The 57435-nt window shown below is 38.3% G+C and carries 58 protein-coding genes and 1 pseudogene (1 of these 59 only partly in view); 27 read left to right on the forward strand and 32 right to left on the reverse strand.

The features are described from left to right. Window positions 1-564, reverse strand: a 564-nt coding sequence (locus AC07WY_RS20240) for a hypothetical protein (protein ID WP_494736997.1), incomplete at its 3' end; no start/stop codon positions are given. Between the two features lie 329 nt (window positions 565-893). Between AC07WY_RS20240 and AC07WY_RS20245 the strand changes: the two genes are divergently transcribed. Continuing rightward, window positions 894-1154: a PspC domain-containing protein gene (locus AC07WY_RS20245; protein WP_262084924.1), complete on the forward strand. Its 261-nt coding sequence runs from the start codon at window positions 894-896 to the stop codon at window positions 1152-1154. Window positions 1155-1247: 93 nt separating this feature from the next. Here AC07WY_RS20245 and AC07WY_RS20250 read toward each other — a convergent pair whose 3' ends face one another. Both AC07WY_RS20250 and AC07WY_RS20255 read right to left on the reverse strand, forming a co-directional pair. Continuing rightward, window positions 1248-2348 carry an HPP family protein gene (locus AC07WY_RS20250; RefSeq protein ID WP_056516801.1) on the reverse strand — a complete coding sequence of 367 codons (1101 nt, stop codon included), beginning with the start codon at window positions 2346-2348 and terminating at the stop codon, window positions 1248-1250. A 122-nt stretch (window positions 2349-2470) separates the two neighbouring features. Further along, window positions 2471-2887 (reverse strand): lysozyme inhibitor LprI family protein, encoded by a 417-nt coding sequence (locus AC07WY_RS20255; protein ID WP_151956651.1) that lies wholly within the window; start codon window positions 2885-2887, stop codon window positions 2471-2473. A 24-nt stretch (window positions 2888-2911) separates the two neighbouring features. Between AC07WY_RS20255 and AC07WY_RS20260 the strand changes: the two genes are divergently transcribed. Continuing rightward, window positions 2912-3364: a hypothetical protein gene (locus tag AC07WY_RS20260; protein WP_419335516.1), complete on the forward strand. Its 453-nt coding sequence runs from the start codon at window positions 2912-2914 to the stop codon at window positions 3362-3364. On the opposite strand, the gene AC07WY_RS20265 is transcribed toward AC07WY_RS20260, so the two are convergent. Beyond that, window positions 3327-4811: an FAD-binding oxidoreductase gene (locus AC07WY_RS20265; protein WP_494736998.1), complete on the reverse strand. Its 1485-nt coding sequence runs from the start codon at window positions 4809-4811 to the stop codon at window positions 3327-3329. The genes AC07WY_RS20260 and AC07WY_RS20265 overlap by 38 nt on opposite strands. 153 nt (window positions 4812-4964) lie before the next feature. On the opposite strand from AC07WY_RS20265, the gene AC07WY_RS20270 reads away from it, so the two are divergent. Continuing rightward, the gene (locus AC07WY_RS20270; protein ID WP_262084922.1) at window positions 4965-5483 is read left to right on the forward strand and encodes a 3'-5' exonuclease family protein; all 519 of its coding nucleotides are present in this window, start codon (window positions 4965-4967) and stop codon (window positions 5481-5483) included. A 56-nt stretch (window positions 5484-5539) separates the two neighbouring features. On the opposite strand, the gene AC07WY_RS20275 is transcribed toward AC07WY_RS20270, so the two are convergent. Continuing rightward, a complete protein-coding gene (locus AC07WY_RS20275) occupies window positions 5540-6850 on the reverse strand; it encodes a tetratricopeptide repeat protein (RefSeq protein WP_262084921.1) in 1311 nt (436 codons plus the stop codon). 415 nt (window positions 6851-7265) lie between these two features. Here AC07WY_RS20275 and AC07WY_RS20280 point away from each other — a divergent pair, with 415 nt between their 5' ends. From AC07WY_RS20280 to AC07WY_RS20295, 4 genes are all read left to right on the forward strand, one after another. Further along, window positions 7266-7658: a hypothetical protein gene (locus tag AC07WY_RS20280; RefSeq protein WP_262084918.1), complete on the forward strand. Its 393-nt coding sequence runs from the start codon at window positions 7266-7268 to the stop codon at window positions 7656-7658. Window positions 7659-7764: 106 nt separating this feature from the next. Further along, the gene (gene glyQ, locus AC07WY_RS20285; RefSeq protein ID WP_004718182.1) at window positions 7765-8742 is read left to right on the forward strand and encodes a glycine--tRNA ligase subunit alpha; all 978 of its coding nucleotides are present in this window, start codon (window positions 7765-7767) and stop codon (window positions 8740-8742) included. Then, on the forward strand, window positions 8742-10811 hold the full coding sequence (glyS, locus tag AC07WY_RS20290; RefSeq protein WP_494736999.1) for a glycine--tRNA ligase subunit beta: 2070 nt from the start codon (window positions 8742-8744) through the stop codon (window positions 10809-10811). The genes glyQ and glyS overlap by 1 nt, the downstream gene beginning before the upstream one ends. A 171-nt stretch (window positions 10812-10982) precedes the next feature. Next, complete coding sequence (locus AC07WY_RS20295; protein WP_419335509.1) at window positions 10983-11366, forward strand: hypothetical protein; 384 nt, start codon at window positions 10983-10985, stop codon at window positions 11364-11366. A 53-nt stretch (window positions 11367-11419) separates the two neighbouring features. Here AC07WY_RS20295 and AC07WY_RS20300 read toward each other — a convergent pair whose 3' ends face one another. Continuing rightward, window positions 11420-11812, reverse strand: a complete 393-nt coding sequence (locus AC07WY_RS20300; RefSeq protein WP_419335508.1) for a hypothetical protein — start codon at window positions 11810-11812, stop codon at window positions 11420-11422. 313 nt (window positions 11813-12125) lie between these two features. On the opposite strand from AC07WY_RS20300, the gene AC07WY_RS20305 reads away from it, so the two are divergent. Both AC07WY_RS20305 and AC07WY_RS20310 read left to right on the forward strand, forming a co-directional pair. Next, the gene (locus tag AC07WY_RS20305) at window positions 12126-12839 is read left to right on the forward strand and encodes a hypothetical protein (protein ID WP_105714013.1); all 714 of its coding nucleotides are present in this window, start codon (window positions 12126-12128) and stop codon (window positions 12837-12839) included. Between the two features lie 205 nt (window positions 12840-13044). Beyond that, window positions 13045-13698, forward strand: a complete 654-nt coding sequence (locus tag AC07WY_RS20310; RefSeq protein ID WP_494737000.1) for a hypothetical protein — start codon at window positions 13045-13047, stop codon at window positions 13696-13698. Between the two features lie 153 nt (window positions 13699-13851). Here AC07WY_RS20310 and AC07WY_RS20315 read toward each other — a convergent pair whose 3' ends face one another. Further along, window positions 13852-14808 carry a 2-hydroxyacid dehydrogenase gene (locus AC07WY_RS20315; protein WP_494737001.1) on the reverse strand — a complete coding sequence of 319 codons (957 nt, stop codon included), beginning with the start codon at window positions 14806-14808 and terminating at the stop codon, window positions 13852-13854. A gap of 35 nt (window positions 14809-14843) precedes the next feature. Then, window positions 14844-15542: a TetR/AcrR family transcriptional regulator gene (locus AC07WY_RS20320; RefSeq protein ID WP_004818708.1), complete on the reverse strand. Its 699-nt coding sequence runs from the start codon at window positions 15540-15542 to the stop codon at window positions 14844-14846. A gap of 83 nt (window positions 15543-15625) precedes the next feature. Between AC07WY_RS20320 and AC07WY_RS20325 the strand changes: the two genes are divergently transcribed. Continuing rightward, a complete protein-coding gene (locus AC07WY_RS20325) occupies window positions 15626-16729 on the forward strand; it encodes a fatty acid desaturase (RefSeq protein ID WP_494737002.1) in 1104 nt (367 codons plus the stop codon). A gap of 121 nt (window positions 16730-16850) precedes the next feature. After that, complete coding sequence (locus tag AC07WY_RS20330) at window positions 16851-17294, forward strand: hypothetical protein (protein WP_494737003.1); 444 nt, start codon at window positions 16851-16853, stop codon at window positions 17292-17294. A gap of 77 nt (window positions 17295-17371) precedes the next feature. Here the strand turns inward: AC07WY_RS20330 and AC07WY_RS20335 are convergent, their stop codons facing one another. Further along, the gene (locus AC07WY_RS20335) at window positions 17372-18661 is read right to left on the reverse strand and encodes a hypothetical protein (RefSeq protein ID WP_262084910.1); all 1290 of its coding nucleotides are present in this window, start codon (window positions 18659-18661) and stop codon (window positions 17372-17374) included. An 89-nt stretch (window positions 18662-18750) separates the two neighbouring features. On the opposite strand from AC07WY_RS20335, the gene AC07WY_RS20340 reads away from it, so the two are divergent. Together AC07WY_RS20340 and AC07WY_RS20345 are read left to right on the forward strand one after the other, a co-directional pair. Next, a complete protein-coding gene (locus AC07WY_RS20340) occupies window positions 18751-19527 on the forward strand; it encodes a class I SAM-dependent methyltransferase (RefSeq protein WP_234623326.1) in 777 nt (258 codons plus the stop codon). A gap of 29 nt (window positions 19528-19556) precedes the next feature. Then, a complete protein-coding gene (locus tag AC07WY_RS20345; RefSeq protein ID WP_004818703.1) occupies window positions 19557-20114 on the forward strand; it encodes a hypothetical protein in 558 nt (185 codons plus the stop codon). A 94-nt stretch (window positions 20115-20208) separates the two neighbouring features. Here the strand turns inward: AC07WY_RS20345 and AC07WY_RS20350 are convergent, their stop codons facing one another. Together AC07WY_RS20350 and AC07WY_RS20355 are read right to left on the reverse strand one after the other, a co-directional pair. Further along, window positions 20209-20616, reverse strand: a complete 408-nt coding sequence (locus AC07WY_RS20350) for a protease inhibitor I42 family protein (RefSeq protein WP_004718213.1) — start codon at window positions 20614-20616, stop codon at window positions 20209-20211. Between the two features lie 79 nt (window positions 20617-20695). After that, window positions 20696-21286, reverse strand: a complete 591-nt coding sequence (locus AC07WY_RS20355; protein WP_234623327.1) for a hypothetical protein — start codon at window positions 21284-21286, stop codon at window positions 20696-20698. Window positions 21287-21469: 183 nt separating this feature from the next. Here AC07WY_RS20355 and AC07WY_RS20360 point away from each other — a divergent pair, with 183 nt between their 5' ends. Further along, window positions 21470-22093, forward strand: coding sequence for a class I SAM-dependent methyltransferase (locus tag AC07WY_RS20360; RefSeq protein WP_154129282.1), 624 nt, complete (start codon window positions 21470-21472; stop codon window positions 22091-22093). 204 nt (window positions 22094-22297) lie between these two features. Here the strand turns inward: AC07WY_RS20360 and AC07WY_RS20365 are convergent, their stop codons facing one another. Further along, window positions 22298-22765 carry a Holliday junction resolvase-like protein gene (locus AC07WY_RS20365; protein ID WP_004718219.1) on the reverse strand — a complete coding sequence of 156 codons (468 nt, stop codon included), beginning with the start codon at window positions 22763-22765 and terminating at the stop codon, window positions 22298-22300. A 129-nt stretch (window positions 22766-22894) separates the two neighbouring features. Here AC07WY_RS20365 and AC07WY_RS20370 point away from each other — a divergent pair, with 129 nt between their 5' ends. The 3 genes from AC07WY_RS20370 to sodC all read left to right on the forward strand — a co-directional run bounded on the left by AC07WY_RS20370 (window position 22895) and on the right by sodC (window position 25589). Further along, on the forward strand, window positions 22895-23539 hold the full coding sequence (locus AC07WY_RS20370) for a division plane positioning ATPase MipZ (protein ID WP_004718222.1): 645 nt from the start codon (window positions 22895-22897) through the stop codon (window positions 23537-23539). A 100-nt stretch (window positions 23540-23639) separates the two neighbouring features. Beyond that, window positions 23640-24758: an AI-2E family transporter gene (locus AC07WY_RS20375; protein ID WP_004818697.1), complete on the forward strand. Its 1119-nt coding sequence runs from the start codon at window positions 23640-23642 to the stop codon at window positions 24756-24758. Window positions 24759-25034: 276 nt separating this feature from the next. After that, on the forward strand, window positions 25035-25589 hold the full coding sequence (gene sodC / locus AC07WY_RS20380) for a superoxide dismutase [Cu-Zn] SodC (protein WP_494737004.1): 555 nt from the start codon (window positions 25035-25037) through the stop codon (window positions 25587-25589). A gap of 111 nt (window positions 25590-25700) precedes the next feature. Here sodC and AC07WY_RS20385 read toward each other — a convergent pair whose 3' ends face one another. Continuing rightward, window positions 25701-26924, reverse strand: a complete 1224-nt coding sequence (locus AC07WY_RS20385) for a DUF2252 family protein (RefSeq protein WP_494737005.1) — start codon at window positions 26922-26924, stop codon at window positions 25701-25703. Between the two features lie 184 nt (window positions 26925-27108). Between AC07WY_RS20385 and yccS the strand changes: the two genes are divergently transcribed. The 3 genes from yccS to AC07WY_RS20400 all read left to right on the forward strand — a co-directional run bounded on the left by yccS (window position 27109) and on the right by AC07WY_RS20400 (window position 30294). Continuing rightward, a complete protein-coding gene (yccS, locus tag AC07WY_RS20390) occupies window positions 27109-29259 on the forward strand; it encodes a YccS family putative transporter (RefSeq protein WP_494737006.1) in 2151 nt (716 codons plus the stop codon). A gap of 30 nt (window positions 29260-29289) precedes the next feature. Then, the gene (locus AC07WY_RS20395) at window positions 29290-29844 is read left to right on the forward strand and encodes a hypothetical protein (protein ID WP_262084899.1); all 555 of its coding nucleotides are present in this window, start codon (window positions 29290-29292) and stop codon (window positions 29842-29844) included. 162 nt (window positions 29845-30006) lie between these two features. Further along, on the forward strand, window positions 30007-30294 hold the full coding sequence (locus AC07WY_RS20400) for a DUF3817 domain-containing protein (RefSeq protein WP_494737007.1): 288 nt from the start codon (window positions 30007-30009) through the stop codon (window positions 30292-30294). Between the two features lie 63 nt (window positions 30295-30357). On the opposite strand, the gene craA is transcribed toward AC07WY_RS20400, so the two are convergent. Further along, the gene (gene craA / locus AC07WY_RS20405) at window positions 30358-31599 is read right to left on the reverse strand and encodes a chloramphenicol efflux MFS transporter CraA (RefSeq protein ID WP_494737008.1); all 1242 of its coding nucleotides are present in this window, start codon (window positions 31597-31599) and stop codon (window positions 30358-30360) included. Window positions 31600-31943: 344 nt separating this feature from the next. Between craA and AC07WY_RS20410 the strand changes: the two genes are divergently transcribed. Then, the gene (locus AC07WY_RS20410) at window positions 31944-32336 is read left to right on the forward strand and encodes a hypothetical protein (RefSeq protein ID WP_419305299.1); all 393 of its coding nucleotides are present in this window, start codon (window positions 31944-31946) and stop codon (window positions 32334-32336) included. A gap of 34 nt (window positions 32337-32370) precedes the next feature. On the opposite strand, the gene AC07WY_RS20415 is transcribed toward AC07WY_RS20410, so the two are convergent. From AC07WY_RS20415 to AC07WY_RS20435, 5 genes are all read right to left on the reverse strand, one after another. Further along, window positions 32371-33252: a pirin family protein gene (locus AC07WY_RS20415; protein ID WP_494737009.1), complete on the reverse strand. Its 882-nt coding sequence runs from the start codon at window positions 33250-33252 to the stop codon at window positions 32371-32373. Between the two features lie 31 nt (window positions 33253-33283). Then, window positions 33284-34048: a nucleotidyltransferase domain-containing protein gene (locus tag AC07WY_RS20420; RefSeq protein WP_096732810.1), complete on the reverse strand. Its 765-nt coding sequence runs from the start codon at window positions 34046-34048 to the stop codon at window positions 33284-33286. 623 nt (window positions 34049-34671) lie between these two features. Beyond that, window positions 34672-35043: a hypothetical protein gene (locus AC07WY_RS20425; protein ID WP_004818679.1), complete on the reverse strand. Its 372-nt coding sequence runs from the start codon at window positions 35041-35043 to the stop codon at window positions 34672-34674. Between the two features lie 77 nt (window positions 35044-35120). Further along, entirely contained in the window at window positions 35121-35936 is an 816-nt protein-coding gene (locus AC07WY_RS20430) for a DMP19 family protein (protein ID WP_494737010.1), read from the reverse strand. 152 nt (window positions 35937-36088) lie between these two features. Next, window positions 36089-37498 carry an FAD-binding oxidoreductase gene (locus AC07WY_RS20435; RefSeq protein ID WP_034618040.1) on the reverse strand — a complete coding sequence of 470 codons (1410 nt, stop codon included), beginning with the start codon at window positions 37496-37498 and terminating at the stop codon, window positions 36089-36091. A 371-nt stretch (window positions 37499-37869) separates the two neighbouring features. Between AC07WY_RS20435 and serA the strand changes: the two genes are divergently transcribed. After that, window positions 37870-39102: a phosphoglycerate dehydrogenase gene (gene serA / locus AC07WY_RS20440; protein WP_004718250.1), complete on the forward strand. Its 1233-nt coding sequence runs from the start codon at window positions 37870-37872 to the stop codon at window positions 39100-39102. 274 nt (window positions 39103-39376) lie between these two features. Next, the gene (locus AC07WY_RS20445; RefSeq protein ID WP_262084893.1) at window positions 39377-40249 is read left to right on the forward strand and encodes an EamA family transporter; all 873 of its coding nucleotides are present in this window, start codon (window positions 39377-39379) and stop codon (window positions 40247-40249) included. A gap of 40 nt (window positions 40250-40289) precedes the next feature. On the opposite strand, the gene AC07WY_RS20450 is transcribed toward AC07WY_RS20445, so the two are convergent. The 3 genes from AC07WY_RS20450 to AC07WY_RS20460 all read right to left on the reverse strand — a co-directional run bounded on the left by AC07WY_RS20450 (window position 40290) and on the right by AC07WY_RS20460 (window position 44896). Beyond that, entirely contained in the window at window positions 40290-42326 is a 2037-nt protein-coding gene (locus tag AC07WY_RS20450) for a PKD domain-containing protein (protein WP_262084892.1), read from the reverse strand. A 399-nt stretch (window positions 42327-42725) separates the two neighbouring features. Beyond that, the gene (locus tag AC07WY_RS20455; protein ID WP_262084891.1) at window positions 42726-43445 is read right to left on the reverse strand and encodes a metallophosphoesterase; all 720 of its coding nucleotides are present in this window, start codon (window positions 43443-43445) and stop codon (window positions 42726-42728) included. A gap of 14 nt (window positions 43446-43459) precedes the next feature. Next, window positions 43460-44896 (reverse strand): tetratricopeptide repeat protein, encoded by a 1437-nt coding sequence (locus tag AC07WY_RS20460; protein WP_262084890.1) that lies wholly within the window; start codon window positions 44894-44896, stop codon window positions 43460-43462. Window positions 44897-45065: 169 nt separating this feature from the next. Here AC07WY_RS20460 and AC07WY_RS20465 point away from each other — a divergent pair, with 169 nt between their 5' ends. Beyond that, window positions 45066-45935 carry an EamA family transporter gene (locus tag AC07WY_RS20465; RefSeq protein ID WP_056516700.1) on the forward strand — a complete coding sequence of 290 codons (870 nt, stop codon included), beginning with the start codon at window positions 45066-45068 and terminating at the stop codon, window positions 45933-45935. A 235-nt stretch (window positions 45936-46170) separates the two neighbouring features. Here the strand turns inward: AC07WY_RS20465 and AC07WY_RS20470 are convergent, their stop codons facing one another. The 3 genes from AC07WY_RS20470 to truB all read right to left on the reverse strand — a co-directional run bounded on the left by AC07WY_RS20470 (window position 46171) and on the right by truB (window position 48586). After that, on the reverse strand, window positions 46171-46632 hold the full coding sequence (locus tag AC07WY_RS20470; protein ID WP_004818663.1) for a hemerythrin domain-containing protein: 462 nt from the start codon (window positions 46630-46632) through the stop codon (window positions 46171-46173). A gap of 154 nt (window positions 46633-46786) precedes the next feature. Beyond that, a complete protein-coding gene (locus AC07WY_RS20475) occupies window positions 46787-47554 on the reverse strand; it encodes a sulfite exporter TauE/SafE family protein (protein WP_004718268.1) in 768 nt (255 codons plus the stop codon). 126 nt (window positions 47555-47680) lie between these two features. After that, a complete protein-coding gene (truB, locus tag AC07WY_RS20480) occupies window positions 47681-48586 on the reverse strand; it encodes a tRNA pseudouridine(55) synthase TruB (protein WP_262084889.1) in 906 nt (301 codons plus the stop codon). Window positions 48587-48724: 138 nt separating this feature from the next. Between truB and AC07WY_RS20485 the strand changes: the two genes are divergently transcribed. The 3 genes and pseudogenes from AC07WY_RS20485 to AC07WY_RS20495 all read left to right on the forward strand — a co-directional run bounded on the left by AC07WY_RS20485 (window position 48725) and on the right by AC07WY_RS20495 (window position 52354). Then, on the forward strand, window positions 48725-49759 hold the full coding sequence (locus AC07WY_RS20485) for a lipase secretion chaperone (RefSeq protein ID WP_494737011.1): 1035 nt from the start codon (window positions 48725-48727) through the stop codon (window positions 49757-49759). Between the two features lie 389 nt (window positions 49760-50148). Then, window positions 50149-51122: pseudogene (locus AC07WY_RS20490) on the forward strand (esterase/lipase family protein). A 263-nt stretch (window positions 51123-51385) separates the two neighbouring features. Further along, complete coding sequence (locus AC07WY_RS20495) at window positions 51386-52354, forward strand: lipase family alpha/beta hydrolase (RefSeq protein ID WP_494737012.1); 969 nt, start codon at window positions 51386-51388, stop codon at window positions 52352-52354. Between the two features lie 58 nt (window positions 52355-52412). On the opposite strand, the gene rplS is transcribed toward AC07WY_RS20495, so the two are convergent. The 7 genes from rplS to AC07WY_RS20530 all read right to left on the reverse strand — a co-directional run. Then, window positions 52413-52784: a 50S ribosomal protein L19 gene (gene rplS / locus AC07WY_RS20500; protein WP_004718278.1), complete on the reverse strand. Its 372-nt coding sequence runs from the start codon at window positions 52782-52784 to the stop codon at window positions 52413-52415. Between the two features lie 272 nt (window positions 52785-53056). Continuing rightward, window positions 53057-53797 carry a tRNA (guanosine(37)-N1)-methyltransferase TrmD gene (gene trmD / locus AC07WY_RS20505; protein ID WP_004818651.1) on the reverse strand — a complete coding sequence of 247 codons (741 nt, stop codon included), beginning with the start codon at window positions 53795-53797 and terminating at the stop codon, window positions 53057-53059. 42 nt (window positions 53798-53839) lie between these two features. After that, the gene (gene rimM, locus AC07WY_RS20510) at window positions 53840-54388 is read right to left on the reverse strand and encodes a ribosome maturation factor RimM (RefSeq protein ID WP_004718282.1); all 549 of its coding nucleotides are present in this window, start codon (window positions 54386-54388) and stop codon (window positions 53840-53842) included. 27 nt (window positions 54389-54415) lie between these two features. Beyond that, window positions 54416-54673, reverse strand: a complete 258-nt coding sequence (gene rpsP, locus AC07WY_RS20515; RefSeq protein WP_004718284.1) for a 30S ribosomal protein S16 — start codon at window positions 54671-54673, stop codon at window positions 54416-54418. A gap of 145 nt (window positions 54674-54818) precedes the next feature. Then, on the reverse strand, window positions 54819-55286 hold the full coding sequence (locus tag AC07WY_RS20520) for a type IV pilin protein (RefSeq protein ID WP_262084885.1): 468 nt from the start codon (window positions 55284-55286) through the stop codon (window positions 54819-54821). After that, on the reverse strand, window positions 55280-55744 hold the full coding sequence (locus AC07WY_RS20525) for a type IV pilin protein (protein ID WP_494737013.1): 465 nt from the start codon (window positions 55742-55744) through the stop codon (window positions 55280-55282). Before AC07WY_RS20525 ends, AC07WY_RS20520 begins: the two co-directional genes overlap by 7 nt. An 11-nt stretch (window positions 55745-55755) precedes the next feature. Continuing rightward, window positions 55756-57435, reverse strand: partial view of a pilus assembly protein gene (locus AC07WY_RS20530; RefSeq protein ID WP_494737014.1) — the 3' portion only. 2151 nt of this gene lie beyond the right edge of the window; 1680 of the gene's 3831 nt are visible here — the last part of the coding sequence; the start codon falls outside the window, past its right edge — the gene reads right to left on this strand; its stop codon occupies window positions 55756-55758.

Consider the following 57435-nt stretch of genomic DNA (forward strand, 5'->3'; position numbering starts at 1 on the left):
CACTAAGTCATTTTGTTCATCTACGTTGTAATAGAACTGAATACCTTCAATTCGATTAATCACAATTTCATGATTTACTTCATCATAGGCCCAAGTATTTTTTTGATAACCACGGTTCGGTTTTATATCACTATTTTCATAGGTCATTTTCCCCATATATACAAAGGTACGATGTGCAGTACCGTCTGGGAGTAAGTTAATAATAAACTCCGCATTGCCTTTTTCGCACTTGGCAAACGGATCTTCACAACTCATTTGTACATGATAACGTCCTACAAATGCCTCAGCTTTTGTGGAAACCACGTCACTTTGCTGGCCTTGCCCTTTCATATCTACCATTGCAGGCAAGGTGGCTTGACCCGCAAGATCGGTCAGTTTTTTCCCTTCACTTGCATTGGCACGTGGTGGCGTTTGTTGCAAAGCAAGTTCGCTGGATGAATTTTGTGTGTCAGATGCACCTTGTTGTTTATCATTTGATTTTGAGGAATCGCAAGCACTCAGTACTGTACAAATACTGATGCCCAAAATTCTAAAAAAAATTACTTTATGAAAAGTTAAATACATAAATCCAAATAACCCAATTGCACCGTGCCAGACACATCAAAAATGAATGTGTATATCTATATCTTATTGCGTTGTGCCGTTTCTCGAAATCTTAACGCTGTATTTTTTACAAAAGTATAAAAAACATATTTATCACCATCGCTACCTACATCGGATTGGACACTTTTTACATTATTTTGAATGATTTAACTGGCGTTGTTACACAGTCTTAACAATTTTAATTGGTGATTCACTTGAAGAATCAGATAGAAACGCCACTATTTACTTATATGAATTCATTTTTAATTTTTTAATCATGAATGATGATGAATAACTTTAAGGAGATTTAAATGGCCAATTCTGGTTTATATCGTTCAAGCCGACACAATATGATCGCCGGTGTAATGGGCGGTATTGCTGAACGTTTTGGTTGGAATGTCACATTACTACGAATTATTTTCGTGATTGTTTCATGTTTGAGCGCAGCTTTTCCAGGTATTCTGGTGTATTTGGTGCTTTGGCTAATTATGCCAAAACAAAACTTGCAGTTAAATGAACCGCAAAGCTATGAACGCCCTGTACGAACTATTTATGAAGAGAAAATCCATTAATTGACTTCGATTTAAAGATATGACCCTTTTCAGCTACAACAGTTCCCCCAAACTGCTGTAGCTTTTTTTATGCCGCATCATTTTTAAACAGTATCATTGTGAATTATTGAGTTGTTGCTGTAATGCTGCAATCATATCTGCACGACTAATAATCCCGACCATTTTTTGATGATCAACCACAGGGATATAATTAAAAGAGCGTTCAACGAAATAAGGCACTAAGTCTTGGATCGGTTGTGTCGGCTGTACAGTCACCACTTGCCGATTCATAATTTGTTTGACCAAATGTTCCCAAGGGGCACGCGCATCAGCAGCGCGTTTAAACCACTCTACAATTTCATACAATGCCAATGTACCAACCAATTCCCGATCAGCATTGAGCACAGGCAAACTCATCAAATTCACATGTTTAAACTTATCTAAAGCTTGGTGAATATCATCTTGCTCATCCAAGCTCAGCACATCTTTGCTCATAATATCTTGGCAAAGGTATTGATGTACTGCTCTTGCGTTGGCCTTTGCTTGTGCTTCTAAAATGATTTTCTGTAAATCATATTCACTAATATCTAAAAGCTGTGTCTGTTGTTCTAACACATCTTGAATATCTTGCGGTTGAATAGTGACTTTTTGTGTCGGTGTTGGATCTTTAGAACGTGTATTGAGCTGTGCAACCTGTGGATATTGCTTTCCCAACATACGATTAAAAATGATTGCAATCACCAGCAGCAAGACTGAATTAAGTAATACTGGGTAAAAGATAAATTGATAACCCAATTGGTGAATAGAAGCGCCACCCAATACGGCAGTAATCGCCACCGCACCACTTGGCGGATGCAATGAATCTGTACTCATCATCAAGAATATCGACAAGGCAACAGCGACACTAAATGCCTCGGTTGGATTGGAAATAAAGATGGCACAAGTCACGCCTACTAAACCTGCGATGGTATTCCCCACCACCATATTCCAAGGTTGTGCTAAAGGGCTTGCGGGTACAGCAAAAAGCAATACCGAGGACGCGCCCATCGGTGCGATATACCACGCATTAAATCCACCGAGTACATACCAACTGATCAATGATGACACTGCTAATCCGAGCAGTGCACCAACACCACAGACTAAACGATCTTTTAGCGGTAAAACTTTAAAATTGGGTTTTAAGGTATTTAACCATTCAAGTTGCGTATGAAACACGACAGTCCTGCGCTTTAACACGGTTTAAAGTGTGAATTATACGATGTTGTGGTTATAAGATATATTTATTATCTATCTTAAATGGATAAATTTTTCGCCGATATTTCTCATCTACTGATTTTTCACTGAGCATATTCAGTCAATTGATCAAGTCTTTTCCCATATTCTTGCATTGGGCAAAACGCATACATGGGTGAACCAATATAACTTCCAGCATTTTGGCACTCCTGATCAACATAAGCTTTCCATAAGCGTTGTGATTTCATGATGTCATTATAACGTTCTTGTCGAAGGTCTATCTGACTCTGTTTTTTGATCTGATCGAGAACTTTGACAATTTCTTTTTCATAATATGCTCTGCTTTGGTTACTACATGATTCAACCACAGCATTGTTGATGTTGCCTAAAGCCAGTTTTTCGATGGTTTGTTCAACACATTGGTTATATACATCGGGTGAAGCAGCACTCTGTTCTGCATAAGCCGATATTGAACAAATAGTTGTAGATAAAACCATCATGATTGTGCATGCTCTTATCATATTTATTCCTTTGTTGTTTTGATCATGGCTCAATATAGCAATAAATCGATTTTAAAAGCTTTGTTTTTAGCACCCAGTCTGAGCTTAATCCTGTTGATCGCGTTTTTTCTTTTTATGAATCATCAATACGATATACAGTCTTTACTCACAATATTTGGTATCAGCCTAATCGTTTATCTGATTTATTGCATTCTTGTCATTCCAATTGCTTATGTCATTTCACTTTGGCTTGCACATCAATATTGGCTTAATTTTTTCAGTATTTTCGTCGGCTCACTGTTGATGTGGCTAATTGTCAGCAGCATTGGCTATCTGGTTTTTACTGGGTCATTGCCTACACCGCTATGGAAACTATTGAGCGATTGGTTTTTTTATGCAATTTCTGTATTTGCAGGGTGCTGTTATTGGGGTTTGTTAAAAGTATTCTCCAGACCATCATTCACGACTCATGATAATGTAGATAAAACTGATTACTAAAAATCTCCTCTGGATCATATTTTTTCTTCAAACTAAAAAAAGCATCCGTTTGCGGATAGACTAAACGCATCTTGTCGCGACTCACATGTAAACGATAAGGCAAATAAAATGTGCCTTGGTTTTTAAGTGTAATATCAACCAATTGCTGAGTCAGTTGTTGCATATCCTGCTCTTGTTGTTCGGTCTTCTTTTGATTAAACAGAAACACCAAGCCAAAAACATCCTCTCGAGCATAATTCATAAACGCATCATGATCATGTTCAACTTCACGAATCGTGATATTGAGTAGATCCACTTTTTTCGTTTTTAAAACAGGCTTGAGATCTTGAATGAACTGAGCCAAGTGCTGCTTTGGAATAAAATATTCATGCAATAGATCGGTTGAATGGCTATCTTTATTTTCAATCAAGGCGGCATCCTCACTGAGAATTTCGTTGCGACTAAACGTCGCATAAGGCGATACTGAATTCAGGCTACTTTCTAGATCCCAGCGGAGTCGTTTGCCGTATTCACTATCGACAGAACCACGAAACACAATCCGCTTGGTTTCAGCGTTTTTACTTTGCTGTTGTGACAATGCTAAGGGTTTTTTATCGATCTTTTCAAAATAGTTTAAGGTTGCCTGCTGTAAAAAATGTTTATCTGAAATACGTAAACGACCATAAGCAAATTGTACATTTGGATTATTGCTGACAATCTTTTGGTACGCGTTTACATAGTCTTCAGGTAAAACTGAAATTGATTGAAATGTTAAAGCAACATTATCTACAACTTTTAATTTTACATCGAGAATAATGCCAAATAATCCATAGCCACCAATCACCAATTTAAACAGTTCAGGATGTTCTGTACGACTACATTTTACAATCTCTCCCTGTGCATTCATCAAGGTAAATGATTCAACACTGGATGAAATCGGAGGTGAATTCTTTTGCCAACCATGCCCATTGACACTGATCGAACCGCCAATCGAGAAATTACTAAAAGATTGCATCACTGCAATTGATTTACCATAGTGGTCTAAATACCGAAGGGCCGCTTCCCATGTTGCACCCGAACCAATCGTGAGAATATTGCTCTTCTCATCAAAGCTCATATGGTTATAGGGCAACATATTCAATGCAATACCATCAGGGTAAATGGTGTGTCCCCCCATACTGTGTTTAGCCCCCGCAATCGAAACTTTTAGATGATGTTCAGCTGCATATTTAAGCAAAGTTTTAAGCTGTTGTTGAATCGCTTCGGGTGTACTTTCAACATCGACAATTTTATGCACTTTTGTCAAATTAAGATGGCTGGCATCATCCCGATAACCTGTAGGAATATGCTCAATTCCTTGTTGCTCATTGATTTTTGTTTTAAAAAGATGAATTGCAGGAATAGAAATAACCGCCAATAGAATAAGGAAAAGGCTTAGCCAAAGTTTGTTTTTCTGTACTTTTTGCATAATGAATGATTTAAAAATGTTTTAAATTTATTCAATAATTTATAAGCTATAAATATTAAAAAAGCAAAATACCGATAAAGTTTGTCAGCGATTAAAATCATCATTTATAATGACTTCCAGCATAAAAACAATATCTTAAAATAAGGAAAATATATGGCTTATATTATGGTGGACATCGAAGCGGATGGTCCAATTCCCGGTGATTACTCAATGATTTCGCTAGGTGCAGTGTTGGTCGAAGATCACTTACATCAACAATTCTACGGTTTACTTAAACCAATTTCCGAAAATTATATTCCTCAAGCGCTCGCAGTTTCAGGCTTTAGTCGTGAAGAAACCCTAAGCTTTAACAATCCTGAGCATGTTATGAAAGACTTTGCCAAGTGGGTGAGTAAAGTCAGTAAAGATCGCCCTATCTTTATTAGTGATAATAATGGTTTTGACTGGATGTTTGTCTGTTGGTATTTTCATCATTTTACTGGCAGTAATCCGTTTGGATTTAGTTCACAAAATTTAGGCAGTTTGTATAAAGGACTGGTCAAAGATAGCTTTCAAAGTTTTAAGCATTTACGTAAAACAGCACATACCCATAACCCTGTTGACGATGCCAAAGGCAATGCTGAGGCTTTATTGGCATTGAAAAAGGATTATGGATTGAAGATTAAGTTTTAGATATAGCTCAGATTAGTGAGCCATGACTCAAGACTAATCTTTGCTAAAGAAAGTTTTTAATACATTCGCTGCATTAATCGCAATTCTTTAGGTTTTGGAATCTCACCTGTTTGTCCTAAAGCATGATATTTTTTAGTTAAATCTTCACGAACTAACTTCGCTTTTTCAGGATTTTTAGCAATGCCTTTGGTTCCATTTTCCAAACGATCTAAAAAGTAGATACCCACTAATATATTGTCCTGTTCATAATATTTTTGATACAACTCCATCGCTCTTTTTGGATCTGCCTTGATCAAATTCCCTTGCTCATAATAGAGTGGTAGGTTCAACTGTGCGCGTTCATGCCCTGCTTCAGCTGCTTTTGCCAACCACTCCATTGAAAGTTGAGGATTGTAAATTTTCCACTGCTCCTGAGCATATAATTCTGACAAAGTAAAATAAGCAGATTTTGGGTCTTGATCATGCTTTGCGTTTTCAGTTTCTTCAAATAACTCTATTTCATAAGTCAGATCTTCAAACTTTTTATCCGTTTTTAATAATCTTACAATTGCCTGTTGTGCTGGAATGTTATTTTCATCTGCTCGGGTCGCAATTTTGTAATAATTCATAGCTTCACCCAAATGTGCTTTTAAATAAGGCTTTTGTTCTGCCATTTGTCCCATCATAAAACCGACAAAACCACCTGCATCAAATTGTAACGAATAGATACGCCAAGCTTTTTTCCAATATTTTAAAGCCTTTGCTTCATCCACCTCTGTGCCTACACCATACGCATAGGCATAACTTAAATATGCCCATATTGGAGTTGGATAATCATCATTATCCCCCATGTGTTTTTCGATGGTATGAAATATACGAACTGCTGTTTCTTTTCTATCTGGATCAGCACAATGCTGATTAAGTACAGGGTAGAAAATATAGGCTTCTGAATTTCTCTTTCCAACTGCATCAAGCAGCAACTCAAAAGCCTGTTGTTGATCAATAGCAACTTTATCGCCGTAATATAATTTTTGTGCTTTAACCATTAAGTTATAGGCTTCTAATTCTTCAGGCTCTACTTCAGATACATCTTTTTGGATCGGTTTCATCTGCTTTTTCTGTTCTTCTGAGAGCCCCAATTGACCAAATAAAGTCTCTAAAGTTTGATTAATCATTTTTGCATTTGGATAACCTTCTATGGGTGATTGAACATACAACTCCCACAATACTTTTTGATCAAATCCTTTATTTATTTGATAAAACTCTTTAAAAATAGGCGCTGTTTGTGGGGCGAAACAAGGGGCTTCTTCTATATTTACTGCATAACTTGATGTTGCAGATATAAAACCTAAAGTCGCTATGTACATAAAATAATTGAATTTTTTCATATTAAGATTGCTCATTTTGATATAAAAATTAAATTTATAAATTTTTAAAAAAGTATTTTTCAAATTATATATAAAATAATTCAATTAGTTAATTTTATTTTAAAACAAATTATTCAATATTTTGACAAGAACCGCTAACATTGAAAAACCCTGCAGTTTGAAAATTAAGTTTTAATTAGCCCTTTCTAATTTTGCTACAGCCCAATAATGATTTTGTGCATTTTATTATCCTCTAAATTCGCCCCTATGATTTCTAAATAATTCATTTACTTAACATTGAATAAAGCATTGTGACATCGTCATGATGAACTTCCGACATTCAGTTTTTGTAGCGCCATTTACCTTTATAAAGTTCATGAATATAAATTTTTTATGTTAATATCAAATATATAATTTAACTTATTTAATTTTACCAATGAATAAAATAACCTATTTCATCATTTTAACTTCTTCTTTTTTCCTTGCTGCATGTAGTACATCAAATGAACCTGTAATTTTAGAAGCAAAGCAAATTGCAATGACGGGTGAACCATCAAGCACACTTGAACTTACCCTAATTAAAAAAGATAAAATCTGTATCTTAAAAGCAAAAACCACTTCTAAAAATACACCAACAATAGAAAAAGATTGGGCTTTTTTTAGGGACGATCTCATTTTAATATCTGAAAATTCAAGCTCGGAACCCGTAATCAATAGCGATGCTTCAGATGCAAAAATTGAAGAGCACATTGAGGAAATGAAAATAAGAAAAGAGGCCAAAGAAATGAAAAGTTTTATCTCAAAAGAAAATCTGAAAAAATGTACATAAGTTGATCTGCGATAAGAATCAATATTTATAGACTAACCTTTGCCACACCTCCCCAAAATCCTTATACTTAGAACCAATTTTTTCTAATACTTATAGTGGATGCTGCATGAGTCGCGCCATATCGCATATTGATACATTCCAAGGCTTAATTCTTGCCTTACAAAACTACTGGGCTGAACAAGGTTGTGTGGTGTTACAGCCTTACGATATGGAAATGGGCGCAGGGACATTCCACACTGCAACATTCTTACGTGCGCTTGGGCCAGAAACATGGAACGCAGCATACGTTCAACCCTCACGTCGTCCTAAAGACGGTCGTTACGGCGAAAACCCAAACCGTTTACAACACTACTATCAATTCCAAGTGGTGCTTAAACCGAACCCTGACAATATCCAACAACTGTATCTAGACTCTTTAGAAGCGATTGGTATTGACACGCTTACACATGACATTCGTTTTGTAGAAGACAACTGGGAATCGCCAACATTAGGTGCTTGGGGCTTAGGCTGGGAAGTGTGGTTAAACGGTATGGAAGTAACTCAGTTTACTTACTTCCAACAAGTTGGTGGGGTTGAATGCTACCCAGTCACAGGTGAAATCACTTACGGTCTTGAACGTCTGGCAATGTACTTACAAGGCGTCGATTCAGTTTATGACTTGGTTTGGACCAAAGGTCAATTTGGTACAGTCACCTACGGTGATGTGTTCCATCAAAATGAAGTAGAGCAATCGACTTATAACTTTGAATATGCCAACGTTGAAAAAATGTTTGAACTCTTCGATTTTTATGAAGCTGAAGCAACCCGTTTAATGGAAGCGGAACTTCCACTTCCAGCATATGAGCAAGTCATCAAAGCATCACACAGCTTTAACTTACTCGATGCACGTGGTGCTATTTCTGTCACTGAGCGTCAACGTTATATTTTACGTGTGCGTACTTTGGCACGCTCTATTGCACAAAGTTATGTGGCCGCTCGTGCCAAACTCGGTTTCCCAATGGCTGAACCGCATTTACGTGACGAAGTGCTTGCACAGTTAAAGGCACAAGTTGAAGCAGAAGCAAAAGCTGAGGAGAATAAATAATGTCTAAACATACAGTTTTATTCGAACTTGGCTGTGAAGAATTACCGCCTAAAAGCTTAAAGACCTTACGTGATGCGTTACAAGCTGAAACGGTTAAAGGTTTAAAAGACGCAGGTTTAGCATTTGATTCAATTGAAGCTTATGCAGCACCACGTCGTTTGGCATTAAAAATTGTTAATGTTGATGGTGCACAAGCAGACACTCAAAAGCGTTTTGATGGTCCTGCCCTACAAGCTGCTTATGATGCAGAAGGCAAACCAACCAAAGCCTTGGAAGGCTTTATGCGTGGTCAAGGCATTACTGCGGATCAAGTATCAACTTTCCAAGCAGGTAAAGTTGAAAAAGTTTGTTATTTAAAAGATGTGAAAGGCCAAAGTCTTGACGCTTTACTTCCACAAATTTTACAAACAGCACTGGATAATCTACCCATCGCAAAACGTATGCGTTCTGCTGCAAGCCGTACTGAATTTGTTCGTCCGGTGAAATGGGTCGTCTTGTTAAAAGACAATGATGTGATTGATGCAACGATTCAGGATCATAAAGCGGGTAATCTGACCTATGGTCATCGTTTCCATGCCCCTGAAGCGATTTCATTAACAAACTCAGATGATTATTTGCCGAAATTAAAAGCAGCACATGTCGTAGCTTCTTTTGAAGAGCGTCAAGCAATCATTGACCAACAAGTTAAAGCTTTGGCTGATGAAGTCAATGCGATTGCCATCGTTCCTGCCGACCTACGTGATGAAGTGACTGCATTGGTTGAATGGCCTGTTGCGCTACGTGCAAGCTTTGAAGAACGTTTCCTTGCTGTACCTCAAGAAGCTTTGATTACCACGATGCAAGACAACCAGAAGTATTTCTGTTTGGTCAATGCAGCACATAAATTACAGCCTTATTTCATTACTGTTTCCAATATTGAGTCTAAAGATCCAATTCAAATCATTGAGGGTAATGAAAAAGTTGTACGTCCTCGTTTATCTGATGCAGAGTTTTTCTTCTTACAAGATCAAAAGCAACCGCTTGCTTCTCGTAAAGAAAAATTAGCCAATATGGTCTTCCAAGCACAATTGGGTACACTTTGGAACAAGTCTGAACGTATTGCAAAATTGGCTGTGGCGTTATCTGCAATCACGGGTGCAAATCCTACTGATGCTGAAAAAGCTGCACTGCTTGCAAAATGTGACTTAACTTCAGAGTTAGTCGGTGAATTCCCTGAACTTCAAGGAATCGCGGGAACTTATTACGCCCGTATTGAAGGCGAAAATGATGAAGTTGCAGAAGCTTTAGGTGAGCAATATTTACCTAAGTTTGCTGGCGATGTTCTACCAAAAACAAAAACAGGTACAACCATTGCCCTTGCTGATCGTTTAGATACCCTCACAGGTATTTTCGGGATTGGTCAAGCACCAACAGGTTCGAAAGATCCATTTGCTTTACGTCGTTCTGCGATTGGTATCTTGCGTTTGGTGACTGAAAATAATCTTGATGTTTCAATTGAAGAACTGATCAAGCTTGCTTTGGCTGCTTATGGCGATGTATTGAAAGATCATGCGAAGACTTTAACCGATGCTGTCGCATTCCTTGAAGGTCGTTACCGTGCTAAGTACGAAGACCAAGGCGTTGCGGTTGATGTGATTCAGGCTGTTCAAGCACTTTCTCCAAAATCACCTCTTGATTTTGATAAGCGTGTGACAGCGGTAAATCATTTCCGTAACTTGCCAGAAGCTGCTGCTTTGGCTGCTGCCAATAAGCGTGTTGCCAATATCTTGGCAAAAGAAGCTGCACCTACAGGTGAGATTGTTGAAGCTAAATTAGTTGAAGATGCTGAAAAGGCGCTTTATACCGAGATTCAAAATATCAAACCTGCGGTTCAACCACTTTTGGGTGCGAAAGACTACACCACTGCGCTTTCTAAGTTGGCTGCGCTTCGTGCACCGATTGATGCATTCTTTGAGAATGTGATGGTCATGGCAGATGATGCAGAACTCAAAGCAAACCGTTTACGTTTACTTGCACAGTTACGTGACTTGTTTACAAGTGTTGCTGATATTTCGGTGTTACAGCACTAAATAAAAACATAAATTATAACCCGCTTTCGAGCGGGTTTATTTTTTGTCTCCGCTTTCCAAAACGTATAAATAAATGAAAACATAACAATAAAAATTAACAATCTAAAACCAAATATCCCCAATACATTGTATAGACTCAATTGATCAAGTTAAGTTTAAGATCAAAAGCATATGAATTCTAAAACATTATTATCTGTACCTTTAATCGCGATCGCCCTCACCGCCTGCTCAACCACACCCACCAATCCAAACACTCCAACTATTTTAGAACAACATAAAAATATCTCTGCTGAACCAAGCACAAAACATAACCTTGCCAAACTCATCAAACAAACAGACAACTGTGTCATCGAATTTACTGGCAACTTTGAAACGGGCAAAGCCACAGAACATTGGATTTTTAAAGGTGAGCAGCTCATCTCTGCATTTTCAAATGTAGATGCTGAAGTCGAAAATAAACAAACTGTTTTCGACCCAAAAGATGCTGAAAAGCTTAAAAACTTCAACTCACTTAAAAACAACTTTAAAACATCAAATCTGGAAAAATGTAATTAATCTCGGCACTTCACTTTGATACGTCGTCGAAGCTAAAAGGGCTAAATGCAAAATTATTTCGCTCTTTTAGCCACATAAATCATGGGATAAATCCAAACAAGGGCACCAATGAGTCCAATCGCAGCAAATATGAAACTATTTGAGAGGTAATCAGCAAACCAATAATAAATTGGATTTAAACCCAATTTAAAAGAATTCATCATTGCGTAGAGCATCGCAATCATCAGCACATGAGGCAAAATCAGATGTCCAATAGATAGCTGATATTTCTTAAAATATTTTGCAAAATAAAAGCTTGGAATCAAATAAATTAAAAATACCACGCCCACCACACCCCAACCTATTATTTGATGGCTGGAAGACAGTTCATCACCACAGCCACAGGCAAAACTGGGTTTTAAACTCAATATAAAAGTGAGAAATATCAAGATTATTATATTTTTCATTATGATGATTAAACCAACAATTTAACCCAAATCTTATGTCGTTTTTGTTTTAATAACAAGCTAGCGATTCTTACAGAAAATGCTTTTATCATCATTCTGATATTCTTATAAGCATCAGAATTTAAAAAATAAAAATGCCCAAGTCTTCCAAACACGTCTATTCGTAACATTCATTCACAATTCTTACACTATTGTTAAAACTCTGTAGATAAGCTGTTGCTGTTTTATCTCAAAGGCTATTTTTATACATATTTCACATTAATATAGGCAACACTCAAACTTGAACTCATTCAGGTACAGGATAAAACTAATTATGAAAATGCTTAAAACAACAGTGATCGCCACAGCACTTCTTGCCAGCTCTCCTCTTTTTGCCAATACAGATGTAAGTGCAAATGCTTCTGCTGAAGTCGGAACCAATGGAGGTATTCTTAGCAACATTGGTCAAGGTATCCATAACACAGCAGATAAAGTAGGTAATGGTCTCGAAAAAGGTGTTGATAAAACCCGTGAGGTGTCTAAAGACGCTTGGGATGGCACTAAGAATACTGCTGCTAAAGTAGGTACAGGTCTCGAAAAAGGTGTCGATAAAACCCGTGATGTGTCTAAAGATGCATGGGATGGCACTAAAAATGTTGCTGATAAAGTCGGTACGGGTGTTGAAAAAGGTGTCGATAAAACCCGTGATGTATCTAAAGACGCATGGGACGGCACTAAACATGCTGCTGATAAAGTCGGGACTGGTGTGGAAACAGGCATAGACAAAGGTAAAGTCGCAACGAAAGGTGCGTGGGAAAATACCAAGAAGCTAAGTTCTGAGGCGGGTCATAACACCAAAGAAGCTGCTGTTAAAGTGAAAGACAAAACTAAATCAGCAACAAGTAAAACTTGGCAAAAAACCAAAGATTTAGTTAAACCAAAACCAGCAAATACAGGTGCAAAAGTAAATTCACAAACCCATGTGAAAACACCAGTAGGTAGCGCTAAAGTAGCAGTATCTACAGATGCCAAAGTTGCTACAAAATAATTTAAATTTATCGCCAATCAAGAAAAGCTCACTTAGGTGAGCTTTTCTTATACATCTGCCAGTAATTTGATATGCAATGTATACATATGTTTTCTTGCTGTAGGATTTTTCTTTCCATTTTACTTTTTATCTAAATAAAACAGTATGATAATCCCATTCAGCACTGAGCGAATCGTTACAATCATCATAAAGGGATCAAAACATCATGAAGATGATCAAAAGTCTATGTGTGATCACTGCAATACTTGCAACACCATCACTCTATGCGCAAACCAATACTCAAAATCAAACCCAGCCATATGGTGATAATCCAAATATTTTTAAAGTATTGGCACATAAGACCGGTGAAGCTGTACAGAATACCGCTGAAAAAGTAGGTGATGCGACCGAAAAAGGGATTCAAAAAATTAAACCGTCTTTGGATGAAACCATTGAAAATACAAAAAAATATACTACTGAAAAAGCCACTGAGGCTCGTGATAGTACTCGCCAAGGCATCGATACTGCTGTAAAAAAGGTTGAGCAAACCAAAGATCGAGTGATGGGTAAAACCAATTTAAATGTTCCGATTGAACAAGGCAGCTTAAGCCAATCTTCGACCACACCCAATACGGCGAATGCTGTAACTGCTGCAACTACAGCAAACGTTCAAAATACGCCGATCACCACACAACCTGTTCAACCCGCAGTTCAAAATCAATTACCCAACAATGCGCAAGAAGAACCTGAAATTAAAAAACAGTCATTACCAATCGAGAACCAAGAGCATGATGTCAACGCCAATACCACAGGCTCAAAAGACACCAACTCAACCAATACGCAAAGCTCAACAGATGATGAGGTTGGTGTACCAAGATAAGCAGCTAAACACACTTAATCCGTCGATCTCCACAGCTTGCGCTACCTATGCTCAAGGTGATAGCAATAAAACGAATATAGCTATTTAACGGTGTTTTTTTAAATATGCCTTTTTAATTGCAGCTTTTTTCATTGTGCTTTTTCACTCAGCTCTTTAGCCATTCACCTGACGAATCGCTTTACCCTGCTTAAATGCCTCAACATTTTCAAGCATTTGATTCACAATACGTTGACGTGCATCTACACTGCCCCACGCGCTATGCGGTGTAATAATCAGGTTTGGAATATCTTGTGCAAGTAAAACATTACCTTGTGTCGGTGGTTCAATAGAAAGCACATCTGTTGCCGCACCTGCAATTTTGCCTTGTCTTAATGCATCGGCCAAAGCCTGTTCATTAACGATACCACCGCGGGCACAATTGATTAAAAATGCAGATTTTTTCATTTTATCAAATGCTTGGCTATCAATTAAATCACGTGTTTCATCTGTTAGAGGACAATGCAGAGAAAGAAAATCGACTTGAGTAAGCAACTCGACAAAAGGTGTCCGATCCTTATGCGTTGGTCTATTAGGTAATGATGCGACCAAAATTTTCATTCCAAAAGCTTCTGCCAACTTGGCAACCGCTTGGCCAAGCTCCCCATAACCAATGATGCCAAGGGTTTTCCCAGATAATTCAACTATTGGAAAATCCAGTAAGCAAAAAATTGGCGACTTGTTCCATTCGCCTTGTTTAACTGCATACTCATATTTAAGTAAAGATGTTGCTAATGCCAACATTAACGTCAGTGTATGTTGGGCAACTGCAGATGTGCCATAGCCCTGACAATTACACACCACAATACCTTTTGATAGCGCAAAATCTAAATCAATATTGTTGGTCCCCGTGGCCGAAATCAAAATCAATTTTAAATTTTTACATTGTTCCATCGCCTCAGCATTCACAATCACTTTATTGCTGATCACCACGTCTACATCTTGAATCCGCGCTAGAACTTGTTCTGCTGTGGTCGATGGATAAAGTATTAAGTCATCAAAAGCTGCACTTAACTGACTAAAATCCAAATCTTGTTTATCTAAAGATTCATAATCTAAAAATACAGCTTTCATTGCTTTTCCTTAATGATAAAGAGCCAGTTTTACACTTATGAAGCAGATGCTTCTGGGAAACCAAAAGAATTATTCTTTAAAGCCAATAAGTATGCATTGGTCATACGGTAGGCCTCTTGAATAATGGCTTCAGAAATATAGCTTTCGTTGTAATAGCCATGCTTCATACAAGTAAAAACCAATTCCATTAAAATCGTCAATGTATCAGGCTCCTGTGGTACATATTCATCGACGTTAATCATTTCCAGTGCTTTTCGGACACCATGACTGACCTTTTTTAATTCTATTTGGTATTCCAAATAAGCTTGCCGGGTAAAAGGTCCACTTAAAATCAACAAGCTTGCTGTTTCAGATTCATTAAAATATTTGGCTGTGGTACGAATCATACTTTCAGAGAGTAGCTGTCCGTATACTTCTATGGCTGCATTTGGATTTTCCGTCAACACTCGAACAGCAGCCTGTCCGAGTTGTTTGACTAAATCATTTAAATGCGTCAGTGCAATATGACGGAAAATATCGTATTTCGTCGGAAAGAACTGATAAATACTGGTCCGCGGAACGCCAGATGCATTGGCAATTTCAGGAATCGAAATCTTTTCAATTCCAATGGATAACAGTAACTCTTGCGTGGTTGCCAGCATCTTATCCATTCTTTTTTGGGAACGTTCTTGTTTTGGTTGGCTCACCTTTTTCGTCATTTTTTTTAAAACTGACGTTGACGTTATTTTAATCATCAGATAATCTCTCATAAAAACCAACAAATGTTGGTTTTAAAAAACTTCCTTGTCGTACTACAAAAATATAGAGGAAACCGAAAATGAATTTACCCCTTTCCGATGTACAAATGTCCATACAAAGCAAAACTAAACTTTTTGCTGATCCAGAAGATGAACAACGTAGCCACCGAATTCGTAAAGCAATTATGGAAGCTGGAAATCAATTACGTGAACGTCATCCTTGGCTGGTTCAGCACCAAGACCAAATTGGCCTAGCCATCCTTGTAACAGCTGTAACAGGGATTATTTTCAATATAACACAATACACTCGTGGGAAAATGCCTTGGTACGTGGCAATTCCGCTTTCTGCATTTTGGATGTCTCTCTTACACGAACTAGAGCATGATCTTATTCACCAAATGTATTACCGTAAAAACAAAAAAATCAATGATGCTATGTTGGCAGCTGTTTATGCATTTCGCCCAAGTACCGTAAATCCATGGATACGTCGCGAGGTACATTTACATCATCACAAATCATCGGGTACCAAAACAGATTTAGAAGAACGTGGGATTAACAATGGTGATCAATGGGGCTTAAAACGCTTGCTGATGACTGGTGACAATATGCTGGCAATCTATTTACGCCCTATCACCATGATGAAAACCACTAAACGTTATATTCATGCGCAGAAGCATTTATCCCAAGCCGATAAACTCAAATTAAAAGCAAAGCTTTCTGCGAGTTATGCACCCTTTGGACATATTCATTATGCCCTATGGCATGGTTTCTTATTGATCAATGTTGCCAAATTGGCAATGAAAGCCACAGGCATAGCGCAACCTAAAAATAGCTTATGGAGACTTGCAGACAAAACTACAAAGTTTTATGCCGTTAGCATTGCAGCACCAAACTTCTTACGCACCTTAAGTCTACATTTTACCAGTTCCAATATGCATTATTATGGCGATGTTGAAGATGGCAATATCGTTCAGCAATGTCAGGTTTGGACAGATTGGCGGATGAAACCTTTACAGGCCTTTTGTTTTAATTTTGCTGGCACACATGCCATTCACCATTTTGTTGTACGTGATCCATTTTATATTCGTCAAGCCATTGCTCAAGACTGCTATCCAGTGATGCAAGAAAATGGGGTCCGTTTTAATGACTTTGGGACGTTTAAACGAGCGAATCGTAGGTTCTAAACTTGATAACTGGTATCTTCGTCTTATGAGTTGATAGAGACCTCTAGCATAGATCTTTTATATTTTAAAACACCTGATTACGCCTTATAGTGAGTTAAACAATCAACAAAAAGACCTTACAATGAATTGGACAGCTTATTCGTCACTTATGCTCGCTCTGCTTGGTTTTAGCTTATATTCGCCAGTCTATGCAAAAGCATATGTTTTACAATCAATAAATAACTTAGACGAAGCTGAGTTTAGAAGTTCTGAGGGAAATGAATTTAAACTGATTAAATTAAATCAGGGTTGCCGTATTCAAGCTCGATATTATTTGGAAATGGAAAATCGTGTGTTTAATTATACCTTCCTTCATCAACCACCCATGAAGCAAAAACTGCTCCATGCCACGCAAAAAACCTTCCGTTATCATTATAAAGACGGTGAAGAAGGTTCTCTGGCAGCAGTGACTGATGTTTATCAACATTCCAGCGAAGTCTATAAAGTCAGTGATTTAGACGTTCAAAATGAATTTAAAAAATATACCGCTTTATTTCCAATCGCCTATTTAAAGCAATGTAACTAAAGCCATATCTGTCTATTTAAATAGCTCAAATGTGAAATCGTTAGACACCAAATGGTGTTTCAGCTCAACCGCTGACTTTAAGCAACCTTAAAGTGGCAAAACTCATTTAAGCTTTCATCATCAAAACTCACCAAACCTTGAATATCGCAACTCATATAAAAGTTTTTATAGGTCAACACATAAAAGTCAGTGGTTTTTTTAATCACAATTGGATTCATATCCAAAGACAAAGCTTCATCTTGCTTAAATAATTTGGTCACACGGCGATCATTCATACAAATCAAATAGGTCTGCTTTTTGATCTCGACTTGTGCCAAACCATTGTTTTCAACATGCAATGGAATAATGTATTTTCCATTCACATCAATCACTTGTTGATCATAGCTTTCTAGCTTTTGCGTGATCACGTTAAATACTAAAATATTGCCAAAACTGTCTTGTAGCTGCGTTTTATCTTCAAAAGCAAAATTGACTTGAATACCCAGTTTCTGCAAATCTTGCTCATCTACTCGTTTATTGGTCAATAAAATACGCGTAATGGTCTGCTTTAAACTGGCATCAAAGAAAGTACTATCCAGTTGGATATCTGTACCTTTTAGAATTTTACCCAAAGCCTCGTTATGTGTCCCCAATAAGTGAGCAATCACACTTCGATAATAAAATTTGCTGTTTTTCTTTACTTCACGAATCTGCTTATAAAAATAAGTTTGATCGTATTCACGTTCAATAAAATCATGTAGTAACGCAGAGTTGGCTAAAACTGCAATCGCATCATGACCAGTATACGGTAAATGTAACGTATGCAATTGAGGGATCAATGGCTTAATTTTTAAATAATGTTCTTTATCATTTTCAAAATAAGGGTCATAAACAATGATGTATTCACAGTCTGCAACGATATCTTGTGCCTGAATACGCATATCCACATTTAATTCAGCATCATAGAAATCTGTATAACGCTTGTCCTCAACCTCTAAAGGGTCGATAGAATATTGCGGAACCATGGCAACAACACGATTCATTTTTAAAGCTTTGGCATATTTGATTGCCGCATAGCCACCCATCGAACCGCCATAACCCACGATATTTTTAAATTGTTTTAAAATGGGATCTAAGTGCTCTAACAATGCAGCCATGCTTGAGGCAGGAAACCAAGACTTCTGTTTTGGCATAATCCCGACCACGGCATAGTTATATTTCATCAAAGACTTTTCAGCATTGATGGAAAGTCCTTTAGCTCTAGAAATCAAGTCACCAAATGACAGGACTAAAGTGTCAGAATCGCCTTGTAAATAGATTGCTCTAATATGATCATCTTCAAAAATTATTTGCTTATCCATTCGCACACCGAGCACTAGCTCTATCATTGGCTGAAATTAAATAAATAGGCACTTGCCTATTGATTGCTTCAAGTGTCATATTTTATAGAGTCTAGTCAGATAAAAAAGCGCAAAATATGACACATTCCCTACATCCTGCTGCTCAAAAAGGCTTCAGTACTGCTGCTGAACTTTATCAACAAGTCAGACCCAATTATCCACAAGACGTGGTCAAATGGTTAAAAGAAGATTTAGCCCTAGGCCCAGATTCAAGCGTTGTTGACTTAGGTGCAGGTACTGGAAAATTTCTCCCTTACCTCAAACAAGCAACGCCCAATATTATTGCTGTCGAGCCCGTCACAGAAATGTTGGAACAATTGAAAATAGTACATCCTGATGTACAAACGCTTCAAGCAAAGAGTGATCAAATTCCGTTAGAATCTGAAAGTATTGATGCTGTTTTGTGCGCGCAGTCATTTCACTGGTTTGCCAATATTGAAACCTTGAATGAAATTCACCACATTTTAAAACCTGAGGGCCATCTTGGTTTGATCTGGAACCAGCGCGATGAGACGATAGACTGGGTTAAAGCATTGGCAGATCTGCTCGCGACGATCGAAGGAGACACACCACGTTACCATAGTGGGCAATGGAAATTGGCGTTTGAAAATCAATTTTTATTCCAGCTTGAAACAGCCAAAGTTTTTTCACAAGTACAAACTGGAACCGTGGAAAACGTGGTCAGCAAACGCTTGTTATCCACCAGTTTTATTGCAGCGATGCCAGAACAACAGCAACTCACGCTGAAACACAAATTCGAACATATTGTCTTGGAATATACGGGTAAACATGCGCAAGATGAAATAGACTTCCCTTATGTCACCTATGTTTATAACTTTAGGAAACTGCGCTAATCGAAACGCTTTAATGAGGAATGTTTATCATGAATTTAATACTTCGCCCTTTACTCCTTTCAGGTTTACTTACATCCGTCGTTTTCATGGCAGCATGTTCTCCTAAAGATAGCCCACAGCAAAACAATTCATCTGAACCTAAAGATGCCTCTCAAGAGATCATGGATCAATTGAAAACCAAACCGATTAAAAGCTTTCCAAGTACACCCGATGATGCTCACGATATCGCATTACTTGAAGAATATGATCAGAAATTTACCGAAAATAATAATGCTTTAGAAGCTGACCTAAAAAAACGTGCAACAGATGGCACTCTTACCGAAGAAATAGATCGTCAGCTCAAACGTGATGGCATTGAATCTGCGCTGAATATGCTTAAACAACTGGATCTAAAAACCGAACAAGGACGCTATATTCAAGGGTTACGCTATCAATATTGGGAAAATCAAGCCAAAGTCTATGATGAGAAAAAACAATCTGCAGATGGTGAACTGAAAAATCCAAGTGATGCAGTCAAAGGTATGGGAGAAATGTTAAGCGCTGATGAGCAACTTGATCACTGGAAACAATTGACCGATAAAAAATAAAAAACTAATGCTTTAATCTTCTCTTGTGCCAGATCAAATGGCACAAGAGAAGAATCGCTAATCATGTTTAAACCAGTACAATTAAAGTGAAATCCTAAGAAACCCGAATACGACAACGCCATTGTTGATCAGGTTGTTTTGAAGATTCCCATGAACGAACATGCACCAATTCAATATAATCTTGTCCTGGTTTTTCAGCTTTAAAACGGAAAGTCTTGGTGCCACCGACACCCACTGCTCCCTCTTCATTATCATTTTGCAAATAGGTTTCTTCAGTTTTAAATATTTTAAGTGGTTGTAATAACTGCCATTGATAACCTGTGCTTGGGTTTTCAGGTGCATTGAATACAAGCACTTCACCTACTTTCATATCCATCAAAGTTGGGCACTTTTGTTTCAATGTATACTCATGTGTTTTACCTTCCACTGTAGGACTTGAACTTTGACAAGCGACTAAGCCCAAACTGCAAACCAACAAAGTAAAACCCACTAAACCTTTCATTTATCACACTCTTTATGATTCAAACTGGCTAAAATTATAGCAAACCTTATCATCTTCTCTGATGTGGCTCAATTTGAATTTAGATATTTTGCTTTTCCAACCACTGAATAGAATTCACCCGAATCAGTTTACACGCTCCATCACCAACACCATTCCAATCCAAAGCTGATTTCCACACCAAATCTTTATCATTCACTTGAACCAAATCACCAGTTAAACGAACTAAATCACCACGCTTTACCTGTTTGATTTGTTGAGCAATTTCAGGATTAGCGGGAATAATATGCATATTACTGACCAATTGAGTTGCCAATTGAGCAGGAATTGGTGGTCGAGCCATTTTCCAATTTAAGAAACGATCATATTGATTGATCGAAATCTGACGGGCAATTTCAGGCTCAGTAAATAAACCGCGAGTTACCGCATAATCAATTGGAGAAAATTTTGCTTGCTCATCATCCTTATATTCTTTTGAACCGAGGATCCGAAATTCACCATGAAAAGGTTCCAAAACGGAAATTTTCTGATGTTGGTCGATTGGTGCTAAACCATTGGCAATATTAAATGCTGGGTTGGCTTTTGAAACTTTAGAAGAATCAGTAGATTGAAAGGCATAGACCTGAAAAGCACTCAGTGCCATCAACGCTGCACAGATTAACTTTTTATTCATATCATGCTCCTCAAACCACACTTAAAAATTGTACAAAATCTATAATCCTAGTATTAATATAAAAACTTAAAATAAAAATCGAGTTTCGGTAACAAAATACAGAGATTTCGTCCTATTTTTGTCTTATATTCAAAGCAGGCTTTGGTTAGAATTTAGCTTATATTCCTATAATTGCATACAATGATGATTTATAAATTTTACCAACAACGTATTTTCCCGCATTTGCTCAATCAAGTGATGCAAACACCCAGCATGATGGATGGACGTGCAGAATTACTTGGAAAAGTTCGAGGTGAAGTCTTAGAAATCGGTTTTGGTACGGGTTTAAACCTGCCATTTTACCAAGAGGTTGATCAAGTGTATGCGCTTGAGCCAAACCGAGATGTCTATCAACTTGCTCAAAAACGGGTATTTGATGCGCCCTTTCATGTACAACATATTCAAGCCAGCGCAGAAAAGCTGCCTTTTGCAGATCATTCAGTCGAAAATATCGTCAGTACATGGACCATGTGTAGCATTGCCAATTTAGACAAAGCCATTCAAGAAATTTATCGCGTTTTAAAACCTCAAGGGACACTGCATCTAATTGAACACGTTCAATATCATGACAATAACACCTTAAAAAAATTGCAAGATATTTTAACGCCTATACAAAAAGTTATTGCTGATGGATGTCACTTAAACCGTAATATCGAACTTGAACTTTTAAACGCCAATTTTAAGTTTTCTGAAAAATATTATTTTGATGCTGAGGATCTGCCAAAAATTGGACGACGTATGTTTATGGCCAGAGCACACAAGCTTTAAGCTTGCGCCATTGAATAGAATAGAAAATTTGATAGAGAAATTTTAACCTCACTCAATCCCCGTTTAAAACAAGATCGTTTCGACTTTCACCCACAATTTAAAAACAGTGTCCTTTTCACTTGATCTAAAGCAAAGTCGAAAAGGACCTTGGTTTTTGATTTAGGCTAAAAATCTACACACCCGATGCAACAACACTTCAACCTTCTAATCTTCAAAATCAATCCGAATCGTTTCAAAGCGGACTCGTCCGTCTTGAATTGCTTGGGCAATCGCTTGTTGCCCTTTGGTCAAACGTGCCCCACCACTCTTAATATCAATCAACACCACTTCAATATCTTCAGCCAAACCTTCACCATCTCGAAAATCGGTATAGCCATCAAACACGACATAATCAATAGGATCACCTAAAAACTTGGCATCACTGGGTAAATAACGAAACTCAGGCATGATTGGTGCAAGTTGTTCCGCCATTTTGCCTTTCAGCACAGCACGACTGGTATTTACACTACGCTTTTGTGCGCTTGCTAAAGCCTGCTGATGCTCTAATTCCAACTCAGCAATATACTGTTCATACTCTGCTTTGATTTTGCCATTACGCGTACTTGATAACACGATTGTGGTTAAAACGATGCCAATACATGCACCAATTAACATCGCCATCCAGATGGACATGCTTTTTCCTTTAACTCGATATCTTGCACAATGTAAACAACTACTAAAGTTTTGTCATGTATAACCTATATGCTAAAAATTAATGCTAAAGTAAGGTGAAGGTTAGCTTACAGACTTAATTGATCAATCATGAAAACAATACTTGTTGCAAATTTGAAAGGCGGTTGTGGGAAAACGATTACGGCAATAACATTAGCGACGGCGCTTGCACAAAAAGGCTATAAAGTGGCCTTGGCTGATGCAGATGGACAAAAATCTGCACTGCAATGGTTAAAGCAACGTCCTGACACTGCAGCAACAATTCAAAGTCTGGATTGGCGTCATGAAAAATCAATTGGAGATGCACCTAAAAACTTAGATTATTTAGTGATTGATGCACCAGGTGCTTTAACTGGTGAACATGCTGAACAACTGATTAGTGAGTGCCATGCTGTAGTCACTCCGTTACAACCCTCTTTTTTTGATATCGACAGTACCCGACGTTTCCTTAAACACATCCAAGACATTAAAAAAATTCGTAAAGGTAAAGTTTCTGTATATCTGGTTGCCAATCGAATGAAAGCCAACAGCTCAAGCTCGAAAGATATTCAGCAATTCTTTGATAAAATCGAACAAAAACCTGTTGCATGGATATCTGAACGTACTGCCTATAGCCAATTGGCGATGCAAGGTCTAAATGTTTTTGATAAAACCCAAAAGAACTTTTTAACCATTCAAGAACAATGGCAACCCTTACTTGATGCTTTAATAGACGATCCAAGCGATTGGTTCTAAAACCAATTCAAGAAAGATCAGATAAAGTAGGGTTAAAATTTGCCACACTTTATTTTTCAGTTAATATTGAGTCAATCACTCACAATTTTTAGAGTAATTCGTGCAAGATTTCACTTCGAACTTACAACGTATCTTATTGTTTGGATTATTGTTTATCCTTATTTTTCTAGGTTACGATATTCTCAAATACTTCATTGTACCTGTGTTATGGGCATGTATTATTGCCTATATGACTTGGCCAATGTACAAACGCATATTAAGAATGTTTGGTTCGAATCGACCAACCCTCAGTGCATCACTCATGATTACGCTGGTGGTTTTGGTGGTTGGAATTCCACTGACTTTTGCCATTTTTATTTTACAACATGAAGGACGAAATCTTTATTTCGACCTACAACGCCAATTATCTTCAGGTCATTTGACTGTTCCAGACTTTATCCGTGAACTCCCCATCATTGGCAAAGAAGTCAGCCGTACTGTACGTGAAATTAATGCTGATCCTACCAGCCTTTCGCAAACCATTGGTCTATGGATTCAAGGCCATATGAACTATGGTAAATTCGTCTTGAATGAAATTACCAAAAATCTGGTTAAGCTAGGTTTTGCAATCATGTCTTTATTCTTCTTCTATCGAGATGGTCAAACCATTTTGGAGCAAGTCAGTAAAGCCTTACAAATGTTAATTGGCCCACGTATTCACCATTATCTTGACACCATTTCTGAAACGACTCGTGCTGTGGTTTATGGTGTTGGTTTAACTGCGGTTGCTCAAGCATTTCTTGCTGGTGTAAGTTATTTTGTTGCTGGTGTTCCAAATCCAATGGTACTCACCATTGTGACTTTCTTGATGGCACTGATTCCATTTGGCCCTCCAGTTGCTTATGGTGCAGTTTCATTATGGCTGTTTTCACAAGGTCAAACCATGGAAGCAATCGGTGTAATGGCTTGGGGTGTTTGTATTGTCAGTACTGCTGATAATGTGATTCGACCTTTGGTTATTTCAGGTGCAACCAAGATTCCGTTCTTGTTGATCATGTTTGGTGTACTTGGTGGATTAGCGAGCTTTGGACTGGTTGGACTGTTTATTGGCCCTGTCATTCTTGCAATTCTCTTGGCCATTTGGCGTGAGTGGTTACATGAAACCACTGAGCCAGAAATCCTAATGCCAGATGCCACGATGGCCTATGACATTGATGATGATCAACCAACAAAACCTTAGCCCAATTCAGGCAAGTGACAATTAAAATTTCAATATGAGTCAATCGTATATTCGCCAATAAGCTTTAATTGGCGAATATACCTTGTATAGCGATCTATATATCACAGATATTCTGCGTGATTATTTTGTTTATTTATTTTTAGTCAGCATAATCAATGCCAATCAAATATACTGTTAAATAAATTCATACAATCAGACATTTAATTCACATTGTTTATCAGGCCTTGCTTTGTTTGAATAGTGACTAATCATAATCAAATACTTTGGATGCGTTCGATGACATCTACTTTCTTTAAAACTTCTATACTTTGTACATGTATCGCACTTTTTACAGCGGCATGTAGTACAACAACGGTCAAACCTAAGTTTAAAACACCACTACAAACAGTGGATATGCATGCGGTCTCTGCACAAGGCATTGGTGCAAAAATTGGTACAGTGAGCTTGCAAGATTCTCCAAATGGTTTAACCATCAACACCCAACTTAGCCAATTACCTTCTGGTTATCATGGTTTCCATATTCATGAAAAAGGCTCATGTGCCCCTGCTGAAAAAGACGGTAAAATGGGCGCTGCTTTAGCTGCGGGTGGTCATTTCAATCCACAGAAAACTGGACATGGTACCCCCAATGATGGACATATGGGCGATTTACCTGTACTTAATGTAGATTCAAATGGAAATGCTAAAACAACCTTAATTGCACCACGTCTAAAACTGGCTGATATTCAAGGCTTAGCCATTATGATTCATGCCGGTGGCGATAATTATTCAGACCATCCAAAACCACTGGGTGGCGGTGGAGATCGTATTGCCTGTGGTGTGATTCAATAATTTAAATCATTAGGGGCTGTAGGCCTTTCATAAATGGTTTGTTGCCGTAGACATAGACGAATTTTCAACAGACCCAAATTGTGGATAAGTATGCGCTTATCCACATCGTGTTTATTTTAGATGCGAAAGCGCATAACGGCGGCAATGCTCCAAATAACCAGCCTCATGTACACTCATCAATTCAACAATACTACGCCATAGCCAAAATGGCGCATCAATGGTTTTAGATTGATTGCGTTTTAGCTCTTTTACCCAAGCATTGCGTACTGCATCATCCATTTGCCGAGCATGTGCCCGACCAACCACAAAAGCCAAATAGAAAGCTAAGTCTTTGGCCTCAACTTCATTGACCCCTTCTATTTCGAGTTTTAAATCTTGTGGCAATAACTCTCGAATAAAAACCGAAGTATCTAAAAACTTACTTGCTCGCATCCGCTCACCTAAAAATGGCGATAAATGTCTTGCGCCTTCAACAATTCTTGCCGCATTGTCTTTTGGCATTGGTGTATTTGAATAACGTGGTGCAAGTGCTGTTGTGGCTTCTTTCAGATCCATTAAACACAGGCCTTTTCCATCTCTAACAATATGATTCGATGAATCCATCAGTACGATATAGCGCAATAAGCCTAAAGAACTGCACCCTTTAATCCAATATGCTGAATCGATGACTTTCAATTGAGCGGATTGATCACGCTGACCAATCATTGTGACCAAGTCTTGAATATCAGGCTGATTAAAAACACGATGAATTTCGAGATGTTCTTTTTTCAATAAGGGCCAAAATTTCTTACCCAAGGTTATTTCTGGCGTTAGACCTTCTAAACGCTCTCTTGCTAAATTTTTCCAGGTTCGCTTCAGTGCTTTTTGCATCGCACTATGCACAAGTACTGGTCGCTGTAATTTATCAATCCCTCGACCATTGTGTGCTAAAGCATGCACATAACCAGCATACAACGCTTCAATCATCTGCGCGGTGACCACACCAGGCAAATCTGAACTACGTACAGCTGTGGCTAAGGATAACCCTAAACGGATAACATCATTGGCAGGATTACCAATCACAGTTTGATCTAGGTCGCGAATTTCAATATCAATTTTACCCTCAGCATTGGCAACAGGACCCAAATTCCCAGTATGACAATCTCCACAAATCCAAATCGCTGGCCCCTGTGGGATCGAACTTATTTCAGCTTGCTTCAACCAATCATAATATTTGGCCGTATTGCCACGTACATAGGCATGGATCGAACCCGCCATTTTTAAATTACGACGTTCTGTTAATTCAGCATTTCGATAACGAGGTTGTTTTATTTCAGTGTTTTGCTGGTTTGACATTTTTACTATTTTTAAGTATTTGATCGCTTATTCTGAGTTTTTTTAAGCATTTAAGTAAGGATTAAACTGTATACAAAATGTTGAATATTACCGTTTATTTTTTACATTTCTATATGCAATAAATCGTGTCGCCTTTTCAGAAACGAGTAAAATATTGAAACGCCCAAGCCACTGAATTGACACTGTGAATAGTTATCAGCAAATCTTTCAAAATATAAAATCAAATTCAACTTTGATTTATTGCCTACAGATTTTGATTGTTTTAACTGGAACAACGCTTGGACTGTATTTTCTAGGTTATGAACAGCTCATTGTTCCAATTACGCTTGGTGCAATTGCAACAGCACTCACAGATTTTGATGACCGACTGAGTATTCGTTTAAGAAATCTTGGCTTGGTTTGTGTGCTGTTTTTTACTGTCAGTAGTATTTTAGATTTTTTACATCCCTATAAACTTTTATTTTTAATTTACTTATCTCTGTCCAGCGCAGTTTTTATCTTAATGGGGGCATTGGGGCAACGCTATGCCACCATTTCATTTGGTACCGTGCTCTTGTCAATCTATACCATGTTTGGCTTAGGTGAATATACTGAGTGGTATCAACAGCCCAGTTATTTTGTCATGGGCACATTGTGGTATGGCTTGACCTCTATCATTTTCTATCTACTGAAACCGACACAGGCTGTACAAGACAACTTATCCAATAGCTTTAATCTTCTTTCTGAGCTGTTGATGTCAAAAGCAAAACTGTTTGATCCTGATAATGTCGACAATGTTGAGCAACTTTTATATGATCTTTCTTTGCAAAACAGTCAGTTGGTACAAAACTTAAACCAAACCAAAGCCTCATTACTGACCCGATTAAAAGCCTCTCGTGCCAATAAAAACACCATTTACTGGCTTAATTTATATTTTCTGGCCCAAGATATTCATGAACAAGTTACGTCTAATTATTTGCACTATGAAAAGATTCACCAGAACTTTAGCCGCACAGATTTAATTTATCGTATTCAGAAAAATGTACGTTTGCAGGCGCGCAATTGCCAGCAACTTGCCGAGGCAATTTTAAAGCGCCAAATATTTCAAACGCAGACAGACAACAATATTGCTTTAGCCCATTTAGAAAACTCAATGCAGGAATGGATTCAACACAATCCACATAATTTAGAAGTAAAAAATTTACTGTTGGTATTAAACAATCTGAAAAATGTGCAAGATCAATTTGTTAATCTGAGTATTGAACAACGTAATTATCAACAAAGTTATAGCCAACATCGAGATAATCTCAATTTATTGGATGATGATATCCATGATCTACCAGACCTTTGGCTCAAGATTAAACAACATTTAACCCCAAATTCTGCATTATTTCGCCATGCCGTGCGTATCGCGTTTGTGTTTGCTGTGGGCTATGCCATTTCGCTATTGCCCTTTGCCAAAAACGGCTATTGGATTTTACTTACCAGTTTATTTGTATGCCAGATTAGTTATTTTGCCACCAAAAGCCGTTTAAAACTGCGCACGCTAGGCACTGTATTAGGGGTACTTTTGGGTATTCCGATTTTATACTTTGTCCCCAGTATTGAAGGCCAATTGCTCCTCACTATTATTTTTGGGGTGTACTTTTTCTACTTACGCTCAAAAAAATATGCCATGGCGACTTTAATGGCAACGCTTATGGTCTTGTTGATCTTTAATTTAAAAGGCGCAGGCTATGCCATTATTTTACCGCGCATTATCGACACCCTCTTGGGATGTTTAATCGCATGGTTTGCGGTCAGTTTTATTTGGCCAGACTGGAACTTCCGTGATATTTCCAACAATATCCGAAAAAGCAGTAAAGCAACCTTAGACTATTTCGATGCGGTTGTTGAACAATATCAACAAGGCCGCACCAACAGTATTGATTATCGTAAAGCACGCCGAGCAGCACATAATGCACAGATTGAATTATCCACGATGATTTCCAGTTTAAGTGCTGAACCTAATCCAAATCCGGATTTAATTCACAATGCCTTTCGATACTTGGTCTATAGCCATAGCCAGCTCAGTTATGTTTCAGCTTTAGGTAGCCATCGTGAACATGTACATGATCAGCAGATTTTAGATTTGATGTTATGGTGCAAACATACTTTAACTGATGTTTTGCTTAACCAAATCGCTGTAAATGAAGCCTTAATTGAAACAAAGCTCACTGAAATTCAGCACATCAGTGATCAAGAAAATTTGTCAGATAATTTACTTTTGGTACTTAAACAAATCAGTTTATTATTGGAAACCTTACCTGAGTTGTTAAAACTAAAAACAACCTTACTTCGATTAGAAATTAAATAGCAAGAATGACTAGACATTTAGAGGCTTCACATGAAACTTAGACATTGCCTAACGTTTTTATTCTCTGCATTGACCATCAGTGCTGCGCCCAGTACTTTTGCAGATTCTCAATTTAATCAAGACTTACAGCAATTTTTAGAGTGTAAAAAGACACTGAAAAATTATTATGATTTAGGTTTTGAATTTGAGGATGATCTGAAAAAGAATGGCTGGATCAAACAAGGTGAAGAATATAGCTATGTCAGTAAAGTCCCGATTACGGTATTCGGTCAAACTACAGATCAAATCAGTTTGGTTTCTGGTGGAATGTTGGCTGTTTTAAAACATGCGAATACCAAAGACCTCGCTAAAAAGTTTCAAATCACGCAAAACCCTTTCTTTAAAGATATGCCGTATTTTTCAGGAGAGAAAGTTGTAAAAACAGATCTTGAGACCAAAGAAACCGAAAAATCTGTGCGTAAACTGACTTTGGCTGAATCGAATCCCGTTGTAGATCAAGGTGAACATAAAACCTATATCGGGTGTGTTTATATCACTGAGTTTGAACAGCAACAGCAGGATGCAGCAATCAAAGCATTACAATAATCGATCTTAAATATTGAGCTATATCTGGTCTGGAGACTAAAAGCTTATTCTCCAGAACGATCTTCAATCTATTTAAATGAATCGATTTTATTTACTATTTTTTTCAAATCGTTTAGATAATTCGGTTAGACTCAAGCTTCATTCTCATTTGACTAAGTGACCATGAATATCAAATCTTTACGTATTGTTGGTTTTCTTGAAGGCATTTCCTTTCTCCTTCTTCTCTTTATTGCGATGCCTTTGAAATATATTTGGGATACGCCTATTTATGTGAAATATATTGGCATGGGACATGGCGTGTTATTTCTTGCTTTTCTTGCAGTGTTATTGATTGTCTGTGGAAAACAGAAGTGGTCCATTCACATGTTTATTTTAGGTTTAATTGCTTCAATTTTACCTTTTGGGCCTTTTGTTTTTGATCATAAATTAAAAGCATTGCAACAGCCTTAACCTGTTTTATTTAAGAAGCAAAGCTCCCTCCCCTTTTACAAGGAGAGGGAAACTCAAGTGAGCTTAAAACTCACCATTTACTTTACGTTGCTGCATAATTGTTTTTAATAATCCACGTGGAATAGTGAACCACAAAGCAATTAACGCAAAACACGACAACGCATAAGCCCAGAGATGGAAATGCTCATACAGAATTCGAATCAGTTCAATCACAAAGAAGAACGTGAACATCATCAACACTGAAACAGCAGCAGCGACAGTGCCTTTAGAAACTTCAGATGACATTAACGCAAAACGATAAAGCACTGAAAAACTAATTCCTTCACCAAAGCTGACCAAGGTCATGCCTAAAATAACGCAATGAAGAAAATATTCGCGCCAAATGATCCCGACCACCACAATTGCGGTACCTAACAGCATCAAAGGTAAACCAATTAAAACTGTTTTACCCAGTGGCAAACGATCAATCACTTTAATCAACACAATATTACCTAGAATCAATCCACCCAATACAGGGAATTGCGCCAGACCATATTGCATACTGCTGAGCCCCAGTTCTTCAACCAACATCACTGGAGACAATGCGATCCATAGCATCAAAGGCATCGCCACCATCGGCAAGCCGAAGGTCATGCCCATAAACGTCTTATTTTTCAAGACTTGCATATAATCATCCCAAATATAACTCAACGGTTTTTTGGGAATACTGCTTGTACGTGCTGGCATCTTGGCTTTTAGACCAAACCAACTCAGAAAAGCTAAAAAGGCAATCGCAATAAATCCCCAGTGCCATGACACATGATCAATCAGGAATGCGCCGACAACAGGGCCAATCAAAGGGGCAAGCAAAGAAATATTTGCCATCAGTGCCATGACTTTAATCGCATCACGCTCTTCAAAGGTTTCTTGAATCGCGGCATAACCCACTGCTGCGATCACAGATAAACCAAAACCTTGCAAGAATCTTAAAACAAGAAAACTTTCAATATTGTGGGTGAGTAAAATTAATAAACAGGTGATGACAAAGAATGCAACACCTGACAATAAAACTTTCTTACGTCCTAATCGGTCAGACAAAGGTCCGAGTATCCCTGCGACGCATGCCCCGCCGAGAAGATAAAATGACATAGATGATGGTGCCCATGCACTACTCACACCAAATTCTTTGGTGATTGCGAGCATCGCGGGCTGAACCAAATCATTACCGATATAAACTGAAAATTCAAATAACACCAACGCCAACGGAAACATAAGCGTAGCGCGACTCAAACTTGCAGTTTGTTCTTTTTGCACTAAATTTTGCATTATTTTCTACATATCTTTATTGGCTTGCATCGCTCACACTACTTTTTAAAGATAAGCGTTCGCCCAATGACAAGCACTGAAATATAAATATTAAATTGTGGAATTTACGTTGAATAAAGGCAGTTCAACACCGTATTCACAAGGTGTCTAATTCAATAGGTAAAGTAATTGCTGAAACTATATTTGTGAGATTTATAACTTAACCCAATCTATGAGAAAGCTCACAGAGGTACACACAGGGTTAAGTTTTACTAGTCTAACACAGACAAATTTTCAGTGAAAGTTGAACATTTATTATTCTTAAGCTACTCTAAATGCTGTATAAGCGGATATAAATAATTTAAATGAAAAATAAAAATCCAATATCGCTGATCATTATTGGCGTGATTTTATTGTTGGTGGGTGGAGGACTTTATTTTATCAGTTCTGCACCTAAAATTAGCGCTGAAGATCAGGCACGATGTGAACAATTGGTTCAAAATAAATATGCTGAAAACTCAAGCACTATCATAGGAAGCTGTAAAACAGATACAGGCTTTGTGGCATTGATGGATAGTCAAGCCAATGCAACCGCCTCGGCTGAAGATACGGCGAAAGCGATTAGCTCAGCCAACCATAAAGAATTGGGCTTGGGTATATTTGGCAAGTTCCTAATGGGATTATGTGTGGGTATCGGGATTGCATTGCTAATCAAAGGCTTGATTACACTCAAAAACAAACCTCAATCGATAAATTAATTATCAAAGCAAATTGTAATTCTCACAGTTTGCTTTATTCATCATCGCGCACTGTTGATTTGATAAATGTGCCACGTTTAATATCGTCATATGCTTCAAGAATTTCTGCGTAGTTGTTCATGACGAATGGCCCATGCCCATTGATTGGCTCTTGAAGTGGTTTGCCTGTAAGCAGCAACAATTTACACTGTTGCAATGCCGTTATTTCAAAGTCTTGTTCCAAACTCGACATCACAGCAAGCCCTTGCTCTTCAAATATCTCATCTTCAGCTTGAAACTGAGCCTTACCCGTTCGTAAATAGATCAGTGTGGTTTCTCCTACGCCTGCAGGCAATCTGATCTTATGGCCTGCTTGGATTTCAATATCCAAAACTTGAAGTGGCGAATGCGTTTTTGCTGGTCCGTATTGCCCTTGGTAGTTCCCAGCAATCACCCGTACCGTTCCAGCACTATTCGGGAGTTCAATCACTGGAATATTGGCTTTTCGCAAACTTTGGTAACGTGGTGGATTCATTTTATCTTTGGCAGGCAAATTCACCCACAGTTGTACCATTTCAAAATAGCCACCCGTTTTTGAAAATGCCTCACTAAAGACCTCTTTGTGTTCCACACCTGAAGCTGCGGTCATCCATTGCACATCACCCGCTGAAACAATACCACCACCACCCGATGAGTCACGATGTTCTAATTCACCAGCAAAAATCAGGGTAACCGTTTCAAAACCACGATGAGGATGCTCACTCACCCCTTTGCGTAGATTGGTCGGTTTTAAAACACCAGGTCCTAAATGATCCAATAACAGAAAGGGAGAGACGGTATTGCCTAATTCATAGTGTGAAAATACAGAAAGTACAGGATAAAAATCCCCTATCGCAAAGCGGGTGTCATTACGATGAATAAAGGCAAGGGTTTTCATAGTGTCACTATTCTCTGATTGAGTAAAAGCCTTAGCCATAAAAATGTTGTTTTAAATTAAAGCTATATTCGGTGAGATATTGCTTTAATTTTTCAATATCATTGGTCGGTTCAATCGCTCTTAGATTTAAGGCCTCAATTTTATTTTCTAACAGTTGTAAGATTTGCGCTTGTTCCGCGACAGGTAATTGCGCTTTTTCTTTCTGCTGCTTTTTGATTTCTAAATAATCTTCTGCCCAATGCCGTAAGGGATCATGAGCATCGATTTGATCAAACAATTGCGTAATCAGGAGTTCAGGCATAATTTGCTGTGTTGCTAGTTCTGCTGACATCAGACCACGAATAGAATAAAACACTTTTTTATAGGTAAAGTTATCTGCGGTTTGCATGACATGCATACCGCCTTTCGCCAATGACAAGTAATGATAATACAGAGCTTTATAGTCTATTCGTTCAAGTAAGCCATCTCTAAATTTTTCCCATTCAGGAAATTGATTAAAATAGACTATATGTGCACGTACCCACTCTAAAACAGTCGGATTACTTTTTGCCAAAAGCCCAAACATTTTATTTAAGTCGAATGAAACGAAGTCAAAGTCGCCATCCATGATCTCGATTAAATCACGGTGTTGGCGATAATCGTAATATTGTGCCTTGGAGGGTAGATGGAAACCACGTACATCGTAATCGCTGTCTGGACTTGCCATGCCCCATAAACGACTACCGCTTTCGATATAAAACAGTGGATGTTCATCTCGGTTTTGGAATAAGTGTTGAATTTCTTGTTGGATGTTCATTGTGTTCACATTTTGGGTAAATCTATAAGTTTTATATCATCAATTTCAGTGCTTTTTAAATTTTCTTTGAATCCAAGGTTTTCTTCCCTTTGTTTTTAATTCAAAACCTTTATCAATATTCGCTTTAATTCATCATGATACTTACCAGCATAATTTGCTTTATAGCCAACCTGTCAAAAGCTCAGACATAAGAATAGAATTTCTATTAATTAATACTTTTAATTAAATCAATTACATGTAAAAAATAAATTGTTTGATTATAAAAAGCTTGCAATGCCGCACCTTACATTCAAAGTTTAAATACCTTTGCGTAGGCGATGCCTCACTTTTCAGAGATAAAAAGATGAATTGATAACCAACAGTTTCTAAGAGTTCATACAAAAAAATAAGCTTTATTTATGATTAATGACTTGATGGAAATCACTTGTATGAATAATGAGGTGGTTTGACTATATATTTTATATATTCAACTTCTTATATCAGTCAAAAATGCGAAAGATCAAAACCATTACCCACAATTAAAATATTCATTTATTGTGATTTCCCAAATAAAAAACGTACCAAGTCTGATACGTTTTTATCCAGCATTTCTATCTATTTTTTAAGCATAAATCAAAAAATTATCAAGGACATTTTGCCTTTTGGAAGGTCTTGGTGTTCTTACCACGGTAACACTGATATTCCTTTTGCATATCTATACGTTTCCACTGACCATCAATATTTTTAAAGCTATACACACTACGAATTGAGCGCACTGAATCATCCATCAAACCTGTTTCAGTCAACTTCACTTCTGCGACAGTGGGTGATTCCACACTATTAAAATACTGACGCAACTCAACAGTCGCGAGATCCTTGCGTAAATCAGGACGTTCATTTAAAACCTGACTTAATGGTGTCTCTGAACCACCCACTTTATTCATTAAATTTTGTGTTGTTGCACAGCCAGACAAAGTCACTAAACAAAATACTGAAATTAAACTCAAACGATTCATTCTGATCACCCTAAAACTAAAAGCATAGCCTAATGATGCTATGCTTTTTAAACGTACACTATTTAAAAACTGTGTCTTTATGACTCATCTACAATATGGCTAACATCGAGCGCTATGATTTGTTGATCATTTTCATCAAACATCAAGGCTTGATCACCTAGGTCCAGCATATAAAAATGCCCTACATCGGTTAGGAAATGCCAAGCAACGATCTCTTGCCCATTATACTCATGTGATGGATCACCAATGGTAATACGATCTAGCTCCTGGCCTGCTTGCAGGCATAAAGCTTGAATAATTTTAAAATAACGTGGGCTGTTTTCAGCTGCTTGCTGTTTACGTTGTTCTAAATTTGGAATTTTGGCTGCAACCTGCTCTACAATCACCAAAATCTGATCTTCATCGACAACCTGTAACTTTGGATGTTGCTTTAACCATCGACTATTTATTTCAATCAAATCTTCACTATCATTCAATGCATAAAACTGGTCATCAAAAGCATTGAGAATATCTCGTTGCTCATTTTCACCAAAGTATTCACCCTCTAAGAACTGTTCTAATTGCTCATCCGAAAACTGATCAATTAAATCCGCACTTTGCTCAAAGAGAGCAGAATGCGCATTCGCATTCATAGCTTTTAATCCTTCACGAACATGTTTCACCATGAACGCATCCCAACCCGTGTTATAAACGAATTGTGAAAAACCACCATTATTCACTTGAGCAAGATAGTAATCGACAAAATAACTGTATAAAGCCTCTGCGGATACATCATCATATTCGACATAATGTTCAAATAAGCCATTTAAGCTATCAATATTGGACATAATCACATCATAGTGATCATCACTGTCTAAACTTTGTTTAGAAATTAAAATGTTATCAATGAGCATAGTTTTCAGTTTCTTATCAATATTTAAGCGCAACCAACATAACAAATTTTCAGCAATAAATGGCGACCAGCATGTAACTTTATTTTATCTTTTGTTCGGCAATAAAAAAGCGCTTCTTTCGAAGCGCTTGTACAAATGAGCTATTTAAATCATTACAGATCAAATAACTTACCTGGGTTCATGATGCCATTTGGATCGAACACTTTCTTCAAGGCTTTCATATATTCAATTTCTTCAGCAGTCCGTGTGTAATCCAGATAAGGCTTTTTGGTCATGCCTACGCCATGCTCTGCAGAAATTGAACCGTCATATTTCTTCACAGTTTCAAACACATACTTATTTACCACCTGACATTTAGCAAAGAATTCATCTTTAGATAAATTCACAGGTTTTAAAATATTTAAGTGTAAGTTTCCATCACCAATATGGCCGAACCAGCAGATTTCGAAATCAGGATAATTTTCAGCAACAATTGTATCAATTTCCTTAATAAAAGCAGGAACATGTGTAATCAATACTGAAATATCATTTTTATACGGAGTAAATGGGGCAATCGTTTCAGAAATGTCTTCACGTAAACGCCATAAGCTTTGAACTTGTTCAAGATTTTGGCTCATTACCCCATCAAGCACCCAGCCTTGTTCCATGCAATGCTCGAAGATTTCCATTGCAGCATCCATAATTGGTTCATACGGCGCTTCAAATTCAAGTAAAACGTAGAATGGGCATTCTGTTTCAAATGGACGTTGTACATGACCACGATCCAAAACTTTTTGCATCGCCAGTTCACCAAAGAACTCAAAGGCAGTTAAATCAATTTTGCTTTGGAATGCATGTAATACAGGCATGATTGCATCAAAATCAGGAACGCCCAATACCATCACTTGTAGATCATGCGGTTGGCGTTCAAGTTTAATTTCAGCTTCAGTCACTAAGCCTAAAGTCCCTTCACCACCAATGAATAAATGTTGCATTGCATAACCTGTAGCATTTTTAATCATGCCTTTGTTTAAACGCAATACATCACCTTTACCCGTCACCACGGTCAGACCAAGTACCCAATTACGAGTCATCCCGTATTTGATCACTTTAATTCCGCCTGCATTGGTTCCAATGTTGCCACCCAATTGTGATGAACCCGCAGAAGCAAAATCAACCGGATAATACATCCCTTGTTCTTCTGCATAGTTCTGCAACTGTTCAGTCACTACACCCGCTTGAATACGTACCATACGGTCAGCTGGATAAAATTCTAAAATTTGGTTCATTTTGTCGAAGCTCACGACAATTTCACCATTGGCAGCAACAGCACCTGCTGATAAACCTGTACGACCACCCGATGGGGTAATCGCAACATTAAACTGATTGGCCAATTGAACAATTGCTTGCACTTGCTCTGTGCTCGATGGGAAAACGATAACCGATGGCTGAGGTTCAAAATGCTTAGTATGGTCTTTGCCCCAATTTTCTAAGCTGTCAGCATCGGTTTTAATTCGGTTTTCACCGACGATTTGCGTCAATTGGGTCAATAATTCAGGTGCTATCGTTACTGGAGCATTCATCGTTTTGCGGACCTAGCAAGAAGTAAATAAGAGGTTGTGCTATACAACATTCGAGATTTTAAATCAGTCTGTGAAAATTTTTCAGCATTTTTATAGCTGAAATCGGCAGCTTTACTGATTTTAGCAGTATTTTACCTAGATGACTGCTGAGGATAAAGCACAGATTTGATTCACATTATCCACACTTTGTGTATAAAGTGTGCTTCAAGCATTATAAAAATCAATGCATTAGCATTTCATTTAATTTTTGAATAATGCTTATCAGAAATCGTAGATAAAATATCCACTGTACTGTCACAATCGAAATATCTATAGAACAAGGTCTATGGTATCATATTGCGACTAAATTTGGCCTTTGTAGCGGAGCCGTAATGAGCCAACATCTTTCACTACCTAAAGATAAAATTCGTTTCTTGTTGTTAGAGGGCGTTCATCAAAACGCAATCGACACGTTAAATGCTGCCGGATATACCAATATCGATTACCGTAAAACTGCGCTTGAGGGTGAAGCGTTGAAAGAAGCGGTTAAAGATGCACACTTCATTGGTATTCGTTCCCGTACACAATTAACTGAAGAAGTCTTTGCAGCTGCGAATAAATTGATCGCAGTGGGTTGTTTCTGTATCGGAACAAACCAAGTGAATTTAAATGCAGCCATGATTCGTGGTATTCCTGTATTTAACGCACCATACTCAAATACTCGTTCAGTTGCTGAATTGGTTCTTGCAGAATCAATTCTTTTACTTCGTGGTGTGCCTGCTAAATCTGCTTCAACTCACCGCGGTGGTTGGAACAAGTCTGCGGTAGGTTCATTTGAAACGCGTGGTAAAACTTTAGGTATCGTGGGCTATGGCTCTATTGGCTCTCAACTTTCAGTTTTAGCTGAAAGCATGGGTATGCACGTCATTTATTATGATGCTGTGACTAAGCTTCCTATGGGTAATGCACGTCAAGTGGGTTCTTTAGACGAACTACTTGCAAATGCAGATGTTGTTACACTGCATGTACCCGATGTTCCTTCAACACGTAATTTCTTTGCAAAAGCTCAATTTGCGAAAATGAAAGAAGGTTCAATCTTCATCAATGCTGCACGTGGTACATGTGTTGTTATTGAAGATTTGGCAGATGCGATTAAATCTGGTCATATTGCTGGTGCAGCTGTTGACGTATTCCCGAAAGAACCTAAAGCCAATGGTGAAGAATTTGTTTCTCCACTTCGTGGCCTAGACAATGTGATTTTAACACCTCACGTTGGTGGTTCAACCATGGAAGCGCAAGCCAATATCGGTTTAGAAGTTGCTGAAAAATTTGTTGCTTATTCAGATAAAGGTATGACTTTATCTGCAGTAAACTTCCCTGAAATCGCACTTCCATTGACTGAAGGTAAACACCGTTTACTACACATTCATAAAAACGTGCCAGGCGTGTTATCTAAAATTAACAACCTGTTCGCTGAGCATGGCATCAACATTTCTGGTCAGTCTTTAATGACTAAAGGTGATGTCGGTTACTTGGTGATGGATGTAGACGCAACTGCATCTCAAGAAGCGCTTGATACCCTTCATGAAGTTGAAGGCACAATCCGCGTTCGCGTATTGTTCTAAGACGATTTAAATTAAAAAACCACAGGTATTTGCCTGTGGTTTTTTTATGGGATTTATAAATCTGTCACTTCTTTCCGATAACATATTTTTAAGTTAAATTATTTGTTTAATAAACTATTTGGCATCTTCTCTCACCCTACACTACAAAGACAGTGTACTATCTAAGGCACAATAAGCTTTGCAAATTACATGAGCATTTCATCTAAATTGTTTTATATAAGAAGCCTGTTGCGGAGATTTTCCTCCAAGCCCCTTACTCTAAATTTCAGAAACAATGCCAAATTTAAAAAATGCACCACACCTGCAAGCTTTAGTTCTATTGTTCATTGCCATGATCAGTATGCAAAGCAGTGGCGCATTAGCAAAAACATTATTTGATCAATTTCCAGTCCTTACCATATCCGCTATGCGTTTATTGCTCGGCTCATTGATTTTGGCCGTGATTTTTAAAATTTGGCAGGTCAATTTTAAACAGGTGAAATGGTCATCCATCATCAGTTATGGTATTGCCCTTGCAGGAATGAATGCTTTATTTTACTTATCGATTCATCGTATTCCGCTCGGCATTGCCGTAGCGTTTGAATTTATTGGACCGCTCAGTGTGGCCCTGTTTCATGCACGACAAAAATTCGATTTTATTTGGGTTGGGCTTGCAGTACTTGGACTGGTTTTACTGTTTCCATTTGATCAGGCAAAGCAAAGCCTCGATCCTATTGGTATTGCATTTGCCTTAGCTGCTGGCGCTTGCTGGGCGCTGTATATTATTGCAGGTCAACGACCTTCAGAGGTTTCTGGAAACCATACTGTATGCTTGGGGATGTTTGTAGGCATGTTGTGCTTAATGCCAATTGCCTTATTTTCTGGGATGCCTTTACAGGTTTTTGAACCTTCAAATTTAATTTATTTTATTGCGTTGGCGATCTTGGCAAGTGCCTTGCCGTTTTCATTGGAAATGATTGCATTAAGAAATTTATCTGCTTTAAGCTTTGGCACGTTAATGAGCCTAGAACCTGCAATTGCAGCATTTTCAGGATTTATTTTCTTAAATGAACAATTGTTATGGACTCAATGGTTGGCATTAGCCACGATCATTAGTGCGTCAATTGGTTGCACCGTAACCACACAAAAAGCACGGCATAAAGGATAAAACCACCTCGAAAGGTGGTTTCAATTCACTCATCTAAAACCTACCAATCAGGTGCCCCCATAATTAGTTTTATCATGCTATTCGGATCTGGTTCTAGTTCAAAACCAATTCGTTCAACCAAGTCACCACTACTGCCTTCTATATTTGCATAAATACTTAAATAAGTAATAGGACCTTTTCCTGCTGAATCAAAACCTGAATATTGATTTGGTAATTGAATTTGCATCGGTTTTCCATAGATTGCATTATAGGTTAAGATCTCATTGCTACCATTTATGTTATATACCGTGATTTCTATATTGCATGACTTTCCAATTAATTCTGGAACAACTTCCCAATTCCCATTGGGCTCAGTGGTCCCATTTAAAGGATCCTCAATCATACTGGTACAGACAATCGGGAAACTCAAGCCTTGATTGCTGACATAAACAACTTCACGATCTGCCAAGATAATATTAACATTGCCTGTTAAACCTGAAGTTTGCTGACCTTTATAACGTACCCACTGGTTACTCTCAAAAATTAAAGCTGTTTGTGCAGACCAATCCAACTGCCCGTCAGGGTCTTTTATACCTGTGAGGAACCGACCGCCATCTTGCGATATTGAAAAATCCAACTGGTCGTTTATTTTGCCAAAACATGCTACGGACGTCCCATTGGGTAGTGTACATTTTACAAAATGATCTGTGGCTGATTTTCCAAGATCAATAATCACATTACCTGAGGTTGTCGAAGTTTTTTCACCCAGCATCGTGCCTGTTAAATCTTTTGCAGTCCAATGAATTGAACCACTCGAAGGCATATTCACCACCGTCAATCCTTCTTTAGGAATACTGTTGGATTTGGTTAAAGATGAACCATCATTTAAGCTGATTTTTGCAGTCACATTGCATGGAATCCCCTCACCATTGGATTGACACTGCACAAAGACTGAACCTGCATTTACAAATTTAAAATCCCAATTCCATGTTGAAAAATGCTTCACTGTTGCATGTACAGCAAGGCCTGTAGGTGATTGATTTGACGTCATCACCTGCCCAATACCCTCTTCAATCCACAAACCACTCGCTTCATCAAAATACCACATTGGAATTTGTGTACCTGCTTTCATCTGTTGATTATTGATACTCTTTATCGGCAGGTTCATTTGAAGATCTGCTGTTTTACCAGCTGCAAGTTGTAATTCCTGACCACCTGCATCTTTAAATGTGGCTGTAATCATTCCCGCACTGATCAAATCCACAATATTGCCTTGCACATCGCGTGCTACACCATTGGCAGGCATTGCATTTAAATCACGATTGGTGATATCCCATGGGGTAAATTCAACAGTCACAGCGCCAGTAGCAAGACTGCCGTCTGCTTTTACAAAAGCATTGGCAGGGATACTAATGCTTGCACCTAAATTTAAGGATTGAATCACTTGAGCGGCAGAGATATCAGGCACAGGCACAACTTGTTTAATGGCCAATAAATTTGCTGAGATTGCTTTTAAATTGGCAACATCATAAACAATCGACTGCGTGATAAAGCCTTGTTTTTCAAATTTAGCCACCACTTTTTGTGTGTTTTGAGGAAGTATCAGATTCAAAGTCGCATGACCATTTTGATCTGTTTTAACACTTTGCCCCTGTATTGTAATATTTGTATTTGGAATCGAAGCACCATCAACCGTTTGAGCTGAGACTAAAACCTCGCGGTTTATCGTTGTTGCTCCCTGTTTTACTTCTATTTTCTGTGTAGTTGAATCAGTCCGACCTGCTAGGTCTGTTATCGTCAGGCTCACGGTATATTGACCAACTTTCGTATAAGTATGTTCAACTGTAGCACCTGTTCCGCTTGAACCATCTCCAAAGTTCCAAGCATAACTAGCAATTGCACTGGCTTCTTTTTTTTGATCAACCGTACTTTTCGTTCCATCAAATTTGACAACTTCACCGATACTTGGCGCTGTTGGACTATATTCAAATTTGGCTGTAAGCCCCTGTTCAAATTGAGTTGAAGAGTTACAAGCCAACAAAAGTAAGCTTAGCCATGCAAAAAGAAACCATTTTATATAATTTTTCGATCTCATCATTGTCGTCACCTTATTGTTATTTAATTCGCGATATCCATCACGATAACCTATATTACTGTGAATTAATTATTAATAATAGCTGTTTTATTTTAAAAATATTTTAATATCTTTCTCAATCAAACACCGTTGATACTTGCTGTATCAAAGCAAGTGATGACAAAAAATTTGATTGAATATTGATAAATGAAAGCATGATTTTGATTGGAAATTTATATTTTAACTTATAATTCAATATCTTATATTTATGCGTTTTATAATTGATGCTTTTATATCTATGTATTATTTAATTAAAGAGTTATTTTTCCACAACACAGATCAAATTTAAGTAATAGCCATATAAAATTCACTACAATAAATAGCCTGAACGCTTAAAATTTTTTAAACAATAGAAAAATCAAGTTATGACTTCAGCACAAACACTTGTTTTTCTATCGGGCGGTTTTGATCTATTTCAACAAGGCTTAGTTCACTTCCAAAACAAGCGCCCGTATCTAGAAAATAGCAATTATGCTTCTTGGTGACAAAATCAACCACGGTATGACCTAGAAAAACCTGTTCTACACCAACAACCGTTGAATAACGCATAAAACGTTTATTTTTAATTCGCCCTCTACCCCATAACGCCAATTCGCGACTTTTAGAACGTGTGGCAACTTTAAACGCATCCCAATCATTTAGATCTATATCGGCATGCACAAAGCCATACTTCTTATTTTGATAAATGACTTCTAATAGTATGGGTAAAGTGTTTAATTGATCGATGACTTGTTGCTGCTGATCCGAACTTAATGCATAAAACCATTCTCCACCATGATGCGCATGCATATCTTTCATCATCGGATCGATCTGCGACAATAAGCACATTTCTTCATGATTGCCTAAAACAGCTTTAAACCAAGGCTCTGCAAGCAGATGCAAACATTTCAAACTGTCAGGACCACGATCAACAAGATCCCCTACAGCTATCAATAGATCCTTTTCAAAGTTAAATTGAACCCGTTCAAGCTGTTGCATCAACAAATCATAACAACCATGTATATCGCCTACCACAAACAAGCGACCTGCCTCATGAGTATAGGTCGCTACATGCGCGAGCTTGTGTTGCGATAATTCAGACATAGACTGATCTTTGATTAAAACTCAATTGAAGCTGCTTCAATATGCTGGTTTTCTTTGGCTAAATCCAAATATTTGCCAGCAGTTTTTTTATTTTTACGCACCCCGATTCCATCTTTATAAATTTTAAATAATTCAAAATAAGAGTCGATATCGCCATGATCGGCAGCTTGTTTAAACAAATCTGCACTTTGGGTCAGATCAGCCTCTACACACTTACCTTCCTGATACATTTGTGCCAATAAGAAAAAAGCACGTGGAACTTTCAACTCTTTGGCTTTGTTTAACCAGAATAATGCCCCATCCGCATTGTTTTGACGTTGCTCAAAAATCGACATACACAGCATGGCCTGAACATGGCCTTTCTCTGCGGCTGAATTTAATAATGGGAGGTGATGTTCATGTTCTAAAGGCAGTAACATCGACAATTCAAACTGTGCATCTGGATGGTTTTGCATTGCGGCGCGTTCTAACCAAGAAATGCCTTGATCAAGATTTTTCTCAGTTCCCATACCATAGCGTAAACACTGTGCTAAAGAATATTGAGCTGGAACATTGCCTGAAACAGCAGCATGCGATAATAAATCAAAAGCAAGTGCTGCATATTCTTTCTGCTTTTGCTCAGTTTTGGCATTTTCCGAATTTTTTAACAGTGTTACTGCAGCTAAATAAGCAGATTCGATATGTCCATTTTTTGCAGCTTTAAGTAAAAACTCTTGCACAACTGCTGCATCCGCTTTAGCACTTTGTTGTTCAATAAGTGCGCGAACATAGCAGCCAAATGGATCATTATGTTCTTGCGCGATATCGGCATATTTTAAAGCAGCATCAAGATTGTTCTGTTTTAAATAACTAAACGCCAATAAAGCACAGGAAAAATGGTCTTTTTCAGCAATTTTTAACAATTCATTTTGTACTTTGATCGAATCAAATCCTGAAAACTCTACAAAAAACTTCAGGCTGTTTTGATGCTGGTTTTTTAAATAATTATTTAAAAGTAATAAGTACGCAGACTGTGGATCTTGTGACAATTGTTGTTGTGCATAAACAAAAATTGCTTCTGGATGATTCAGTTGAACTGCCTGTTGCAAATGCATTAGGGCTTGTGCTTTTGTCAATTGATCTGTTGCATTGTTCAATCCAAGATAAGCAAGTTCTAAATGAGCCAATGCATGATTAAGCTTTGCTGCATGTTGAAAAAAAAGAAGAGCTGACTGCACACTTTGATTTACATAACGGCCTAAAACATGCCACTGTCCTAACAAAGTACTTGCAGGTGCAAAATTCTGATTAGAGGCATTGACCAACAAATCAACACGCGCTTGAGCGTCTTGCTCATTTTGAGCAAGACCTTGTTGTTCTAATTTAAGTACATCGATATACCAAGTTTCTGCTTGTGAAAGTTCTGTCGCATTTAAGCCTAAATTTTCAGTTTTATTGGTGTTTCCTGACATCTTTTATTCCTAACACATGTGCCATTGCAAGTATAATCATTCCCATCTTACAGAGGACTCAGCTGAATCTCAAAGGGAAATGTTGAATCAATATTCATCTATTCGCGAAATACTCAAATAAATCCGAGAAAGTGCTAAAATCTGTGCAATATTTTTCTTCACCTTAGATATGCCAAATTCTCAACTCACTGCTGTGCTCTTCATGGTTTTATCTATGGTGGCTTATCAGATCAGTGCCTCATTTGCGAAACAGTTATTTGAGGTTTTAGATCCGATTACCGTCGTGACCTTAAGATTATGTTTTGCGTCTATTTTAATTATTTTAATGTTCCGTTCATGGAAAATTATCAAGCGTTTACCTTATCTAAGATGGAATGAGCTACTTTACTATAGTGGTTCAGTCTGTTTGATGAACGTGCTGTTCTATGCCTCTTTAGGCAAACTGCCTCAAGGTATTGCTGTTGGACTAGAGTTTTTAGGGCCTCTGACTTTGGCACTGCTCTCGATTAAACAAAAAACTGACTATATTTGGGTGTTTCTTGCCATCATTGGTATTGCTTTGATGGTGCCTTGGCAAGATGCGACCGCACATAATTTTTCCTATCTTGGTGCTGCTTTTGCTTTGGGTGCAGGTGTTTGTTGGGCAAGTTATATTTATTTTGGGCAAAAAGTTGTACGACAAAATATTGGTATGCATGCGCTGAGTATTGCAATCGTCTTGTCGGCCTTGGTTATGCTGCCAATCAGTGCTGTACATAACCCAGATGCCTTGCTACAAACACAGTACTGGGGCAAAGCTTTGCTGATTGCACTTTTAGCAACAGCGATTCCGTATGCCTTAGATCTGCTTGCTTTAAAACAATTAAGCAAAATGAGCTATGGTACTTTATCGAGTCTATCCCCTGCACTTGCCGCAATTTCAGGTATGGTTTTACTGAATGAACATATTACTGCTTGGCAAACCGTTGCTTTAATCTGCATTATGATTGCCTCGGTAGGGGTAACGTTTAGAGCGGCGAAAAGCTCAAATGCTCACTAAAACATTCTCAATACTGACCCACTGCCAGTCATACAGAATCCCGACCATATTTACGCGATCTTAAGGAAGTGAAGAAGATCAGCGTAAATATATGATGGATGGGAGGCGTCTCATTAACTTAAAAAAAAATTGTAAATATCGTTCAGCAATCTGCTCATCATTCTCTGGGTACTTTATAGCTTCAATTTTTTTAGTTGCCTTTGTAGACAAGTCAACGAAATACAAGCCAACAGACTTAGCCAACCAAGCGGATAAGGTCTTTTGCTTTATACTTTTTATATTCGGATAGGTACTTCTTTGCTAGGATTAATTTTTGATTTTCATCTAAAATCTTTAGCGCTTTTTGAAAAAAAGAATGCTCTTCTTGTTGAATATGATGCGCGATAATTTCAGCTAATCGTTTCGCCAAAACCAACCAGCGAGAGTGGCTAAAATCTGTTTGTTCTAGTGATTGTAATATTTCATCCATCTCATGATGTTCAGCCAGTGCCAAACGGGTAATATTTAAACCAGAATCCGTCATCATTAACGGAATATAAAAATAGCGATCTTCCGCAATCGCATGAGCAAATAATTCATTTTTTAATAAATTAAAAATTTTCCTTCGTTCAGGACTATCGCCTGAGGTATGCGTTAATTGTTCTGACAAATCCTTCTGAATGATATGGCTTTCTCTCAAAGCCTCAAATATATTCATCTAAATCCCTCTTTTTATGATATTTACCTTCCATTGCTTCGGTTTGTGATTTTTCGATCAAGAAACCAACAATCTTAGAAGACAAATCAAAAAAAAGCCTTACAAAGTTTAAGCTTTTTTGTATCAAAAAAAATTGACGAGGGAATCTAGCAAATTACGCAACAAACATTTGATAGGCCAAGCGACAAATCAAAATGCTGACCAAAATCAAAAATAGAATACGAATAAAACCACTGCCATATTTCAGTGCCATTTTCACACCAACCAATGAACCACACACATTGGCAACAGCCATCAGTAGGCCCAATTGAAATAACACATGTCCAGTGGGAATAAAGAAACTCAGTGCGGCAAAGTTGGTCATGAAATTGCCAATTTTGGAAAGCGCCGATGCATGCAAGAAGTCAACTTTCAGATAACGAATAAAATAGAAGATGAAAAAACTACCCGTACCTGGCCCAAATATCCCATCATAAAAGCCGATTAATAAACCACCAACACCCGCAATCAATAACATTTTACGCGTGATTTCTTGTTGAAAATGGACTTGTCCAAATTGCTTCTTAAAAAATGTATAGATTGCGATCACAATCAACATAAACAATACAAATGGCCGCAAAATTTCCTGGGGGATCAGTGAGACACAAGCAGCACCACCAAATGAGCTAATAAATGCAGTGATTCCAATCACTGCCAACAGCTTCCACTGAATTTTGACTTGTTTTAAGTATGAAAAAGCAGCCGAAGCCGTTCCACAAATCGAAGCCAGTTTATTGGTTCCAAAAACTGTGGCGGTAGGATAATGCGGTAAAGCACCCATTAATGCAGGAATTTGAATCAGTCCCCCACCTCCAACAGCGGCATCAATTGCCCCTGCACAAAAGGCAAAGAATACTAAACTGAGGATGATATCAAATTCCATAACATTCACTTATCTTTTAAAGGCGTCTATTAACGCTGGGAGACTTAACCGTGCTCTGGCTTAATCCTGCTTTAGCTTAATCAGGCTTAGATTTAAACTGAGTTATTTTCTAACAATGAAACGAAATTAAAGATTTAGCACGCGTTTAGGCACTAAACGCTTTTTATCGGTAATTTCAGCCAAGCCTAAACATTTGTCGCCATCAAAAACCAAGACTTCAGCTTCGGCGGCATGCTCAATATTGCTTTCCATACCACGACTAAAATATTCCGCACGTCCTTCAGGCACCTGAACTTTAGAAAAATGATCAATTGGTGCATAGACAGGCAGCAACAAGGCTTCACGCGCTTGTTCAGTCAAGCTTTCCAAATGTTCAATGGTATATTCTGGTATCAAATCAAAATGACCTGTTTGAGTTCGATTTAAATACGTTAAATGCCCGTAAGTTCCCAATGCTTTGGCAATGTCTTCACCCAAAACTCGAATATACGTTCCTTTAGAACAAGTAATATCCAAGGTCAGGCTGTGCTGATTAAACGCAATTAGCTCAATGGCAAAAATATGAATTGGGCGTGCATCACGTTCAATCTCAATTCCCTGACGCGCCAACTCATATAAAGGACGGCCTTGTTTTTTTAAGGCTGAATACATTGGCGGAACTTGTTGAATATCACCAGTAAATTGCGCCAAAACCTGTTGAATACTGTCTTCACTTAATTCAGGTACGGCCTTTTCAAGTAAGACTTCGCCTTCGACATCACCCGTGGTCGTACTATGCCCGAGCTGAACAGTCGTTTGGTAACGCTTGGTCGAATCTAACAGATAGTGTGAAAATTTAGTCGCTTCACCTAAACAGATTGGTAAAAGTCCAGATGCCAAAGGATCAAGCGCCCCTGTATGCCCTGCCTTTTGAGCGCGATACAACCATCGCACTTTTTGTAGCGCCGCATTTGAACTTATGCCTAAAGGCTTATTCAATAAAAAAACACCACTGATATGGCGACGCGGTATTTTCTGAGCTTTTGAAGACATATTGGTCTAGATACGGAGAATAATGCGCTATTTTAGCAAAAACCATTCGTCTATTTTTACAAATTTTCTGTTTGAAATTTCGAATTCTATGGCAAATTATTTTTTCAATAAAAAATCTAAAAATAGTAGGAATATTAGATGGATCTATCTAAAAAAATGATTGGGATCATCATTGGTAGTCTCTTGATCATTCTTTTAGCCGTAATTTTTTGGCTGAAACCCAATACAGAATCGACTGAAACACCACCAGCTTCAGAAAAAGCACATGAACAACAGATGGGACAACTGGCTTCAGCTCATCTTCCTGCGTCTGAAGCACTGAGTTTTGCTAGCAAAAGCCAACAAGACACGCAAATTAATTGCCAAATCCGTGCAGATGCCTCCAATCGCTTAATTGTCAATGAACAAACCAAAGATTGCTTTGAATATTTCATCACCCAATATGGTGAAAAAAGCATTGAGCAAATCAAAACCGATTTTCTCAGCTATACCAAAATCAGCTATAAAGAGCCTCTACTATCGCAGTTAGATGATCTCTGGACACGTTATATTGATTACAGAAGTAAATTAGGCGATTTACAAGCACCTACTGCAGATAAAGAAAGCGCAAAGTATTATCAGCAGATCTTAGTCAACACTCAAAACTTAAGAAAAAAATTCTTCTCGGATTATGAAATTCAAGGCTTATTTGGCACACAAGATACCTATGACCGATATACGGTAGACCGCTTAGAAATTATGGATAATCAAAAATTATCTGCGGCTGAAAAAGCGCAAAAACTCAAAGAACTTTTTGAGCAACTCCCTGAAGACTGGAAAGAGAATTTACAACAACTCAATCAACTTGAAGACTTAAGAAAGCTGACAGCGGAGATTAAGGCACGTGGTGGTTCTGCACAAGAGATCCGTCAAATGCGTACCAATCTGGTGGGACCTGAGGCGACACAACGCTTAGAAACGCTTGATGTACAACGAAATGATTGGAAAGGCAAAGTTAATCAATACCTTGCTGAGCGCGACAATATCCTCAAAAGCAATCTGAGTGATTCAGCCAAACAGCGTGCTGTAGAACAATTGAAATCACAACAATTTGCAAATCAACAAGAGCAACTCAGATTACAAACTTTTGAAACTGTGCATGATCAGGGAGGCAAATTACCCTTTGCAAATTAGCCATGAAATACATAGCGCATCGCTAAAATGATGAAAAAAGCGAAAACAAAAATATTTAGATTATGCGTTTATAGCACGTTTTATGGCTTGAGTTTGCAAGCCAGACACAGGTATCTCTGTAGATTTATGACTCAGGGATACCTACAAGTCTGCGGATACAAAGTGGAAAATAATATTAACAACCACCTATAAGGAGGATGCACACAAACTAAAAACTTGCTCGGGATTGACACGATTTCAATGCAACTTGCACCTTTGATTTAGAGCAATAACGATAATGATGGTATACCAATCGCTTGAGATCATAAGGGTTGTAAGCAACTTTTAGCTTATAACATAGACTTCATGTCAATCAACAATTCACTTAAAAACAACAAGAGTATTTTAATATGAAATTTAAGATCAATATTTTCGCCCTGAGTTTAATCATTGGATTAAGTTCGATGACTGCATCTGCATCTGGCTTACAAACTGTAAATCCACGTTATGTCAGTTCAAACTATGCAAAAACCAAATATCCGATTGTATTTAATCATGGGATGTTCGGTTTCACCCGTCTAGGGCCTTCATCCTTTGGCATAGATTATTTCTATCAGATCCTCCCTGATTTAGCTCGCAATGGCGCAAAAGTTTATGCGACACAAGTCTCCCCATTGGAATCGACACAGCTTCGTGGTGAACAGCTCTTACAGCAAGTCGATGAAGTCATCGCACTGACTGGCTCACCCAAAGTCAATCTGATTGGACATAGTCATGGTGGTCCAACAATTCGCTATATTGAAATCGTTGCACCCACAAAAGTTGCTTCTTTAACTGCTGTTGCAGGGGCAATTAAAGGTTCTAAGATCGCGGATGATATTTTAAGTAACCAGGCGCAAATACGCTTCTGACAGTTTTTAGTCAATATATCTTAGCACCTGTGATTACACTTCTCGAAGGTAATCCATCCCTCCCCCTCAGCCTAAATAACTCTTTACAAAGTGTGAGCGAACAAGGGGCTACTGAATTTAATGCAAAATTTCCAAGCGCTGCGATTCCCAAAGACTGTGGTAATGGTCAAAAAGTAACAGCCAATGGTGTTTATCATTATTCTTGGACGGGTACAGCTCAATTCACCAACATTTTTGATGTTATGGATGGCGTCATTTCCACACTCGCGCCTTTGTCTTATAAAAATCTAGACAACGATGGCATGATGAATCGTTGCAATACCCATTATGGGCAAGTGATTCGGGACAATTACCGTCAAACACACATGGATGAAATCAATCATGTTTTAGGGCTACGTGGGTTATTTTTTGCGCCGAATCCACTTGCTCAATATCGTCAACATGCCAATCGTCTGAAATTACAAGGCTTGTAAATATTGCCGATGAGAGGCGATAAAATGTACTGTTCATTCAGTATATTTTATAGTTGAATAGTAAATGATTCTGGATTCAAATTTTATATTGAACATCGTATTGAATTTCGAATTCCAGAATCTGATTTGATATGAGATTTAAAAAAACAAAGAAGTTAAAGTTTGCGTTCCTGCAAACATGATCAGAATCGAGGCTTTACACTCAATACATTTAAAATTGAGGTATGTAAATCGCCCAATAATAAAATAGATGGAGTTTTAACATGAAATATGGACGTATTATCGCGAGTCTACTGCTGGCGAGTACATTATCAACCGCATATGCAACTAATAATGCGCAAAAAGTGACTGTCAGTAAAGTAAACTCGGACTATGCAAAAACCAAATATCCTGTGGTATTTGTGCACGGTATGGCTGGGTTTATTCGTGCTGGTGATGTTTTAGGATTAGACTACTGGTATCAAATTTTACCAGATTTGGCTCGCAACGGCGCCAATACATGGGCTACGCGAGTATCACCCTTTAATTCTACTGAAGTCCGTGGTGAGCAATTGGCTCAGCAAGTAGAAGAGATTCTGGCAATTACCGGCAATCAAAAAGTCAACCTGATTGGACATTCCCATGGTGGCCCAACCAGCCGTTATGTCGCAGGCATCATGCCTAACCAAATTGCATCTGTAACCGCTGTTGGTTCACCACAAAAAGGCAGCCCTGTTGCAAACATTATCTTAAGTATAGAAGGCTCGCCACTTCAAGGCCCATTGGTGAGTGTGGTCAATTTATTTTCAAAAGCAATTGTCTGGGCGCAAGGTCTTGACCCGAAAGAACTTCCCCATGATGCGTTGGCAGGTGGGAAAAGCCTCACCATTGAAGGTTCTGCGCTATTTAACAGTAAATTCCCGATGGGCGTTGGCACCACAGCTTGTGGTGAAGGGGCTTATCAAGAAAAAGGGATTCAATTCTATTCATTTACGGGCAATACAGCCGTCACAAATCTTCTCGACTTGGATTCGGCCCTACTTGGCACAAGTTTATTAATTAATGCTGGTCGTGATAATGATGGTTTAGTTCCACGGTGTAGTGCCAAATTTGGCAAAACGATTCGTGATGATTATCGTTGGAATCACTTAGATGAGGTCAATCAAATTTTAGGATTGCGTGCAATTTTTTCACCAGACCCAGTACAAGTCTATCGTGAACATACCAATCGCCTAAAACTACAAGGACTTTAGCAAGAAACAAAAAATGCGCCAAATGGCGCATTTTTTTAGCTGTAAAGCAAAGTTAAAATTAACCTTGTTTACGTGCTGGTAATTTTTCACGAATACGCGCAGCTTTACCAGACAATTCACGTAGGTAATAAAGCTTAGCACGACGAACGTCACCACGACGTTTCACTTCGATTTTAGCAACGATTGGAGAGTGAGTTTGGAATACACGCTCAACACCAACACCGCTAGAAATTTTACGTACTGTGAACGCAGAGTTCAAGCCACGGTTTTTCTTCGCAATAACTACGCCTTCAAAAGCCTGAAGACGCTCACGATCACCTTCTTTTACTTTTACTTGAACGATAACTGTGTCACCAGGAGCAAAAGTTGGGAGGTCAGTTTTTAACTGTTGGTTTTCAATTGCTTGAACTAAAGGATGTTTACCACTCATTGTGGGAATCTCCGTTTTGCGGGACAGAAGAGGTCTGCACAACCGCTGGGGATAGAGGCTAAATCGCGTATCAACCCGTTTATCTTTCCCTTTATTGCTGATGTTATTCAGATCAATAAAGAGCCTAATATAAGTACTTAATCATAAGTATTTTCTCGAAGCCGACTTCTTATGGAACTCACATTCCGCAGGCCAACAATGATGAATTGTTGTATTACTAATAAGAAGTACAGCTTCTGACGTGCGTTGAAACAAACATGATCAATGCTTGCCTACCCTCGCTCATCTTTTAGCCATTTTTTTTGCTGCTTGGTCAACTCAACTTTTTCCACCAACTCAGGTCGGCGTTCTAAAGTGCGTTGATAGCGTTGCAAAAACCGCCATTTCTCAATATTGGCATGGTGCCCTGACTTAAGTACTTCAGGAACATCCAAACCTTCAAAATGATCTGGCTTGGTATATTGTGGGCAATCTAAAAGACCATCCACAAATGAGTCCTGCACTGCTGATTGTTCATCTGACATGGTATTCGGCAAACGTCGAATAATACTGTCCAATAAAACCATCGCAGGGAGTTCACCGCCTGATAATACGTAATCTCCAATCGACCATTCCTGATCAACATATTTTTGGATCAAACGCTCATCAACTCCCTCATAACGTCCACACAGCACAATTAATCCGTCATATTCAACAAATTGTTGTACTGCAGGTTCATTTAAGGTCTGCCCTTGTGGAGACATATACACCACAGGAACATGAACTGCACCTGCTTGCTTTGCAAGCTCTTTTGCATGGTGGATTGCTTTTGCCAAAGGCTCAGCCATCATCACCATACCAGGACCACCACCAAATGGACGTTCATCCACTCGTTTGTAGTTACCCTCAGCAAATTCTCGCGGATTGATACAATGAACTTGTACAATGTCACGCTTTGCCGCTCGTCCGCTAATTCCGTACGCTGTAATCGCTTCAAACATTTCAGGAAAAAGCGTAATGACTGCAAAAAACATCGCAGACTCCTCTATTTTCCTGCTGCGCCAATCCTTATCGGATTAGAAATCTACGCCCCAATTGACATAGATACGACCAGCTTCGAGATCAACGCGTTGTACCACATCTTTATGCCATGGAATCATTCGCTCTTCGCCATCGATGCTATCTGCTGTTGCACGAACAACCATGACATCATTGGCACCTGTTTCAAACAATTCGTGGATTTGACCAAGATTTACTTCCTGTTCTTCTTCATTCAGACCTAATACAATTAGACCTTTTAAATCAGACCAGTAATACTCGTCCACGCCTGCTTGAGGCAGTTGCGATTTTGAAATCCAAACATTTGCGCCAACTAAGCTGTCTGCTGCGGTGCGATCACTCACACTTTTCAACGAAACAACCAAGCCTTTACCATGTGGTTTCCAACGTTTTACGTCTACAATTTGCCAACCTGCTTTGGTCTCAATGTACCAAGGAAGGTAGTCAAATATGTTGCTCATAGGTTCTGTATTGGAATAGACCCAGAGCCACCCATTTAATCCATATGCTGAACGTAGCTGTCCAATCTGAATACGATCTTCGGGCACATTCTGTGCTGGTGTCATGGGCTTACTGCCTAATTAAAGATTTAATTATGCAGTAGCTGCAGCTTTCTTAGCTTGAGCAGCTAAAGAAGCAACACGTTCAGACGGTTGAGCGCCTTGAGCAACCCAGTGAGCAAAACGGTCAGCATCTAAACGAAGTTTTTCTGCTTTACCTTGAGCTGTAGGGTTAAAGAAACCAATACGTTCGATGAAACGACCGTCACGCGCATTGCGGCTATCAGTTACGATTACTTGATAGAACGGACGTTTTTTAGCACCACCGCGTGCTAGACGAATTACAACCATGATAGAACCTTATAGTTTTTACGGATTATCCTTGTACCGACCATCGATACATTTCAAACCCCTTTCATAGAGGGCAATATTTTACGTTATCTTTGTCATGAAAGAAAGATCAAATTTTATTTATCCACAATTTTGAATTTAATTTTTATTTACCATCCCAATTTGTGGTTGCTGATGGGGTGCATGGCGTTCCGCCATTTAGATCTGTACCTTTTGTCCAACAACGTTCTCCACGTGAGTTTAATACGATATCACCATACCCTTTTTGCCCTCCAGTTGTGACTGGCGTGGCTACTATAGACCATGAATTAGATGTAACCTTTCCTGCACTATCTACTGGTGAAATACTCACTGTGTATAACGCTGCTCCTTGAATAGGATAATTAGCTTCAATACCTAAATCAGTTTTGGTTGCACCTATCAGGGTAAAATTTGCGATTTTATATCGTTGAATTTGAGAAGCGATTTGTTGCATGGAGGCTTGCATATCTACCCGTTTGGTACGGCGTATAGACTCCTGATACGAAGGATAAGCAAAAGCAACCAAGATTGCGATTATCGCAACAATGATCATCAGTTCAATTAGTGTAAAGCCACTTCGCTTATTTACCATGCTTCAGCCCCTTCACAACTATAATCCATTGTTATCCCTAGTTTTTTACAACGAAACCCTGTACTACTCAACACATAACTAAAGTTTTTAGCGTCCGTTGATAATGCTCGAATGATGTAATCTTGACCAGCTGCCGCAGCATTTGTTAATGCCCTAGAAGAATCGGTTCCATCCATGACTGTGATCGAATATTTTACGGCGCTTCCTGTTGATCCTGTAGGTATAACAAAAGGATCTGGAGTAATAGTAAAACCTAGATAATTAAAATTGCGGCTTTTATTGCGCTCTAAAAGCGTAGCAATTCGCTGAATTTCTTGTTGTGCCTGTGCTGCTGTAGATCTACGAACAAAACTTTGATAGCTTGGAATGGCAACTGCTGCAAATATTGCAACAATTATCACCACAACCATAAGTTCAATTAATGTAAAGCCCAAAGAACTTTTTAAATTTCCATTCATATTTGTTCCTCTTAGCGACTGCTATATTCAAACCAGCGCTGAGGTACTAAACAAATATGGCTAGAACCTGTTGAAACAATACCACTTTTTACTGCCGCACCACGGTTACCTGTTGTAATACAGTAGTTTTTGTTATTCGTACCATCATTCGGCTTTGGAGTCTCTTTACATTGATTTGGGTCAGTTGCTGGGTCGCATTTGTTTTTATCATCAACAATAGGTGGTACTTGGATACCTGGCCCCACACTACAGCCATCACCAGATGAGCATTCAGGATCACTAGAGCCTGAACCACCAGTCGCTTTCACACATTGTCCAAATGGCATACAGAATTGGTTCATAAAACTTTCACCTTTTACACCAGCACCACAATCACCTGAAAGACCATCTTTACTACCATCAAACGTTGTGACAAACATCCTGCTATTCAACACAACTGGTGTAGCAAATACTTTGGCACTCTGAGGCTTTTGCGATCTGAATTTAAAGTACCAGCCATTTCCTGAATAAGGTGCAACGGGGGTTGTATTATCATTTCTATTCGCTTGAGTCACCTCCCCCAAATTTGACAAAGTCAATGCTGTAGTCAGTTTTGATGTATATGTAGTTTTAAATAAGTCACGAGCAGTCACATCTTTGTCATAAATATTATAAACTGCATCATAGTCACGCCCAGTTGTACCAACAGTATAATCAACCAATGGCACACTTCTATTTCCACTGCCTATAGAAATGACAGCAAAAGTATTCCCTGCATAATCATATACAGAAAATGCTGGCATTTCATAAAATCTAGGGCTAGTGCCATTTGTTCCATGTAAATTCAGGAGCATTTTAGGTGTCTTGGCAAAGCTACCCAATGTGGTTGCCGTATTGTCTAAATCAATACGGAAGAGTTGCCCGCCTAAATCACCGAAGTACAAATGATCTACAAGGCCATCGCTATTACGATCTTCTGCTCGAATTTCGCTGACCACACTATATTTTAAATTATCATTTTTTGTGCTCATTACGCCACTATTCGCTGTCGCAGAAGAGGTCGCTGATGCATTTGCACTCGCCCACCACAACAAGTCGCCATTATCAGCATCAAACATATACACCCCACCACCCTTTTGATTGGTTTGGTTATATGAATCACTTTCATAGCCAGCATAAGCACCTTTTACACCACCAGTACGTGCATCACCATCATCACCACCAGCATCATACCCACCACCTACAAACATCACACGTTTACGAGATTTCCCCCACTTCACCCATGCAATTGTAGGCTTAGACCAACTCTGCCCCATATATTGTAGTTGATCAAATTCACGACTTGAGCCGTTGTAAAAAACTTTTCTATCTGCTGGAGAAATCTGAAACTTTAACTTGGGATCATTCATATTTGTTAGGTCAAGTGCATAATAACTTCGCCCTCCCATACGTAAACCACCATAGGCCAATTGAGTACCTTGTTGGGAATCCACTCCTTTACCTACGGTCAAGGCACCATCACTGTTTACAACATATTCTGTATATGTTGTCCATGGTCCATCTACACCATAAAAGAGATTTCCTGTTCCACCAGAAGTCGTTTTATAATCTAAAAAAGCTTGCTTCTGACTTTCCACCATTTCATTTGGCACAAAAGCAAATTTTTCTTTGCCAGTTTCAGCTTCTACTACATGCAATAGTCCTTGTGTTGT

It is taken from the genome of Acinetobacter sp. GW821-FHT01C12, from assembly GCF_059422625.1.

What these genes read in the sequence shown, in the direction of transcription:
- AC07WY_RS20255 (WP_151956651.1), bottom strand. Translation starts at nt 2,887, where the DNA reads ATGATAAGAGCATGCACAATCATGATGGTTTTATCTACAACTATTTGT.
- AC07WY_RS20385 (WP_494737005.1), bottom strand. Translation starts at nt 26,924, where the DNA reads ATGTCAAACCAGCAAAACACTGAAATAAAACAACCTCGTTATCGAAAT.
- AC07WY_RS20330 (WP_494737003.1), top strand. Translation starts at nt 16,851, where the DNA reads ATGAATTGGACAGCTTATTCGTCACTTATGCTCGCTCTGCTTGGTTTT.
- AC07WY_RS20485 (WP_494737011.1), top strand. Translation starts at nt 48,725, where the DNA reads ATGGATCTATCTAAAAAAATGATTGGGATCATCATTGGTAGTCTCTTG.
- rplS (WP_004718278.1), bottom strand. Translation starts at nt 52,784, where the DNA reads ATGAGTGGTAAACATCCTTTAGTTCAAGCAATTGAAAACCAACAGTTA.
- AC07WY_RS20300 (WP_419335508.1), bottom strand. Translation starts at nt 11,812, where the DNA reads ATGAAAAATATAATAATCTTGATATTTCTCACTTTTATATTGAGTTTA.
- truB (WP_262084889.1), bottom strand. Translation starts at nt 48,586, where the DNA reads ATGTCTTCAAAAGCTCAGAAAATACCGCGTCGCCATATCAGTGGTGTT.
- AC07WY_RS20450 (WP_262084892.1), bottom strand. Translation starts at nt 42,326, where the DNA reads ATGATGAGATCGAAAAATTATATAAAATGGTTTCTTTTTGCATGGCTA.
- AC07WY_RS20525 (WP_494737013.1), bottom strand. Translation starts at nt 55,744, where the DNA reads ATGAATGGAAATTTAAAAAGTTCTTTGGGCTTTACATTAATTGAACTT.
- AC07WY_RS20460 (WP_262084890.1), bottom strand. Translation starts at nt 44,896, where the DNA reads ATGTCAGGAAACACCAATAAAACTGAAAATTTAGGCTTAAATGCGACA.
- AC07WY_RS20475 (WP_004718268.1), bottom strand. Translation starts at nt 47,554, where the DNA reads ATGGAATTTGATATCATCCTCAGTTTAGTATTCTTTGCCTTTTGTGCA.
- AC07WY_RS20265 (WP_494736998.1), bottom strand. Translation starts at nt 4,811, where the DNA reads ATGCAAAAAGTACAGAAAAACAAACTTTGGCTAAGCCTTTTCCTTATT.
- glyQ (WP_004718182.1), top strand. Translation starts at nt 7,765, where the DNA reads ATGAGTCGCGCCATATCGCATATTGATACATTCCAAGGCTTAATTCTT.
- AC07WY_RS20365 (WP_004718219.1), bottom strand. Translation starts at nt 22,765, where the DNA reads ATGTCCATCTGGATGGCGATGTTAATTGGTGCATGTATTGGCATCGTT.
- AC07WY_RS20270 (WP_262084922.1), top strand. Translation starts at nt 4,965, where the DNA reads ATGGCTTATATTATGGTGGACATCGAAGCGGATGGTCCAATTCCCGGT.
- AC07WY_RS20355 (WP_234623327.1), bottom strand. Translation starts at nt 21,286, where the DNA reads ATGAATAAAAAGTTAATCTGTGCAGCGTTGATGGCACTGAGTGCTTTT.
- trmD (WP_004818651.1), bottom strand. Translation starts at nt 53,797, where the DNA reads ATGTTTTTTGCAGTCATTACGCTTTTTCCTGAAATGTTTGAAGCGATT.
- AC07WY_RS20335 (WP_262084910.1), bottom strand. Translation starts at nt 18,661, where the DNA reads ATGATAGAGCTAGTGCTCGGTGTGCGAATGGATAAGCAAATAATTTTT.
- AC07WY_RS20340 (WP_234623326.1), top strand. Translation starts at nt 18,751, where the DNA reads ATGACACATTCCCTACATCCTGCTGCTCAAAAAGGCTTCAGTACTGCT.
- serA (WP_004718250.1), top strand. Translation starts at nt 37,870, where the DNA reads ATGAGCCAACATCTTTCACTACCTAAAGATAAAATTCGTTTCTTGTTG.
- AC07WY_RS20295 (WP_419335509.1), top strand. Translation starts at nt 10,983, where the DNA reads ATGAATTCTAAAACATTATTATCTGTACCTTTAATCGCGATCGCCCTC.
- AC07WY_RS20430 (WP_494737010.1), bottom strand. Translation starts at nt 35,936, where the DNA reads ATGCTCATTGATAACATTTTAATTTCTAAACAAAGTTTAGACAGTGAT.
- AC07WY_RS20435 (WP_034618040.1), bottom strand. Translation starts at nt 37,498, where the DNA reads ATGAATGCTCCAGTAACGATAGCACCTGAATTATTGACCCAATTGACG.
- AC07WY_RS20260 (WP_419335516.1), top strand. Translation starts at nt 2,912, where the DNA reads ATGGCTCAATATAGCAATAAATCGATTTTAAAAGCTTTGTTTTTAGCA.
- AC07WY_RS20425 (WP_004818679.1), bottom strand. Translation starts at nt 35,043, where the DNA reads ATGAATCGTTTGAGTTTAATTTCAGTATTTTGTTTAGTGACTTTGTCT.
- glyS (WP_494736999.1), top strand. Translation starts at nt 8,742, where the DNA reads ATGTCTAAACATACAGTTTTATTCGAACTTGGCTGTGAAGAATTACCG.
- AC07WY_RS20410 (WP_419305299.1), top strand. Translation starts at nt 31,944, where the DNA reads ATGAAAAATAAAAATCCAATATCGCTGATCATTATTGGCGTGATTTTA.
- AC07WY_RS20310 (WP_494737000.1), top strand. Translation starts at nt 13,045, where the DNA reads ATGAAGATGATCAAAAGTCTATGTGTGATCACTGCAATACTTGCAACA.
- AC07WY_RS20325 (WP_494737002.1), top strand. Translation starts at nt 15,626, where the DNA reads ATGAATTTACCCCTTTCCGATGTACAAATGTCCATACAAAGCAAAACT.
- AC07WY_RS20395 (WP_262084899.1), top strand. Translation starts at nt 29,290, where the DNA reads ATGAAACTTAGACATTGCCTAACGTTTTTATTCTCTGCATTGACCATC.
- AC07WY_RS20495 (WP_494737012.1), top strand. Translation starts at nt 51,386, where the DNA reads ATGAAATATGGACGTATTATCGCGAGTCTACTGCTGGCGAGTACATTA.
- AC07WY_RS20350 (WP_004718213.1), bottom strand. Translation starts at nt 20,616, where the DNA reads ATGAAAGGTTTAGTGGGTTTTACTTTGTTGGTTTGCAGTTTGGGCTTA.
- AC07WY_RS20315 (WP_494737001.1), bottom strand. Translation starts at nt 14,808, where the DNA reads ATGAAAGCTGTATTTTTAGATTATGAATCTTTAGATAAACAAGATTTG.
- AC07WY_RS20345 (WP_004818703.1), top strand. Translation starts at nt 19,557, where the DNA reads ATGAATTTAATACTTCGCCCTTTACTCCTTTCAGGTTTACTTACATCC.
- AC07WY_RS20280 (WP_262084918.1), top strand. Translation starts at nt 7,266, where the DNA reads ATGAATAAAATAACCTATTTCATCATTTTAACTTCTTCTTTTTTCCTT.
- AC07WY_RS20400 (WP_494737007.1), top strand. Translation starts at nt 30,007, where the DNA reads ATGAATATCAAATCTTTACGTATTGTTGGTTTTCTTGAAGGCATTTCC.
- AC07WY_RS20320 (WP_004818708.1), bottom strand. Translation starts at nt 15,542, where the DNA reads ATGATTAAAATAACGTCAACGTCAGTTTTAAAAAAAATGACGAAAAAG.
- craA (WP_494737008.1), bottom strand. Translation starts at nt 31,599, where the DNA reads ATGCAAAATTTAGTGCAAAAAGAACAAACTGCAAGTTTGAGTCGCGCT.
- rimM (WP_004718282.1), bottom strand. Translation starts at nt 54,388, where the DNA reads ATGACACCAGCACAGAATGTGCCCGAAGATCGTATTCAGATTGGACAG.
- AC07WY_RS20275 (WP_262084921.1), bottom strand. Translation starts at nt 6,850, where the DNA reads ATGAAAAAATTCAATTATTTTATGTACATAGCGACTTTAGGTTTTATA.
- AC07WY_RS20245 (WP_262084924.1), top strand. Translation starts at nt 894, where the DNA reads ATGGCCAATTCTGGTTTATATCGTTCAAGCCGACACAATATGATCGCC.
- AC07WY_RS20415 (WP_494737009.1), bottom strand. Translation starts at nt 33,252, where the DNA reads ATGAAAACCCTTGCCTTTATTCATCGTAATGACACCCGCTTTGCGATA.
- AC07WY_RS20370 (WP_004718222.1), top strand. Translation starts at nt 22,895, where the DNA reads ATGAAAACAATACTTGTTGCAAATTTGAAAGGCGGTTGTGGGAAAACG.
- AC07WY_RS20420 (WP_096732810.1), bottom strand. Translation starts at nt 34,048, where the DNA reads ATGAACATCCAACAAGAAATTCAACACTTATTCCAAAACCGAGATGAA.
- AC07WY_RS20520 (WP_262084885.1), bottom strand. Translation starts at nt 55,286, where the DNA reads ATGGTAAATAAGCGAAGTGGCTTTACACTAATTGAACTGATGATCATT.
- rpsP (WP_004718284.1), bottom strand. Translation starts at nt 54,673, where the DNA reads ATGGTTGTAATTCGTCTAGCACGCGGTGGTGCTAAAAAACGTCCGTTC.
- AC07WY_RS20445 (WP_262084893.1), top strand. Translation starts at nt 39,377, where the DNA reads ATGCCAAATTTAAAAAATGCACCACACCTGCAAGCTTTAGTTCTATTG.
- AC07WY_RS20455 (WP_262084891.1), bottom strand. Translation starts at nt 43,445, where the DNA reads ATGTCTGAATTATCGCAACACAAGCTCGCGCATGTAGCGACCTATACT.
- sodC (WP_494737004.1), top strand. Translation starts at nt 25,035, where the DNA reads ATGACATCTACTTTCTTTAAAACTTCTATACTTTGTACATGTATCGCA.
- AC07WY_RS20360 (WP_154129282.1), top strand. Translation starts at nt 21,470, where the DNA reads ATGATTTATAAATTTTACCAACAACGTATTTTCCCGCATTTGCTCAAT.
- AC07WY_RS20305 (WP_105714013.1), top strand. Translation starts at nt 12,126, where the DNA reads ATGAAAATGCTTAAAACAACAGTGATCGCCACAGCACTTCTTGCCAGC.
- AC07WY_RS20470 (WP_004818663.1), bottom strand. Translation starts at nt 46,632, where the DNA reads ATGAATATATTTGAGGCTTTGAGAGAAAGCCATATCATTCAGAAGGAT.
- AC07WY_RS20465 (WP_056516700.1), top strand. Translation starts at nt 45,066, where the DNA reads ATGCCAAATTCTCAACTCACTGCTGTGCTCTTCATGGTTTTATCTATG.